General features: G+C 67.7%; 41 protein-coding genes (1 of these 41 cut by a window edge). 19 read left to right on the forward strand and 22 right to left on the reverse strand.

Annotation, left to right across the window (positions count from 1 at the left end; all coding sequences use genetic code 11):
* The 9 genes from QSK31_RS39980 to QSK31_RS40020 all read left to right on the forward strand — a co-directional run.
* Positions 1–129, forward strand: partial view of a hypothetical protein gene (locus QSK31_RS39980; protein WP_285689979.1) — the 3' portion only. It extends 60 nt beyond the left edge of the window; the window shows 129 of its 189 coding nt (coding positions 61–189); the start codon falls outside the window, past its left edge; its stop codon occupies positions 127–129.
* A gap of 386 nt (positions 130–515) precedes the next feature.
* On the forward strand, positions 516–1,055 hold the full coding sequence (locus QSK31_RS39985) for a hypothetical protein (protein ID WP_285689981.1): 540 nt from the start codon (positions 516–518) through the stop codon (positions 1,053–1,055).
* A gap of 389 nt (positions 1,056–1,444) precedes the next feature.
* Positions 1,445–2,062: a hypothetical protein gene (locus tag QSK31_RS39990; RefSeq protein ID WP_285689982.1), complete on the forward strand. Its 618-nt coding sequence runs from the start codon at positions 1,445–1,447 to the stop codon at positions 2,060–2,062.
* Positions 2,063–2,318: 256 nt separating this feature from the next.
* Entirely contained in the window at positions 2,319–3,164 is an 846-nt protein-coding gene (locus QSK31_RS39995; protein WP_285689983.1) for a hypothetical protein, read from the forward strand.
* Between the two features lie 264 nt (positions 3,165–3,428).
* Complete coding sequence (locus tag QSK31_RS40000; RefSeq protein WP_285689984.1) at positions 3,429–4,013, forward strand: hypothetical protein; 585 nt, start codon at positions 3,429–3,431, stop codon at positions 4,011–4,013.
* A 482-nt stretch (positions 4,014–4,495) separates the two neighbouring features.
* A complete protein-coding gene (locus QSK31_RS40005) occupies positions 4,496–5,641 on the forward strand; it encodes an FAD-dependent monooxygenase (protein ID WP_285689986.1) in 1,146 nt (381 codons plus the stop codon).
* Between the two features lie 1,179 nt (positions 5,642–6,820).
* On the forward strand, positions 6,821–7,162 hold the full coding sequence (locus QSK31_RS40010) for a hypothetical protein (RefSeq protein ID WP_285689987.1): 342 nt from the start codon (positions 6,821–6,823) through the stop codon (positions 7,160–7,162).
* Between the two features lie 364 nt (positions 7,163–7,526).
* Complete coding sequence (locus QSK31_RS40015) at positions 7,527–7,727, forward strand: hypothetical protein (protein ID WP_285689989.1); 201 nt, start codon at positions 7,527–7,529, stop codon at positions 7,725–7,727.
* Positions 7,727–7,849, forward strand: a complete 123-nt coding sequence (locus QSK31_RS40020; protein WP_285689990.1) for a hypothetical protein — start codon at positions 7,727–7,729, stop codon at positions 7,847–7,849. Before QSK31_RS40015 ends, QSK31_RS40020 begins: the two co-directional genes overlap by 1 nt.
* Before the next feature lie 17 nt (positions 7,850–7,866).
* Here QSK31_RS40020 and QSK31_RS40025 read toward each other — a convergent pair whose 3' ends face one another.
* On the reverse strand, positions 7,867–8,337 hold the full coding sequence (locus QSK31_RS40025) for a hypothetical protein (RefSeq protein WP_285689992.1): 471 nt from the start codon (positions 8,335–8,337) through the stop codon (positions 7,867–7,869).
* Positions 8,338–8,549: 212 nt separating this feature from the next.
* Between QSK31_RS40025 and mobF the strand changes: the two genes are divergently transcribed.
* Entirely contained in the window at positions 8,550–12,845 is a 4,296-nt protein-coding gene (gene mobF, locus QSK31_RS40030; RefSeq protein WP_285689993.1) for a MobF family relaxase, read from the forward strand.
* 69 nt (positions 12,846–12,914) lie between these two features.
* A complete protein-coding gene (locus tag QSK31_RS40035) occupies positions 12,915–13,949 on the forward strand; it encodes a hypothetical protein (protein ID WP_285689994.1) in 1,035 nt (344 codons plus the stop codon).
* Between the two features lie 56 nt (positions 13,950–14,005).
* On the opposite strand, the gene QSK31_RS40040 is transcribed toward QSK31_RS40035, so the two are convergent.
* The gene (locus QSK31_RS40040) at positions 14,006–14,470 is read right to left on the reverse strand and encodes a GNAT family N-acetyltransferase (RefSeq protein WP_285689996.1); all 465 of its coding nucleotides are present in this window, start codon (positions 14,468–14,470) and stop codon (positions 14,006–14,008) included.
* A gap of 214 nt (positions 14,471–14,684) precedes the next feature.
* Between QSK31_RS40040 and QSK31_RS40045 the strand changes: the two genes are divergently transcribed.
* Positions 14,685–16,511, forward strand: a complete 1,827-nt coding sequence (locus QSK31_RS40045; protein ID WP_285689997.1) for an ATP-dependent nuclease — start codon at positions 14,685–14,687, stop codon at positions 16,509–16,511.
* Between the two features lie 7 nt (positions 16,512–16,518).
* Positions 16,519–18,228: a UvrD-helicase domain-containing protein gene (locus QSK31_RS40050; RefSeq protein ID WP_285689999.1), complete on the forward strand. Its 1,710-nt coding sequence runs from the start codon at positions 16,519–16,521 to the stop codon at positions 18,226–18,228.
* Positions 18,229–18,396: 168 nt separating this feature from the next.
* Here QSK31_RS40050 and QSK31_RS40055 read toward each other — a convergent pair whose 3' ends face one another.
* The 14 genes from QSK31_RS40055 to QSK31_RS40120 all read right to left on the reverse strand — a co-directional run bounded on the left by QSK31_RS40055 (position 18,397) and on the right by QSK31_RS40120 (position 32,167).
* Positions 18,397–19,092: a DUF981 family protein gene (locus QSK31_RS40055; protein WP_285690000.1), complete on the reverse strand. Its 696-nt coding sequence runs from the start codon at positions 19,090–19,092 to the stop codon at positions 18,397–18,399.
* A 23-nt stretch (positions 19,093–19,115) separates the two neighbouring features.
* The gene (locus QSK31_RS40060; RefSeq protein WP_285690001.1) at positions 19,116–19,619 is read right to left on the reverse strand and encodes a MarR family winged helix-turn-helix transcriptional regulator; all 504 of its coding nucleotides are present in this window, start codon (positions 19,617–19,619) and stop codon (positions 19,116–19,118) included.
* Positions 19,620–19,881: 262 nt separating this feature from the next.
* A complete protein-coding gene (locus QSK31_RS40065; protein WP_285690002.1) occupies positions 19,882–21,003 on the reverse strand; it encodes an alpha/beta fold hydrolase in 1,122 nt (373 codons plus the stop codon).
* A gap of 47 nt (positions 21,004–21,050) precedes the next feature.
* Positions 21,051–22,022: a VldE C-terminal domain-containing protein gene (locus QSK31_RS40070; RefSeq protein ID WP_285690003.1), complete on the reverse strand. Its 972-nt coding sequence runs from the start codon at positions 22,020–22,022 to the stop codon at positions 21,051–21,053.
* Positions 22,023–22,125: 103 nt separating this feature from the next.
* Complete coding sequence (locus tag QSK31_RS40075) at positions 22,126–22,440, reverse strand: hypothetical protein (RefSeq protein ID WP_285690004.1); 315 nt, start codon at positions 22,438–22,440, stop codon at positions 22,126–22,128.
* A gap of 107 nt (positions 22,441–22,547) precedes the next feature.
* A complete protein-coding gene (locus tag QSK31_RS40080) occupies positions 22,548–22,829 on the reverse strand; it encodes a hypothetical protein (RefSeq protein WP_285690005.1) in 282 nt (93 codons plus the stop codon).
* The gene (locus QSK31_RS40085) at positions 22,829–23,137 is read right to left on the reverse strand and encodes a hypothetical protein (RefSeq protein WP_285690006.1); all 309 of its coding nucleotides are present in this window, start codon (positions 23,135–23,137) and stop codon (positions 22,829–22,831) included. Before QSK31_RS40085 ends, QSK31_RS40080 begins: the two co-directional genes overlap by 1 nt.
* Positions 23,134–23,745 carry a hypothetical protein gene (locus tag QSK31_RS40090; protein ID WP_285690007.1) on the reverse strand — a complete coding sequence of 204 codons (612 nt, stop codon included), beginning with the start codon at positions 23,743–23,745 and terminating at the stop codon, positions 23,134–23,136. The genes QSK31_RS40085 and QSK31_RS40090 overlap by 4 nt, the downstream gene beginning before the upstream one ends.
* On the reverse strand, positions 23,745–25,601 hold the full coding sequence (locus QSK31_RS40095; protein WP_285690008.1) for a type IV secretory system conjugative DNA transfer family protein: 1,857 nt from the start codon (positions 25,599–25,601) through the stop codon (positions 23,745–23,747). Before QSK31_RS40095 ends, QSK31_RS40090 begins: the two co-directional genes overlap by 1 nt.
* Positions 25,601–27,169 carry a putative type IV secretion/conjugal transfer ATPase gene (locus QSK31_RS40100; RefSeq protein ID WP_285690010.1) on the reverse strand — a complete coding sequence of 523 codons (1,569 nt, stop codon included), beginning with the start codon at positions 27,167–27,169 and terminating at the stop codon, positions 25,601–25,603. The genes QSK31_RS40095 and QSK31_RS40100 overlap by 1 nt, the downstream gene beginning before the upstream one ends.
* Positions 27,166–28,686: an SCO6880 family protein gene (locus QSK31_RS40105; protein ID WP_285690011.1), complete on the reverse strand. Its 1,521-nt coding sequence runs from the start codon at positions 28,684–28,686 to the stop codon at positions 27,166–27,168. Before QSK31_RS40105 ends, QSK31_RS40100 begins: the two co-directional genes overlap by 4 nt.
* A 27-nt stretch (positions 28,687–28,713) precedes the next feature.
* On the reverse strand, positions 28,714–30,789 hold the full coding sequence (locus QSK31_RS40110; RefSeq protein WP_285690012.1) for a hypothetical protein: 2,076 nt from the start codon (positions 30,787–30,789) through the stop codon (positions 28,714–28,716).
* Positions 30,786–31,157, reverse strand: a complete 372-nt coding sequence (locus tag QSK31_RS40115; RefSeq protein ID WP_285690013.1) for a hypothetical protein — start codon at positions 31,155–31,157, stop codon at positions 30,786–30,788. Before QSK31_RS40115 ends, QSK31_RS40110 begins: the two co-directional genes overlap by 4 nt.
* Positions 31,157–32,167 carry a CpaE/TadZ family protein gene (locus tag QSK31_RS40120; protein WP_285690014.1) on the reverse strand — a complete coding sequence of 337 codons (1,011 nt, stop codon included), beginning with the start codon at positions 32,165–32,167 and terminating at the stop codon, positions 31,157–31,159. Before QSK31_RS40120 ends, QSK31_RS40115 begins: the two co-directional genes overlap by 1 nt.
* Before the next feature lie 490 nt (positions 32,168–32,657).
* Here QSK31_RS40120 and QSK31_RS40125 point away from each other — a divergent pair, with 490 nt between their 5' ends.
* Complete coding sequence (locus QSK31_RS40125; RefSeq protein ID WP_285690015.1) at positions 32,658–33,503, forward strand: hypothetical protein; 846 nt, start codon at positions 32,658–32,660, stop codon at positions 33,501–33,503.
* A 2-nt stretch (positions 33,504–33,505) separates the two neighbouring features.
* On the opposite strand, the gene QSK31_RS40130 is transcribed toward QSK31_RS40125, so the two are convergent.
* From QSK31_RS40130 to QSK31_RS40155, 6 genes are all read right to left on the reverse strand, one after another.
* A complete protein-coding gene (locus QSK31_RS40130; protein WP_285690016.1) occupies positions 33,506–34,783 on the reverse strand; it encodes a cytochrome P450 in 1,278 nt (425 codons plus the stop codon).
* Between the two features lie 41 nt (positions 34,784–34,824).
* Positions 34,825–36,600, reverse strand: a complete 1,776-nt coding sequence (locus QSK31_RS40135) for an asparagine synthetase B family protein (RefSeq protein ID WP_285690018.1) — start codon at positions 36,598–36,600, stop codon at positions 34,825–34,827.
* Between the two features lie 63 nt (positions 36,601–36,663).
* Positions 36,664–37,299 carry a hypothetical protein gene (locus tag QSK31_RS40140; RefSeq protein ID WP_285690019.1) on the reverse strand — a complete coding sequence of 212 codons (636 nt, stop codon included), beginning with the start codon at positions 37,297–37,299 and terminating at the stop codon, positions 36,664–36,666.
* 854 nt (positions 37,300–38,153) lie between these two features.
* Positions 38,154–38,570: a helix-turn-helix domain-containing protein gene (locus QSK31_RS40145; RefSeq protein ID WP_285690020.1), complete on the reverse strand. Its 417-nt coding sequence runs from the start codon at positions 38,568–38,570 to the stop codon at positions 38,154–38,156.
* Positions 38,571–38,809: 239 nt separating this feature from the next.
* Positions 38,810–39,433 carry a hypothetical protein gene (locus tag QSK31_RS40150; RefSeq protein WP_285690021.1) on the reverse strand — a complete coding sequence of 208 codons (624 nt, stop codon included), beginning with the start codon at positions 39,431–39,433 and terminating at the stop codon, positions 38,810–38,812.
* An 869-nt stretch (positions 39,434–40,302) separates the two neighbouring features.
* Positions 40,303–40,644, reverse strand: a complete 342-nt coding sequence (locus tag QSK31_RS40155) for a helix-turn-helix domain-containing protein (RefSeq protein ID WP_285690022.1) — start codon at positions 40,642–40,644, stop codon at positions 40,303–40,305.
* A gap of 782 nt (positions 40,645–41,426) precedes the next feature.
* On the opposite strand from QSK31_RS40155, the gene QSK31_RS40160 reads away from it, so the two are divergent.
* The 5 genes from QSK31_RS40160 (at position 41,427) to QSK31_RS40185 (ending at position 45,470) form a co-directional block, all read left to right on the forward strand.
* Positions 41,427–41,792, forward strand: coding sequence for a hypothetical protein (locus tag QSK31_RS40160; protein WP_285690023.1), 366 nt, complete (start codon positions 41,427–41,429; stop codon positions 41,790–41,792).
* A gap of 145 nt (positions 41,793–41,937) precedes the next feature.
* A complete protein-coding gene (locus tag QSK31_RS40165; protein WP_285690024.1) occupies positions 41,938–42,450 on the forward strand; it encodes a hypothetical protein in 513 nt (170 codons plus the stop codon).
* 12 nt (positions 42,451–42,462) lie between these two features.
* Positions 42,463–43,581, forward strand: a complete 1,119-nt coding sequence (locus tag QSK31_RS40170) for an MAB_1171c family putative transporter (RefSeq protein ID WP_285690025.1) — start codon at positions 42,463–42,465, stop codon at positions 43,579–43,581.
* Positions 43,582–43,733: 152 nt separating this feature from the next.
* Positions 43,734–44,540, forward strand: coding sequence for a PIG-L family deacetylase (locus tag QSK31_RS40175; protein WP_285690027.1), 807 nt, complete (start codon positions 43,734–43,736; stop codon positions 44,538–44,540).
* A 127-nt stretch (positions 44,541–44,667) separates the two neighbouring features.
* Positions 44,668–45,470, forward strand: a protein-coding gene (locus QSK31_RS40185; protein ID WP_502873086.1) for an IS5 family transposase whose coding sequence is annotated in 2 segments (ribosomal slippage) — positions 44,668–44,983 and positions 44,983–45,470 — 804 coding nt in all. Because the reading frame shifts where the segments join, the coding sequence is not laid out codon by codon here.
* The last annotated feature ends 841 nt before the right edge of the window (positions 45,471–46,311 follow it).

The raw sequence follows: 46,311 nt of genomic DNA on the forward strand, positions 1-46,311 counted from the left end.
TCGCTGCGCGCGACCACCCGTCACCTGGCCCACCCGCTGGTGCACGTCGCCGGGCTGCTTGCCGCGCACGTCGCCGCGCTGGCGGTGCTGGAGAAGACGCCGCTGCTCGCCCTGCTCTCGCTGCACTGATCTCCCTGCGGTCCTGGTGGGTGTGCCGCCTTGGCGAAGCACCCGCCAGGACCTACGCGCGTGCACGCAACGCGTCAGCGACGGCGCCTCGATCTCGGAGGCGCTGCTACGCCGTGCCATAGGCCTTGCCACCAGACCGCTGTCACCCAGACTCAGCAAGGAATCAAACGATGGATGACGCCATATCCGTGACCGGCCCTTACCGCCCATCGCCTGCAGTGCGACACTGCGACGCCGGTGGACACCGGCTCGACCCCGGCCAGCCATGGTGGCTGATCTCCGAACCCCACCGCGGCTGGCTCCACAACACGGGCGCGTCATGCGCAGCCCACCTTCCTGACCAGCGCACATCGGTAGACGAGGGTCGCCTCTATCGCGTCGGCGACTTGTTCGACTCCGACCGCCCAAGCTGGCCACAAGGCTCGCACCTGTGGCTGGACTCCGACGGCGGCACCCGGCTGGCGATCTTCCTGACCGCCCCGAGTCGGCGTGAGATCTCCGCCGTCGAGTCCGGCACACCACGCTTCGCCTGGACTGAGCAAGGCGTCAACGGCCTGCTGTTGTTCAAGTACGGCGACTCGCCGTGGAACGACGCCCCGTTCAACCCGAACCGGCTCAGCGAACCCTTCGCCGGTGTGCCGATACCGCGCGGCACCCACAGCCAAACCCTCACGTTCCTGGTGCACGCCGGCACCGGGCGCATCGCCGCGATGAGGATGTTCACCTGGCCGGCGTACTTCCTCAACCACGTCGTCAACTCCGTGCACCGGCTCGCTGCACGCGACTACAGCGACATCGCAGCGCACACAGCACTGCAGGACTTCTACCGCCGCTACCCCGACGGCCCGTCGCTGTACCGCCTCGTCCGCACCCTGCCACCCGACGCCACGTGCACCGGCGGGCAGCGCGAAGACCGTCCTTACTGACCCACCAGGCCACGGTCGCTGACCGAGGCCGCCTCGAGACCGGCGAGCAAAACTGCGGCTGGCCGCCTCGCCTCTTCCTGGCAGCAGCATCCTCCACGCCTGCACGTCGCACACCCTCGTAGCGAGCAACCCACGCAGCGCTGGAGCCGCTCGCTGAGGGACCCGAGGTCAGCCCGCCCAGGCCAGGCGTGCAAGACCCGGCAGAACATCTTGGCCCACACCCATCTCGCTTCGCTCGACGCCAAGATCTTCTGACTCGAACGGGGCTTGCACCCCTAAGCCCACGTGCGTGCTCTGACCGGTCCCGTCAGCGCGGCACCCCAGCGCCGGGGCCCACTCGGTCCCGCAGGGCGGGCCGCATCAGATACAGCCTGATGGAGGCACCCAGTATGACCGAGAACGTCGTCGACCAGACCACGCCCGCCACCGCGGCCGATCAGCCCTCCGCCACTGACGAGCGGCCAGCCGCCCCGCAGGGCTCGGTCTATCTGTCCGACGTCCTGGCCAGCATCCGCCGCCACGTCAGTGCCAACGGCTGGTGCTCGACCGCCGAGGACGTCACGTTGCAGGCGTTGAACGACGGGCTGGCATTCGAGGAGGCCAGCTCCGAGCCCGGATGTGGCCCCTCCTGCAAGCTTTGCTATCCCGAGGCCACAACCCCGGCCGACTCCGGGCCGGTGGTCGAGCGGTTCACCGCCGCCGAAGGCACCGATCCGTTCATCACGAAGGCCCGCCTGAAGAAGGCGATCAGGAAAGCCTACGACCTCGGTTACGACTGGGACCAGTGTCACACCCTGTACCGCGAGCTCATCGACACCTACGAGCTGGACGAGGTGCCGCTTCCGGTGACCACGTACACGGTCGCCTTCACCGTCACCGACGAGCACCTGGACGGCCAGGCGCCTGACGAGGACGGCATGGCACATGCCCTGCGGGCCGGGGTCACGGCCGACTTCACCGTCGCGGCCGAGTCCACCGAGATGGCTACGCCCACTCTGCGGCCGTAGATATCACAGGCGGCTCGGCCGGTTCGCCGGCCGGGCGCCTTGATGGCCTGACTGCTCTAACCGCCTGATCGTGCGAGTTCGCTGGCTACCGCCGGGTGCTTACCGCTGCCCGGTGTCGACATCTGTTCGTCATCGAGGCTCGAGGGCGCCGCGCCAGCGAGGACGGATCTCTGCGATCACCCACTGGAACCGAGTCCTGTACGAAAGGAATGCCGATGGGCGCCTGGAGACTGCGCACTCTCGCGGGAACCACGCCATGACCGGAACCACGCGGCCCGCCGCTGACGGAAGCGGCAAACCATCTTTCCGCACCGACCTGACGGCGTCAGATGAACCGCCCGCACCCCTCCGCGCGGGTCCGAATCTGGCAAGCACGCTGCACGTCGTGCAGTTCTCCGGGGGCATCGGCAGCTGGGCTGCCGCCATGCGCGTCGCCGAAAAACACGGCACCGACAATCTCATTCTGCTCGCCGCCGACACCAAAGCCGAAGACCCCGATCTGTGGCGCTTCGTCGCCGACGCCGGCGTCCACTTCCGCGTCGACCCGGTGATCGTCGCTGACGGCCGTACACCGTGGCAGGTCTTCGCCGATCAGCGCTTCGTCGGAAATTCCCGCATCGCTCCTTGCTCAGTGCACCTGAAACAAAGGCCCTGCCGGCGATGGCTGACCGAGCACGCCGACCCGAACCGCACCGTGCTGTACGTCGGGATCGACTGGAGCGAGCGACGCCGCGTGCCGGCCATCGAGCGAGGCTGGTCACCGTGGACCGTTCGCTTCCCGATGTGCGAGCCGCCCTATCTCAGCAAGGACCAGATGCTGCAGTGGGCGACGGCTGTCGGCCTCACGCCACCGCGGCTGTACGAGCAGGGCTTCGCCCACAACGACTGTTTCGGTGTCTGCGTACGCGCTGGGCAACGCCAATGGCGGCATCTGCTTGAGGTGGCGCCCGAGCGGTACCTGGCAGCCGAAGCCCACGAAGACGAACTGCGGCGCTCGCTCGGTGATGTGGCGATCCTCAAGGAACGTCGCGCCGGTGTCAGCTACCCGCTGCCGTTGCGTGAGCTACGTCTTCGCGCCCAGCGTGCCGACGAAGCTGCCTGAGCAGCTCCACGGCCGTGTGAAGCAGTCGCGTCCGCCAGCCGTGCGGAGATCGCGCCACGCCGCCGCCTCGTTCGCCGATGGCCAGATCGGCTGTACCCGGCTGCCGACCGGGCCACCGAGGCAGACGCCGCACAGGCAGAGACCAGCGCGGCAACACACCGAATCCAGACCGTCGCGACGCCTCGGCGCTCGATCCCACTGCGGGTCGGGCGTCGAGTGGTTTTCGCGCACGGCCAGCCACGGACAAGAATCAGGAGGCCGGACATGAACAACGTCGAATGGGGCGCCATCGAGAGTCAACGCGCTCACCTGATGGCCCCCAGCTACGTGGCCGGCTACGGCCGCCTGCACAACGGCGAATGGGGCGCCGCCGTCGAGAACGTCGTCGTCTACAGCAGCCGCGAGGGATTGCGCGAGTGGGCGCAGTCGATCGTCAACCGGCTGCCCGGTGACCGGGCCGGTAAGCCGCTGGTCATCGTCAACCAGGACCAACAGCAGGCGTGGCTGGCCGGAAGCCACGTACTAGGCGCCGACCCTGAGGAACGAGCCGAGTGGACGGCGACGGTCGAAACCGTCTGCGACCTGATGCAGGCGGTCGCCACGAATCCGGCCACCTTCGGGTGGACTTTCGGCGATGGCGTCACCGAACTCTTCGCCCAGGTCGACGAGGACGGAGGTGACGACGACGCCGGTGGGATGGTCGCCGGCGTGAAGGTCGATGGGTTCTGGATCGGCTGCGAGCCACTCCACGACGACGACCTCATGCGGACCGGCCGCGAAGGCAGCGGGATCGACTTGGCCCATCCGGTACTCATGGTGATCGCCGACCGTATCGACCGAGCGTACTAACCGGGCGTCGCTAACCAGGTCGTATCCGTCAGCTAAGACTCAGTGGCGGCGCGACCAGCAGCGGGTGCGGACGCGCTACTACTTCGTGCACCGGCCAGTCCGCTGGACCATCCCGCACACCGCTCTGCCGTGCCACTTGGCACATCCGGCAGGTCGCGGTGCTCGGCTGACCCGGTGCATCGGCGTAGACCTCTGCGCTGCACAGCAGAACTGGCGAACGCGGCGGCCATCACTGCGGGCCGCCGCATCCGCCGGTCCGCAGTGATGACCGACCCGGCAGTGGCCAGCAAGCCGGCAAAACATCTTGGAAGCACAGCACCCGTCATCAACTACCGGCAGCAGCGCTGCGCTTCCAAGATCTTTTGACCCGAAGACTGGCTTGCCCGCCACCGCCCGCGCCGTTCCCCCCGTGGCCTCGTCAACGCGGCAGCGCCGGTGCAACCGGCGCGAGTCGCGCCAGTTCGCACCACGGAGGCCACTCCATGATTACGCACCCCACCGCCCGCAGCCGCGCCACCACCGGGCTGCGCGTCGCGGTCGTCGGCGGATCGCTGACCGGCCCGACCGCAGCGCTGCTGCTCCAACACGCTGGATTCGACGACGTCACCCTCTACGAGGCCGCCCCCGCCAGTGCCCCCCTCGGCGGCGGGCTGATCGGCTTGGAACACTCGTCGCTGGACATTCTTGACCAGCTCGGCGTACCCCAGGACGAGTTCGTCCGCTACGACTCCGAGACGGTCATGGACATCACCGTCCGCGGGCGCCAGCCCGAGTCCGAACACCGCCACCTGTACGCCGGCCGCAACACCACCTGGACCCTGCTGCACGCGGCCCTGACCCGCCGTCTGCCCGCCGACACCCTGCACAGCGGCCACCGGGTCACCGGCCTGACCGGCGAGCCCGGACGGCCCCTGCTGCACTTCGCCGACGGCGACACCACGCAAGCCGACCTGGTGGTCTTCGCCGACGGCCGCGCCTCGACCGGCAGGCGGCTGCTCGACCCGCAGCGGCAGCTGCACTACGCCGGCTACGTCGCGCACCGCGGCCAAACCAGCACCACCCAGCCGGGCCTGCAGGACTTCCTGCGCTTCGAGCCCTCGCACAGCGGCGTGCAGTTCAACGTGGCACCGATCCCCGGCGGCGTCGACTGGACCTTCTACCTGGGCGCCACAGCCGCCCAGTACAGCGACTTCTTCGGTGCGCCGCCGACCCGGCGCGTGTTCGCCCTGCCCCAGCACGTCACCGACACCGCCCGCAGCGCGGTCGACACCAACGCCCAGCAGTACCTGCCCGACGAGCAAGCCGCCCTCGTACACGCCACCGGCACCCGGATGGCTGCCGCGGTCATGGACATTGACCCCCCGACCCGCATGGTGTGGCCCATCGGTGCCGGTCACGCAGTGCTACTCGGCGACGCCCTCGCACCGGTCCGCCCGCACACCGCACGCGGGGCCAACAACGGCATCGAGCAAGCCGCCGGCCTGACCGCGGCACTCACCCAGCACCGCAAATACGGCGGCAACCTGACCGCCGCCCTCGACGGGTGGCAACACCGCCACCTGCCCGCCGCAGTCGCCGCCGTGCAACTCGGCCCGGCGCTCGGCCACAAGTTCGGCCTCGGTGCCTAAGACCTCCCCGGTACGGGCGGCCCAGAGGCGACCGCGCTTGATGGCGCTGCCGCCTCTGGCCGACCGGCCCGCACCGCACGACTTCGCGTCCGGTGCGAGCGAGGCCAGTTTCCCGGGGACAGCGACCACTGCGCGATGTTCAGGCCAAGCCCATCCGGCCACCTGAAGGACCTGCCGCCGACCGGGCAGCGCCTGACAGGTCGGTGAGCCGCATCAGCCTGCGTACGCACTGCAGCGATCATTTCCCGGCCACCGGCTATGCCGTAAGGGCAGGCGGTCGTTCGGCGCGGCTCGGAACGCTTCGGCCGCCGGGATCACCGGCGCGGCCCCTTACCTCGCCGTCCGGCACGCAGCAGTGGTGACACTCCGGGCGGTGCCACGCTGACGGCTGGCGAGGCAGCCCAGTCCTCGGCTGCCGCCTGGCGGCGATCGAGATGCGGGCGGGCACCGGCGGCCGCCGCACACCGATCGCACCGCCAGGAGGCGACGCCAGGTCCCGAGCCAGCCCTTCGCCGACCGCCGTCAACACCAGGACGCCCGCCGCGAGCGCCACTAGGGCCACTACGTGCCGGACGGCGAGAAGGGTTCTTCGACCCCGCCGGCTACCGGGAGTACCGCGTCGTCCTGAGCTATAGGCGCCGATAGCCGAGCTCCCACGGAGGGCAGTTGCCCTCCGCCGGACTGCCGGGCAACGACCGGCCGCAGGTACAGGCCGGCGCCTGGCTCACGTTCACCCCGGCCGGCCCTAGCGGGCCGGTAGACCGGAGCGACCTTCGGCCGCACTGCAGAGACCCTTTTCCGGCCGCTGGCTACGCCAGGAGGGTAGGTTGCGCGACGACGTCCACCAAATCCGCCGCGGGCGGGTAAATAAATCCTGCACACCCCACAGAATTTTTTTACCCGAAACCCCCGCACCGAATTTGGCTCCCGCCGCCGCGCAACCTGGCGAGCAAGCTCGCCGCCACCAGCCGAAAAAACGCCTCAACACCCAAGCCCACGCCACCCCATCTGCCACAACGGCCAACGAACGCGGGTCGCGGCACTAGCTAAAGACAAATAGAAAATTGCATTTCTTTTCAAAGCAATGTAGACAAAAGGCACTTAATACTGATAGGCTTCTATTTGTTAGCGAGGGCAAACGCTGACACACCAGGAACACAAAACAATAGGAGACCACACGTGAGCACTCACGAAATCGACGTGCGCAGCGAGACCGTCAACAGCGTTGCCGTCGGGTGGGAGAAAGCTTTCGGTTCGTTCTGGGCGCACGTCTACCTCGCAGACGACAGCAGCGGCTACCCCTGCCCGAGCTTGGAAATTGGCGGAGACTTCCGGGAAGTCAAGGACCCCGCAATCGTGATCGACTTCGTCCGCCCGTACGCGCACGTTCCCGAAAACCTCGCCGCCATCCTCACGGCCGACGCCGAGACCGAAGGCATCTGCGACCTGCCCGCCATCCTCGGTATCCAGGAAGGTGCGTCGACCGCGTACGACCTCGACGAGGCCGACATCCCGTTCTAACCTGCGCACTGGCCGGGGAGTCAGGGACTCCCCGGCCACCGCGCGTCTAGGCCCGCCGTTCCGACGTGAGCAGTCACGCGCCGACTGCGGCCGGATCGGCGCGCATCGAGCACGCCGCTCCGGGCTGCCGCGCCGGCCGCTCACGGCCGCACCACTTCTGGCCCGCATCCCTGCTGGACCGGCGCACGTAAAAGGCCGACGGCCCCCCGAAGGGAGACACCCCTCGCGAGATGTACCGGGCAAGGTCCGTCGGCCAACACCAGGCAACACACCAGCGCTCACGCGCTGGTCTGAAGACCAATCCCGAGGCTAGCGCGCCCCGCCTCCCCGTTCAACCAACAGGCCCCACCACAGGAAGTCCACCATGGCCACAACTCCGCAGCCGTACCCCACGATCATCCTCGACGACCTAGCCACCATTGCCGCACAAATCCAACCCCTCATCCAATCCGCGAACCTGGGCGACACCCAGGCCACCCGCCGCATCGAAGAGGTCTTCGCCAGCTACGGAATAGTCTTTACCGATACGCCCGCCGTGCCAGACCGGGAGGCACCATGCCACTGATGGACAAGGACAAGGCCGGCCGCCGCGTGGCACGCATCGGTTACATACTCGCTTTCGGTGGCGCGGCTCTCGCCATCCTCACCGCCTTGCTGCTGATCGTCGCTGTCGCGTTGCTGCGCTGACAAGTCCGGGCACCCGATCAGCCCGCCCCTGGTGGCTCACCCGCCAGCGCGCCCACCCTCTCGACTCCCGCCGCCGGAACACTCGCCGCGCTCTCGACGTCACCGCCACCGGGCCGTACTCCGCCTCCCTTAGGCCTACCCCGCCGCCGCGCCACCGCCACCACGGAATCGGTCAGCTCACCCACCCGCGACGCAACGTCCTCTGCCGACGCCCGCTGCTGCCCCTGCCGCACCCGTGCCGGGGTTTCCTCGGTCAGCATCGCCGTCACATCCGGAGCCACCAGCGATGCCAACACCGCCAAGGCGAAATCCGCGCCCTGCTCCGCCTCCACCACGACCGCATCCAGCCGCGCGAGCTCCGACGCCCGTCGCTCCTGCGCGCGGCGGACCACCGCACCAGCATCGACCGCCGCTTTCAACGCGGTGCGTTCCGCCTCATGCCGCCGCTGCAGCGCCTCAATAGCTTTGTTCGTTCCCTTGCTAGCCATAGCAACGACGCTACCTATTTCACAGGCCCGCCCTCCACACCTAGCAATCGTTGAATGTTAGTTGTAAATGGTCACCCAATCATTCAACATTGCTTACACCATCGTTGATCAGCACAGATATCAGGTCACTCCCCAACCCCTTCTCAGAACTAGCACACCCCCTGGCATTCCAATGTCGCAAAGGCGCCTGCCGGGTGCCTACGCTCGGCGGCATGCTCTCGGTAACCCGCATTTCACCAGGGGCCGGGATCGCCTACCTCACCCAGCAGGTGGCTACCGGCCGACACGACTTCCGGCCTGCCGGCCCGAGCGCCGCGGTGGCCTACCACGCTGATCCTGCTGCCCACGGGGAGGCGCCGGGCTGGTGGGCCGGTCAAAGCCCGGTGCTGTTCGGCGTGCACGGACAGGTCACCGAGAAGCAGTTGCAGAACCTCATCGGCGAAGGGCGACACCCGGACACCGGCGAACAACTCGGCCGACTGTGGCGCAAATTCGAGGCACTCGACGACGACGCCCGCCAAGCCGCCGTCGAAAAAGCCTGGAAAGCGCTACCCGAGGATGCCACCTACGAGCAGATCGCCCAGGTATGGCTGCGAATCTGGACTGCTCCGGAACGGCACCCGGTGGCCGGGTTCGATGTCACCGTTTCCCCGGTCAAGAGCGTCAGCCTGCTGTGGGCGTTCGGTGACGACCGGGTCAAGCGCGAGGTGATGGCGTCGCATCACGACGGCGTACGCGCCGCTCTCGAGCACCTGCGAGCGCATGGGGCGTTCACCCGGCTGGGCACCAACGGCATCGTGCAGGTCGACACCGACGGACTCGCCGCTACCGTCTTCGACCACCGCATGTCCCGGGAAAAAGACCCGCAGCTGCACTCCCACATCATCGTCAGCTCGAAGGTCCGTGTCGTGCGTGACGGCAGCGAAACCTGGCTCGCACTCGACAGCAGAGCGTTCTACCAAGCCACCATCGGCGCCCGCATCGCCTACGAACGCGCCGTCGAACACCAACTCGGCCGACGCCTCGGCGTCCAGTTCGCCGCCCGCGCCGGCTCCCCGATCCGCGAAATCGTCGGAATCGCCTCCCGGGCAATCCAGCACTACTCCAAGCGGCGCACCGCCGTAGAAACCGAGCTCGACAGCCGCCACAGCGACCCCAGCACCGGCCGCGAATGGATCCCCACCGGACGGTGGCGCCGCTCCGCGCAGGACGCCACCCTGCGGACCCGCCGCCCCAAGGACGGCCCCGAATCCACCAACGAAGCCGTCACACGCTGGCAGCGCGAAGACCAGCAGGCAGGACTAAACACTGCCGCTGAGGTCCGGCGCATTGCCGCAGGCCGGGCACCCGACCCTGTCGATCAACAGGCACGACAGGTCATCCGCCTCGCGCAACGCCATCGCACCGGCCAGCGGGTACGGGTCCAAGACCTGGACGCCGCCGCTGTTCGGCTTGGTCTGGAGCGCGACGAGCAGCGGACGCCGGTCATCACAGCCGCGATCCGGCGGCTGCCGCACTTGGCCGTCGAACGCGCTGTCGACGAGCTCAGCGCCGAACGCGCCGTGTTCAGCGTCGACCACCTCGAACTGGCCATCGGCCGGCAGCTGCACGTCAGTCGCACTTCGGATCGCCGCTCGGGCTGGCAGCAGGTGCAGCGCTACGCCGCCCACGCCATCAGGTCCCGGGCCGGCGGCCTACGCGTGCTGACCCCGCCCGCGTTGCTCGAGTGGGGCGAAACCCTGGTCCGCGGCTCCGACCGGCAAAGCATCTACAGCCGACACCGCGACCTAAAACTGACCACCGAACCAGTCCTCGCCGCCGAAAAGGAACTGATCGCCTACGCCACCCGCCACGGCGCTACGGCCGCACCCCGGCCGCTGCTCGACGGGGTCGCTGACCGGCTCGACCTGTCGGATGAGAAGCGCGCCGCGCTGCACTTCGCCGTCGGCGATACCCGCCGGGTCACCGGCATCGTCGGCCCGGCCGGCACCGGCAAGACCTACCTCCAGCGGGCTGTCGGTGTCGCCGCCCGCCAAGCCGGCATACCCGTACTCGGCCTGACGGTCGGGCAGAACGCCGCGTTCGTTCTCGCCGACGCCACCCGCGACGGCGAACACCCCGGCATCCGAACCGAGAACATCGCCATGTGGCTGCACGCCCAAGACCATCCGCCCGAAAACACCACCCCGGCCGACTGGGCATTCCGACCCGGTCAATGGGTCATCATCGACGAGGCGTCACAGGCCTCCACACTCGACCTGGTCCGCCTCAGCCACCTCCTCGCACCCGTCGGCGGGAAGCTGATCCTTGTCGGTGACCCCGAACAGATCTCCGCCATCGGGCCCGGCGGCATGTTCCGCTACCTCGCCTCCCTCGGCACCACCACGCAGCTGCGCGAAGTGCGCCGCTTCACCGACCCGTGGGAAGGACCGGCCTCACTGCGGCTGCGCGATGGCGACACCACCGTGCTCGCCGAGTACGACCGCCGCGGCCGCATCATCGCCGGACACCGCACCGAACTCATCAACCATGTCCTCGACGGGTGGGCCGCCGACGTCCTGCAAGGCCGGACCAGCCTCATTCTCGTCGAAACGCAGGCCGAGGCGGCTGACATCGCTACCCAGGCCCGGCGCCTGCTCATCCGGGCCGGCATCGTACAACCCGGCCCGGCCGTCGTCCTCGCCGACGGCACCCACGCCGGTGTCGGCGACCTGATCGTCACCCGCCGCAACAACCGCACCCTGCAAGCCGGGGACGCGTTCGTCGCCAACCGCACCCAATGGCGTGTTCTCGAACTCGGCCCCGACGGCGCACTACTCGTCGAAAACCCGACCAGCCGGGCCAACACCACACTGCCCGCCGACTACGTCGCCGAACACGTCCAACTCGCCTACGCCGCCACCGTCGACTCCGCGCAAGGCCGCACCGTCGACGTCGCCCGCGCCATCATCGACCAGGTCACCACCCGCCCGCGGCTCTACGTCATGGCCACCCGCGGCCGACTCCTCAACCAACTCGCCGTCGTCACCGCCGACGAACCCCCCGAACCACACCCACCCGCACCGGCCACCGCCGGTATCACCGTTCTCGCCGGGATCCTGCGCGAAGACGGCACCGACCGCTCCGGCACCGAAACCGAACAAACCCTGTGGGCCGACGCCGACACCCTGCAGCACTGGGGACCCATCTACGACGACCTCACCGCCCGCGCCAGCACCGACCAATACGCCGCCGTCGTCCGCCGCGTGGCCGGGCAACGGGTCGCGGACAACCTCGCCGCCGACCCCGCCATGCCCGCACTCGCCGCCCGCCTGCACACCCTGGCCGCCGCCGGATACAACCCCGAACACATCCTCAGCACGGTCGCCTCCGAACGGGAACTGCACACCGCCCACGACACCGCCGCCGTGCTCGCCTGGCGCATCGACCAGGCATACCGCGACCTACAACCCGACCCCGCCGTCGCGCTCAGCCCCGCCCAAGCCGGCGCCTACACCCAACGCACACCCGCCGCCGACGGCGACATCGGCGACGCGCTGCGCCAGGTCGCAGCCATCTGCGACACCCGCATCGACGCCCTCGCCCAGCAAGCCGCCGCTGAACAACCCGCCTGGACCACCGCGCTGGGACCGCTGCCCGACGACGACCCCGGCCGGCGGCAGTGGACCAGCCGTGCCGCCGTCATCGCCGCCTACCGCGACCGCTACACCGTCACCGGCGACGACCCGATCGGTCCTCAACCCTCGCCCCGCGATACCGGCCGGTGGGGCGCCTGGCAGCGCGCGCAGACCATGCTCGGCGTCGCCACGCTCGCCGGGCAGATCAGCAACGCCACCGACGGCCAGCTACGCGCGCTCATCGCCGCGCAACGCGACGCCGACCAGAACGCCCCCACCTACGTCGGCGGGCAGCTCCGCATGGCCCACACCCAACTCGTCGGCGCCGAAACCCACCTGCGCGACGCCCGCGTCGACCTGGCCACCGCCCAGACCGCCGCCAAGTCCGCCGCCCGCCACGCCGACACCATGACGCCGCGATGGTGGCACGCCGGCCCCCTGCACACCCGGGCCGCGATCCGCCACCAACACGCCAAGACCGATGCGCTCCGCGCCGGCACCACCGTCGACGAGCTGCAAGACCGTGTCACCTCCGCACGCGGACGCATCGACACCGCCCGCGACCGCGTTCACGAACTCGAACGCCAGCACCAGACGTGGGCCAGCTGGTACAGCGAGGCGCTACCCACCCGCTACACCGGACTCGCCGCCAGCGCCGAAGCCGCACGCCGCGCACAAAACCTCGCCAACGACGCCAACACCCTCGCCGACACCGTGCGCGCCACCGCGGCCCGCGTCCGCGCCGTCGACGCCACCCGCCCGCAACCCCACACGCGGCCCGTCCCCGACGACCTCACCGCGCACGCCGAGGCGACACGGCAACGCCTCCTCGAGGACCCCGAACTCGACGCACCACCCGACCGTTCCGAGCCGGACGCAGACCATGCCTGAAACCCGCCTGCCTGACCGCACTACCTGCCGGATCACGGGGCTTGCTTGCCGGCGGAACGGGATCCGGCCATGACCGCACACCCGGTTGCGTTCGTCGACGAAGCCTTCATCCGCCTGCACCAGCACCCCGGCGCCTACCTGTTCGCCGCAGTCCTCATCGACGCCGACGACCTGCCCGACGTCATCGACGCCGCCCGCCAAGCCGCCGGCCCCCATGCGGACTTCCACGCCAGCGACCTCTACCGCCGCGGCCACATCCAACCCCTCGAAGACATGCTCGACACCACCGAAGCCCACGCCGGCTGGACCCTCATGATCGCCCAAGCACCCCTCGGCGAACACCAAGAAGCCGCCCGGCAAGCAGCGCTCACCCAGCTGCTACGCCAGCTCAACGACCAGAAAGTCCGCGACGTCGTCCTCGACACCCGCGCCAGCCCACGCGAACAACTCGACACCCAACTCCAAGGCCGCAAGATCAACCCGAGCGACCTGCCCGACATCACCACCTACCGGCGACTGGTCCGCGGACAGCAGATCAACGCCAGGATGCGGCTACAGCACGTCGACGACCGCCATCAGCCCGCACTGTGGCTTCCCGACGTCACCGCCTGGGCGTTCCAGCGCGCCCTGGTCTTCGACGAACCGCAATGGTGGAGCCGCGTCGCTAGCGTCGCCACCATCCACGACGCCGCGACCGGCAGAGAACTCTCCCTGACACACGACAGGACCGCTCCACCCACAGGCGAACGCGGTCCCCAAATCCAGAGCCCAAGTGCTCAGAACTCGTTGTCGTCGACCTCATTCTATACGCTAAACGGCGGCACCACGAACCGCACACAAGGGCCCGGCCACCTCTACAACGCCCTGCTCACACAGACGATGGAAGCCAGTTTCCCGTCTTCCGCAGCCGACCTTCAGGCCGGCATTTCCGCCCTCACGGCGAAGGTCGACCGACTGACAACCGCGATCTCCGCAACCGCCCAAGACCGTGCACTGCCGGATCATTCTCACCCGGGTTCCGCAGATGCCGGGTGTATCGATGCCGGGAGCCGGTTCGAGGCGCCCGCCGAGCACCGCGATCCGGGCGGGCCCGAGCTCGGATAACGACGTCGTTCGCCTTGAGACGTAGGACGCGGCCAACACCGTAAATGTCCAGCGCCCTAAGGCTGCGGCTCGATGAAGAGGGGTGCCTGGCGCCGCGCCAAGTCAGGATCGACGTGAAGGTGGCGGCGCCAACCGAGAGATGACCAGAAGTGTTCCGCCTCCGCGGAGAAGGCGACCAGCCGTCGATCTGGATAGCGCTCATGGAGAAGCTTTATGGCCGCGGTGCCGAGCCCGCGGCCTCGATGAGCACCGTGTACTTCGATGTACTGGATCTCGAGAGCGCTGGCTCCGAGGAGTGGGACATCGGCGTAGTCGTCAGTTCTGAGGTCGTCGCCCAGCCTCAGCCGTGCTACTTCTTCCCTGCCCTCCAGGAGTCGCAGGAAGATGCTCCTGGAGTGGGGAGAGACGGGGCGGCCGTACCACCAATCCTGATTGAATCCGGCGCTTGCCTCGTCATGCGTGAACGGAGCCCAGAGACGCGCCCCCGCTGGTCGGCCGAGTTCAACGAGCACGAGGTCCATCCTGTGATTCTGCCCCAGGCGATCCGGATGGGAGCTGCGCAGGTGGGCGGTGCTGGAACTCCAACAACACCCAACCCCGCCAATCCGCCTACCCTCGAACCCATGACGCTGGCAACGCACAGCGTTAGGCTGCCTGCACACGGAACCGCGACCGAACTCGACGGGTGGGCGGCCAGACTGATTGTCGGCGTGAAGACTTGATCTTGGAGGGTGGATGCTGGTCCGCCGGATAACGTTGAGCCACTTCCGCGGCGTGGCGGCGGGTACGGTGCGGCTAGATGGGAACGCGCTGCTCGTCGGTACCAACAGCGTCGGCAAGTCCACGATCTGTGAGGCGTTGGATCTGGTCCTCGGCCCGGAGCGCATGTTCCGCCGGCCTGTCATCGATGAGTACGACTTTTACGGCGCGCAGTACCAACCTCAGGACGGCAACGCGCCTGCGGTGCGCATTGACGTGGTGCTGACCGACCTCGCGGCCGAGGCAGAAAGGCGATTCCGCAGCCACCTGCGCCGCTGGTCAGCGGAGCACGGTGACTTCGCCGAACCGGAAGCTCCGACACCCGGAGAAGACGGAGACCGAGCTGAGTGGTGCCTGCCAGTCGTATTCCTGGGGCGGTTCAATCCGCAGGAGGACGATTTCGAGGGGGCGACCTTCTTTGCCCACCCCGAACTGGTTCCCGACGACCTGACTGAGGAGTCCGCCGATCTGGGCGGCGGCCTTAAACCGTTCACCCGCGCGGACAAGCGGCTGTGCCGGTTTCTCTACCTACGGCCCAACCGCACGGGTAACCGCGCGTTAAGTTTCCAGCGAGGGTCGCTGCTGGACACGATCGTCCGGCTGGAGTCGGAATCAACCGGCCTGCTGTGGGAGACAGCCCTGCGAGATGTCGCCGATGTGGTGATCGCCGGCGACGAAACGGGCTTCTTCAAGGTCCGCACCGAGCTGCGCAGCAGGGTCGAAAAGTTCATCAGTCTGAGCGACGACCCGGGCGCGGTCGACGTACGCGTCTCCGAGCTGACCCGTGAACATCTGCGCGAGGTTCTACGGCTATTCCTAGCGACGCAGCCGGGGGCGCACCCCGTGCCATTCAACCGTCTGAGCACAGGGTCGCTTAACCTTCTGGTGTTTGCCCTGCTCACCTACATCGCCGAGTTGCAGGGCGACCAATCGGTAATCTTCGCGATGGAGGAGCCGGAGATCGCTCTTCCACCGCACGCCCAGCGCCGGTTGGTCGACTTCGTCGTCAGCAAGATGGGCCAGGTCATCATCACCTCCCACTCGCCGTACGTAATCGAGAAGTTCGACCCGGACCGAGTCGTTGTCCTCGACCGCGACCACACCGGCACGTTGACCAGCACTCCGGTCATCCTGCCCGACGGGTTCAAGCTCAAGAAGTACCGCGAACACCACCGCCAATTCGCAGAGGCTGTTCTAGCCCGCGCTGTCCTGGTGGTGGAGGGCGGCACCGAGGTCGCACTCTTTCAGGCCGCGGCGGATGTCCTCGACGCCGATCCCTCAATTGATTACCTGCATCCGGACCTCGCTGGCCTTTCCCTGTTCAATGCCGGCGGTGATCATGCCGTTCCGCTGTTCGCCCCAGTGTTCGCCGCGATGGGTAAGGCAGTGTTCGGAATCCACGATCAGCCCACCAAGCCCCTCGATCTTGCCCTCAAAGACAAGAGCGACCAGTTCACTGACTACAAGGAAATCCCATACAGAGGAATCGAGACGCTGCTGGTCGCGGAGACATCGATCGACGTTCAGCGGCGCTTCGCTGCAGCCGTCGTCAACCGGTCCGACCATCCCGGTGGCACGTCATTGCTGCCGGAGGCGACCGAGGACGAGGTCCGAGCGCACGTACGGCACCTCTTGCAAGCCAGGAAAGGCTCGTATGACGGGTACGCCGTACTGCTGATCAACGAGTGCCGCAACGCCGCCGAGCTACCCCCGTCGGTATCCGACTTCCTAAGGGCGATCGACGCCCACCTACGAGCAGCCTCGACATCCAAGGCGGAGCCCACAGCAGACCCCGAGAGCTGAGACGCTGGTGGAGCTCGACGACTCCCGCAAGGCAATCCTCGCCGCCTCCGGCCACCTGCTGATCCAGGGCGGACCTGGCTGCGGCAAAACCACCATCGCACTACTCAAGGCCAGCGAAATTCTGGCCAGGCTGGAGCCCGAGCAGCGGGTCCTGTTCCTCAGCTTCTCCCGAGCCGCAGTACGCCAGATCTCGGATCGCATGCGCGGCACCCTCACACGGACCGTCCGCGACCGGCTCGAAGTCCGAACCTTCCACTCGTTCTTCCTCGAACTTGTCCGAACCCACGGTCCGCTGCTGAACGGCCGGCCCTCGTCATTCATCGCGCCGGACCGGGAGCGGCAGCTCAAGGCGGACTTCGCCGGTGACTGGGAAATCGAAACCGAACGCCTCGCCAACGACGAAGGCCGCTACGTCTTCAACCGGCTTGCCGCGACCGCCGCCACCCTGCTGACCGCGATCCCCGCTGTACGCACGCTGTACAGCGACACCTACCCGCTGGTCATCGTCGATGAGTTCCAAGACACCAACGAAGACCAGTGGCACGCCGTACGTGCCTTAAGCAACGCCTCGACGATCATCTGCCTGGCCGACCCTGACCAGCGCATCTACGAAGGCTTCGTACCCGGCGTCGACGAGAAACGTATCGACCAGGCCATCGAGCAACTGGCGCCCACGCCGTTCGACCTCTCCGGAGACAACCACCGCAGCCCCGGCGGCGGACTCCTCGACTACGCGAACGCCGTCCTGCGCAACGACCCCAGCCAGCCGATCCCCCCGAGCGTAAAAACCTGGTATTACCAGTATCCGATCACCTGCGAACAGACCGCGCACACGGCTGTCGTCACGGTCCGCGAAGTCCTAGAGCAACGGCTCGGCCGTACGCCCACGATCGCGGTGCTCGCCTCCTCCAGCGCTCTTGTCGGCCGAATATCGGAGAAGATCTCGACCGATCAGCCCCATCCGACCAACACGGACGTCCTGCCCGCGATCGACCACGAATTGAACTGGGACCCCGCCCTATCAGCGGCCGCCGGCTACGTCGTTGCGACGATCATGGAGTGGCCCGGCTTGACCAAAACCGAAGCCATGACGATCACCCTGACCGCCATGGCCGACTTCTACCGCATCAAGCTGGCTGGCGGCACCAAAGGGGCACGCAAAATCATCACCACCATCGAGAACGCGATCACCGCGATCCGCGACGGCAAACCCGTCCGGGCCAAGGCCGCAAAGGTCCTCCTCACCGGATTCGACTCGCCCCTGGAGTTCTCCGGCGATCCAGTCATCGACTGGCAAGTCGCCCGCAAGCGACTACACGGCGCCGATGAGCTTGAGGAGACCTTCAACAAGGCGCGACTACTGCGGCTGTTCAAGGCAACCGACCTACTCGCCTGGGCGCTGATCGACGTCTGGAACAGCGACGACGCCTACCCAGGCGCAGCGCTCGTGGTACGACGGGTCCTCGCCAACGAGACGCTGGAAGCCGCCCAGTCCGAGCCCGTGCCGGTCAGCCTCATGAACATGCACAAGTCCAAGGGCAAGGAGTTTGACGCCGTCATCATCACCGAGGGCCGCCACAACGCCCCGTTGCTCGACGCCACCTGGGAGCCGAGCCGCATACAAGCCGCTCGTCGGGTTCTGCGAGTCGCGATCACTCGAGCGCGCTCGCTGGTGATCTTCGTGCGACCGGCGGGCGCAGCCCCGCTGACAGGCTAACTAGCCATCACGACACGACACCATCGCAACAGCGGGCCGGACTGCGCCACCCATTGGCACGATGGAAGACGCAGGCAAACCTGCCGGCCTTGGCCGATCCGGCCGCGAATGTCGGCGAAGTGGACATGGGTCCCCGACTTCCGGGTGGGTAAGTCGCGATCACCGGCACTACCACCGGTAACCACTGCCGTCGGTGAGGTTCACGAACATGCCGGCGTGGGTGTAGACGCTTATCGCGGAGAACAACGCGAAGCCGATGCCGGCAACCGTCCACGCCCAGTAAAGGATCTGCCAGCTGCGGTGGCTGCCGGGCAGTGCCGCGGACGGGAACAGCAGGCAGCCCAGCGCGGCAGCCCCATAAAGGACGGCGAAGAACGTGTTCTCGATGGCCGGGTGCTGCCGTAGGAGCCCGGTGACAGTTGCCTCGGCGGGTGCGGCACTGATGACGTAGAAGCGCAGGATGGCCAGGGTGCACCAGGTCATGACGAGCCCGAGAAGGAAGACGATGATGCCGACGGGACCCAGCGCGTCCGGTAGCCGGTCGGGGGCGAAGGCCGGCGTGGTCCGGCTGATCCGCCACGCGGCAGCCAGCAGAAGCACGCCCAGCAACAGAGCTGGTCCGCCGAAGATGGTGTCGTTGTAGGGCCTGGCTTCGGCGAGCGGGTGGGTGACAGTCATGGCGCCGCCGAGCGCGGTCAGCAGGATGCCGAGGACGCCGAACGCGGCGGCCCAGCCGGTGTGGTCGGCCGGTGCGCGGACCAAGGGCATGGGCATGCGTTCGTTGCGCAGCCAGGCCCAGTAGCGCGGGACGAGGATAAGAGCTGCGCTGGCGGCGACGCCGATGAGCGTGTTGTACATGATCATGAATTCGCTCCTGGTGGTGAGGGTCATTGCTGGTGCGCGGTGATGAGCTGCCGGAGGACGGCAACGTCGTGCCGGCCGGCGCCGGTCTGGGTGTCGAGCAGGGTGTCCAGCTCGGCGATGAGCTGGCTCCGTAGTTGCTGGTTCAATGCCCACCCTGCGGCGGTGGGTGCGAGCAGGGATCGGCGGCGGTCCTTGGTGGGGACGCTGCGGCGCAGCAGGCCGCGTCTGATGAGAGCGGCGGCGGAGCGGGTGACGGAGCCTTTGGAGACGTGGGCCAGTGCGGCGACGACGCCGGTGTCGATAGGTCGGTGCATGACGGTCAGGTGCAGCACGTCGTAGCTGGTCCAGGTCAGGTTGGCCTCGTAGAGGACGGCGGCCTCGAGGTGACGGCGGGCGAAGTTCGCGGTGCGGCACATCTGGGCGAGGCGATCCATCTGCCCCGGCCCGACATCGTCGCCTGCGCCCCCCGGTGCCGCCGGCATCGCCAGTTCGGCGATGCCGGCGGCACTCGACGGAATCTCGCTCATCGATGGGCTCCGGCTCCTGGCTCGAGGAACGTTGCAGGATGCGGCCGGCCTCGGGTTTTGCCGTGGCGGTGGTGATCGCCGCTGGTCCAGTCCGCCAGCGGGCGCACCGGCCAGAACTGGTGCGCGTCGTTGAGCCCGCCCGCAGTGCTGGGCAGGTGCCGGGTGTGTCTGGCGGGCCGGTGGCCTGGCGCAGCACGGTGCATGGTTGTGGTCCTCTCTGGAGGGGTTCGGCTGTCGCGTCGGGTCTGCAGGTGCGTGCCGGTCATCGCCTGCACGACGACACCGGCGGTGTCCCTGAGGCGCTGCGCTGATGGTGGAGCCAGGCGGTGATGGCCGTGAACGCGAGCGGTGCCGCCCGGTGCAGGTTGAGGGAATGGCCCGTCCGCGGGACGGTTACCGCTGCCAGCGGCGTGCCGTTCGGGAAGGCGGTGTGTTCGCGCTGGCAGATGTCGGCCGTTGTGGTGCAGGGCTGACCAGTGCCGCAGAACAGGGCGTCGGTGGCACCCATGACGAACAGGACGGGAACGGTGATGGCGCGGCTGTAGGCCAGTTCGTCGTCGGGGGTGAAGGTCAGTTCGCCGGTCGTGGCGGTCGTCTTGGTCTGCTCGTCCCAGCCGGTGGCGCCGCGGGCCGCAGTTTGCGGGTTCAGGAAGTAGCCGGGTCTGCTGCCGGGCCGGGTGGTCATGTAGCCGTCCGGCGGCGCGGTGTCGGCGAACTTCGGGTCGGCGGCGGCCGGGTGCAGGTCGGTGATGAAGCGGGTCATCTCGTCGAGGCGGATGTCGTGCAGCAGGCCGGTGAGCACGAGCGCGTCGACGTCGTGGTAGGTAGCGGCTTCGGCCATCGCGATGACCGAGCCGTAGGAGTGTCCGACGCTGACGACGCGGGTGAACCGGCCAATCGTGCCGTCGCGTAGTGCGCGGATCACCTGGTGGGTGACGGTGGCTTCGGTAGTGGCGGTGACCTGGTCGGCCGGTGGCCGGTCGCTGGCGCCGGTGCTGATGCGGTCGATGAGGTAGACGGCGTCACCGCCGGCCAGTGCCGTAGCGGTGTAGTCGGTGCGCTGGTCGAGGCCGGTCCAGTAGCGGTGGGTGTAGGTCAGCCCGGGGATCAGCACCTGCACGGTAGTGGTCGCGTGGGCGGGCCGGCACAGCCAGCCGGCGAGCCGGTACGGCACTGCGCCGGGGGTGGCAGTCAGCGTGACGGCGAGGTCGTGTCGGGCGCATCCGGGACGCGCCGCTGGCAGGGGCTGTGCCTGCGCGGCTGGCGTGGCCTGGGCGACGCCGGTCAGGATGAGCGCCGCAGCGAGTGCGAGCCGGGTCAGTAGGTGGCGTGTACGCGGCCGTCGTGGGCTCGGGATAGTGGTGGGTGTGGTGTTGGACAGCATGTGCTGCTCCTTCGGTTGGGTGGGTGGGGACGGTCGAGCAACGGGGGTCACTCGACGCTGATGTGGACGTGGTTGGTGTGCCATCCGGCGGGGTCGTTGCCGCCGTAGGGGTTGTTGTAGGCGTGCCAGCCTTCGGAGCGGGTCCAGATGCGGCGGAACCAGATGACGTACTTGATGCCGAGGCGATCGGCGTTGGCGACGGTCCATGCGGCCATCGCGTCGCCGCGGGCTTTCTGGGCTCCGGATGCTTCGCCGCCGGAGGTCATCATGAAGTCGCAGGCGCGGCCCTGGGGGTGTTCGCCGTGGTCGTCGACGCGGTAGCAGCCCGGTTTCGGGAACCCGGCTGTTTTAGCTTGTTGTACGAGGTGCAGCGTCCGTGGTGTCAGGCAGCCGGAGCCGGTGGTCGGGTCGGGGCGGATGCTGCAGGGTTCGTCCGGCCAGGAGCCGTCGGGGTTGCGTGTGACCGGCTGCGCCATCGCGGCGTTGGTGGCTGAGCAGTCGGTTGCGCTGCCGGCCGTGAGGCCTAGTTGCTGGCTGAGAGTGGTGGCGTCGTCTTCCCATTTCGCGTAGGCGTTGGGCAGGGCAGAGCCTTGGACGGCTTGCGCGGCCTCGGTGAGTGGCATGGTCTGCCAGCCGCGGACGGTGGCGAGTTTGTCGTAGAACTTGCCGGCGGCGTAGATCGGGTCACCTAGCTGGGCCGGGGTTCCCCAGCCTTGGCTGGGGCGTTGCTGGAACAGGCCGATGGAGTCGCGGTCACCGCCGGCAAGGTTGCGCAGTGTGGATTCCTGCATGGCGGTCGCGAGCGCGATGATTTGGCCGCGGGCCGGGATGCGTCGTTCGGCGCCGACGCTGACGATCGTGCGCGCGTTGGTCAGTTGGTCGGCGTCCCACTGCTCGGCGGTGGGTTGGCTGCTGGCGGCCGATGTCACCGGAGCGGGGGCGCACTCGTCGTTGATGCTGGTCAGCACCAGCAATGGTCCGGCGAGGCAGCAGCCAACGAGGAGGAAGAAGCCCGCCACCAGGGCGACGACGCGGTTGGTCACGGTTGCCGCCGCGGCAGGCAGGCAGCAGTGGCCGATGACACCGTTCCGGGGCCTGCGGGGTCGGCGAACCGGGTCTGCGTCATGGTGCCGGCGCCGGGCTGGCGTTGTCGATCAGCCACCGCCCGCCGGTGCTGGTGACGGTGACGCGGATGAGTCCTGCATCGGTCCGCACGTCTGCGACCACGACGTCCGTGTCCGCCGAGACCAGGCGCGGGCTGCCGGTCACGGCGTGGGCGGGAATCTGGGCCGGATCGGTGGCCGCGAGCTGCCGCGCGTACGCCGGCGTCACTATCGGCTGCAGGGCGTTGCGCCAGGCGGTGTCGCCGAGCGTGGGCCGGGCCCACAGCCGGACGTAGGTCAGGGCGGCGAGCAACGCGGCATGGCGACGTGGCACGCTGGCAACCGCCGCATGGCTCGTGTCAGGTTCGGGCGGCGCGGTGGCGCTGCATCCGGCTGTCACCGCGACGGCGAGACCGCAGGCGATGGCCAACCGTCGGCGGCTCATGCCGGTACGTCACTGTGTTCGGGCCAGCTGCCGAGGGCGTCATTGGCGGTGGCGGCCATGTCGCGCAGCCGGGTGTGCAGCGTGGTCAGCGCGGTCCGGCGTCGCTGGGCGGTACCGGCGGTGTGCGCTTCGAGCAGGGCGCTGTTCACGGCCGCGCTCTGCTCATCGAGCGCACGCAGGATGCCGAGGTATTGCAGATAGTCGCTGCTGGCCGGATCGCCGACGGCCGACGTGGATGGGACGTCGCCGTCGTGGACGAGGGCGGTGGGGCTGGGCATCAGTCCTCCAGGCCGGGGTTGTCGTAGACGTCGGTGTCGTAGTCGCCGTCGAGGCGCCCGTCGGTCTCGGCGTCGAGGCGTTCGCGTTCCTCGTCGGCGTATTCGGCGGCGCGGTCGTGGGCTTCGGTGTCGTATTCGGCGTCCAGGTCGCTCACGGGCTCGGTCTCCTCTGGCTGCGGTGATGGTTCGTCGGCTTCGGAATCGGTGATGCGCTCGTAGAGCTCGTCGACGTCGCGGTACATGGCCCGCAGGACGGTGGTGAGGCGGTCCCAGGCGTTGTCCGAGGTGACTTCGGCGGGCATGGTCATGACGTGGGCTCCTGCGGGCTACCGGCCGGCCCGGCCGGCCGGTCGGTGAGGTCGGCGGCGGCGATCAGCGCCGCGGCCTCGCGCCACTCGTCGGGCCAGTCGAGGTCGAGGTGCCGGTTGTTGTGGGTGCCGTTGCGGCAGCGGGTGTAGTCGTCGAAGTCGCGCAGCCGCAGGCGGGCGCGGGCGAAGCGTTCGTGCCACAGCAGCGGCCCGTCCGCGGGTGCGGCGTTGTCGTAGGCGGTGTGCCAGGCGGCGGCGAGCGCGGAGAGTTCCTCGATCAGTGGCGGGTGCTGGTACCAGCAGGCCGGGAGTTCTTCGACCAGCTGGTAGCGGTCTACGGCCCAGCCGACCCAGTCGATCAGCCACGCCCACGCCTGCGCGGCGGCGTCGCGGTCGAGTTCGGCCCAGCGCAGCGGCCACGGCATGCTCAGCGGGGCCTTGCGCGGCCCGGCGTTCTGCCCTCGGCCGATCGTGTCGGCCAAGGCGAGGTGTTGCTGATGCAGGATGTCGACGGCCTCGGTCAGCCGAGCCACGGTGGCAGCAAGCTGCGCGACCGCGACCATGTCCGGGCTCGGGTCCTCGGGCAGCTGGAAGTCGAAGGCATCCATCACGCAGCCTCGGCGAGTCGTCGGCGGAAGGCGTCGCGCCCGGCGGTCAGCTCGCCGGCGTCGGGGCGTTCCCACCACGCCGGCACAGCGAGCTCGACCGGGGGGAGGTTGCCGACCAGGGCGAGTGCGCGGCCTTCGGGCAGAGTGCGCAGGTCGGCCAGATCGAGCAGGTTCTCCCGGCGGGTGCTTTCGTTGACCGAGGCCCGGCCACCGCCCCAGGAGTGGCTAGAGGTGATGTCGGTGACCTGCCCGGCCAGGGCTTGGGCGTCGCGCATGCCGGTGACGTCGCTGCTGCCGCCGATGAGCAGCCGGGCGCTGGCGGAGTCGGCGATAGCCCGGCCGCCCTTGTCGCCCCAGCGTTCACGCAGCTGGTGCAGGTTCTGCGCAAAGATTGACACGGCGATGCCGGAGCCGCCGCCCTCATTCATCAGCGACGGCAGGGAGGGCAGCGGGGCAATGTTGGTGATCTCGTCGCCGATAAAGTACAGCGTCGGCTCGATCCGCCCACCTGGCGCGGTCAGGGCGAGACGTTTCGCCTGGTAGAGGATGTCCTCGCTCAGAGCGGCGAGCAACGGCGCGATCAAGGCTTGGGCGTCGCGGGTGCCGACCAGGTAGATGGTGCCGGACTCGCGCAGCCAGTCGACCGGCTTGAACTGGGTCCCGCGCGGCGGAGAGCAGGCTGTCAGGACGCGGGGGTCGTTGAACGCATCCAGGGCGCCTGCGACGACGGTTTGGATAGTGTCGCGGGCCCGGCCGCTGGTTTCGCGGTGCCGGGCGAGCCGGTCGGCCCACGAGTCGACGCCATGCGCCCGCAAGATCCGCTCGGGCCGCGAGTTGGCCGGGTTCTGCGACCACGCCAGAACATCGAGCATGGTGGCGTGCTCATCCAGGGCGGCCGCGTGCAGCAGACCGCGCAGGATGGTGGCGGCCTGGTCGCGGAACCACTTGCCGTTCTCCACGCTCTCGTCGCCGATGCCGGAGCCGGCGGCGAAGCCGTTCGCGCGGAGCATGGCGACGATCTGGTCGTCGGCGCCTTCGATCGGGGACCACGCCATGCGGGGCACGCCGCGGATCTCGCCCTGCGGCTCGAAGATGTGGGTGGGGCCGACCGCGGCCCGGCGGTCGTAGGTGATCTCCGCGACGTCCAGGCGGGTCGAGGTGGTGATGACCGCACCGCGCGCGTCGGCGACCGCCGGTATCACGTACCGGGTGGTCTTGTTGCCGAAGCGCGGCACCGCGGCAGCGAGCAGGGTGTATTCGTTGGCCAGGTAGAGCGGCCGGCCGCTGGTGGCGTCGTTGCCCAGGAACCGGGCGACTTCGAGCGGGTCGTGGCGGCGGGCGGTCTTGGTGGCGCGGGTGAGTTCGTCGTCGGAGTCGAGGATCGTCAGGCCGGGCCGCACGACGTCGACCCGTTTGCGGACCGCGTCGGCGGTCAGCGTGCGGTGCAGGTCAGCATTCGTGGCGAACCCGTGGCGGCGCATCCGAGTCTTGGCGAGGTGCAGGGCAGGGGCGCCGATCCCGGCGAGGATGCCGAAGAAGGACACTGCCCACAGCGGATACAGCAGTCCCGGCCCGCCAATGAGCGGGCGGGCGGTGGCCGGCCACGCGTCGGCGGGGTGGTCCAGGTGCGCGGTCAGGCGTACCACGATCCCGGGCGTCTGCCCGATGGTGGTGTCGGTCCAGTGGTGGTGGGTCAGCAGGGCGGACAGTTGCCCGGCCGTCCACAGCGACACCACGCCGGCCACGGCGATCACGACGAACAGCACGAGCAGGATGAGGCGGCCGAGGATGTCGGCGCGGGCCCGGCCTTGGCGGGGCGGGCGGTGCCCGGGTGAGGACAGCGGCGGGCGGCCCATCACGCCGCCTGCCCGTCGGTGGCGGCGGCCAGGCGGGCGTCGTAGTCGGCGCCGTCGACAGGGGCGGCCGGCTCGTCGGTTTCCATGCGGCTGTCGGTGTGGACCATCGCCGTTTCCATCTGGGACAGCTGGTGTTTGACGACGAAGGAGCGGGTGCCGATCTTCCACAGGCCGACGCCTTGGCGCAGGAAGCGCATCAGGTCGGTCTCGACGTCGGAGGTGCCGAGGAACTCGCGGGCCTGGTCCAGGCTGCCGGTGGCCTGCCGGTAGGAGACCCGAACGCCGGAGTCCTCGATCAGGCCGCGGGCGATGCGGACCTGTTCGGAGTCGGCCGACCCGGACGCCGCCAGATCGGAGAAGCGGTGGAAGGCCAGGACGTTGGCAATGCCCAGCGCCCGGGCGAGTTTGAGTTGTTCGCGCATGCGGCGGATCAGCGGCAGGTGCCGGGCGATGAGAGCGAACTCGTCGTAGAAGCACACCCGTGGTGGGGCGTCCGGCGCCGATAGTTCGGTCTCCAGCCAGGACTGGGCGCAGGTCATCGCCATCGCGGTCATCTGATCGCTCGCGCGGATGGTGCGCAGGTCGAGGATCGCTCCGGGCTGGGTGAAGTCGAGGCGGGCATTGGACTCGACCGGGCCGTCGAACACCCCGCCCAGCGCGCCGGAGATGAGCCGTTCGAGGGCCAGGCGTACCCGGCGCGAGTCGGTGACGAAGGTGTCGACGGGGTAGGCGAGCTGGTCGAGGCGGTGCTGCCACAACGTGGGGTCGCCGGTCGCGGCGAGCACCGCGGACATGGTGGGGGTGGCCAGCCGTCCGGCGGAGGCGTCGTGTTCGCGGGTGACCGCGTCGACGGCGTACTCCAGCAGCGACCGTTCGGCTTCCTGCAGCGGCCCGCCGAGCTGGATCTCGAGGAGTCCTTCGAGCAGCAGCAGCCGGCGTGAGCGCTGCAACTGCCGCCACTGGGCCTCGGTCTGCTGCGGGTAGCGGCGAATCCCGGCCAGGGGGTTCATGATCACGCCGAGGCCGGGGCCGATGCGCACCGGCGTTATGCCTGCGGCGGCGGCGAGCTGTTCGTATTCGCCCTTGTAGTCGGTGCCGTAGAAACGGGTCCCGAACGGAATCCCGCGAAATGCGAGGGTCTTGAGCAGCGAGGACTTGGCTGAGCCGATCTCGCCGGTGACGACCATGTTCGGGGCGGTGATGACTTTCGCTCGGTACAGCTCGTGCAGGCTGAAGGTGAACGCGCTGCGCGAGTACACCTCGAGGCCGATCAGCGGGCCGTCGACCGGCAGGCCCGGGTCGGACACGAACGGATACACCGAGCACAGCTGGGCTGAGGTGGTGGTCAGCGGCGGAAGTTGCATCTGCCAGAACACCCGCCCGGCCGCGCGGCCGTAGGCGCCGTACGCGCCGACCGGCACGGGGCCGAGCAGCCGGTCCTCCTGCCGCGCCACCGCCCGCTGTTCCCGGTCGAGCGCGGTCTGCGCGCGGGTGAGGTCGCGGGCGGCGGCCCGCTGCTGAATGCGATCGGCGAGGGAGCCTTCGCGGCGCAGGACTCGGCGGCTCACGCGGACCACCCCCGGGCGGGCTTCAATCCACGCGCCAGCGGCAAAGCGCCGGCGGCGAACGCCTGGTCCTGTTCCCCGGCCAGGACGATGGCCTCGCACCCGGCCCGCGACAGGATCCGTTTGACCGAGCGGACATCGCGGTCAAGGTCGGGCAGGGTGGGCGCGGTGACGGTGACCAGCAGCGCGTACCGGTAGCGCACGTGCCCGGCGGCCTGCTCCCGGTCGATCTGCTCGACCGCGCGGGCCTCGTCGTCCTCCCGCGCGGTCCTGACAAGCCGCAGTTTGCGTTTGGTGACCTCGTCACCCGCGCGAGACACCTTCTCCCGGCGGGTGGCCAGCTGCGCCACCGCGGCCGGGACCGGCTCGGCGACCAGGGTGACGGTGCAGCGGCAGGTGGTGCGCATGTAGAGCGGGCTCAGCCACGTCGCCGCGACCATCTGCCGCGGCATCTGCGCCACCCACAACGTTCGGGAGAACGCCGAGTCGTGCTGGTAGGTGGTCCAGCCGACGGTGCGGGCGGCGACCGGGCCGGCCAGTCGCGGTTCGACTCCCGCCGCCGTCGGACCGTCGTCCCCGGTGGGGGTGGTGCTGGCGCGCAGGTCGACGACTTCCTGATCGTCGGGGTCGAACTGGGTGCGGATGGTCGCGGCGTACGCGCGTGGGGACAGCCAGCCGCCGGTGGTGATCCCGGCCTCGAGGACGGCGGACTCGATACCGGTCAGCCGGTCCAGCACCACCGCGGCGATCGCCGCGTCTGTCCCACCGGCCTGGGCGATCTCGCCGGAGAGCCGGGCGATGTCGAACACCGCCGACAGGTAGATCTCGTGGCGTTGCGCCGCCGGCGCCGCTGCCGCGGTCAGCTGTGCGAGGGACCGGTAGGCGGCGCTGCTGGTGTCGACGGCCCGGTTGACCAGGTACCGCTGGGCGGCGTTGCCGGTGTCCGGCACCGCGCGGGAGGTCACCGACCAGCGGATCAGGCCAGCGTCGGCGTATTCGCTGCCGAGGATGTTGAGCAGCTGCGCCCAGTCGGTCAGCCGCTGCGCCTGGACATCGCGGTCGGCCAGGATGAGGTTGGTGCCGTAGCAGGTCAGCGCTGCGGTCACCGTTTTCTCGCGGCGGTGGTGCAGCAGGCCGATCTGCGTGGTGCCGTCGGCGGCGGTCGCCTCGAGCCACACGTAGGCGGCGGCCGGGCCGGGCAGGTCCATCCACCGCTCGACACCGTTCGGCGCGTACGGGCCGCCACGGTAGTCGCTCTGCCCGGCACGGCGTTGCAGCAGAGCTCCGGCGACGACCGGCGCCCACTCGGTCACCCGGCGGCCCTTGAACCGCAGCAGGCCCAGCGTGACGAGCAGCACGCAGCCAGCGAACGCGCTGATCGCGGGGCCGCGCTGCCCGGCGACGAGCAGGTTGAGGGCCACGACGGCGGCGATGACACCGGCCATGACCAGGGCGATCTGGGACCAGGCGAACCCGAGGACCGCTCCGCGCGTCGAGCGCGGCGGGAACTGGAATTTCATCCGTTCTTCTCTTCCGTCGAGGTCGGGTTAGATCGGCACGATGGGCACTTCGGCGGCCGTGGCGGCAGCACCCTCGCCGCTGCTCGCGGCGCCCGAGCGGCCACCGGACTGCTCGCTGTCGGCTGATGAGTGCTGCTGCGGTGCGGGCTCGGACGCTGCTTCCGGTGCGGCGGCGGGTGGCTCACCCGCCGTCGCGGCGCCCGGTTCTCCGGTGACGCCACCGGCCGGTTGGGCTGTCTGGACCCCACCCGGGGTGAGCGGCAGCGCCCCTTGGAAGCCGGTGGCATCGCCGGGAGCGGTGAGCTGCCCGGACGCCATGTCCTGCTGCGCGCTGTGCGCACCCGACCGGATGCCGTCGGTCTCCTCGCCGTTCGGGGTCTCACCGGCCCCGCTCGGGCTCTGTTGCTCACTGCCGGCGTCCTTGGCGGTGTCGCCGACCTGCCCGCCGTCGGCGCCGGTCGATGCGGCGTCGCCCACCCGCCGGCCGGGGCCGTCACCGATACCGGTTGCACCTTTGGCGGTGTCGACCGGGCTGGTCGGCATGCTCGCGGTGTTTTCGTCCATGAGGCCGGCGGCGCCGGACGCCGGACTCCCGCCACCGCCGCTGGCGTCGGCGGCACCGGCCCGGAATCCGTCAACGGCGTCGGCGCCCACCTGCAGCGGGCCCCCTGCGCTCGACAGGATGCCGTGGGCGTTGACGTCGGACAGGTAGCCGTCCCACAGCGTTGTCAGCCGCAGCAGGATCCAGGGCGCCACCACCATCAGCCAGATCAGCAGCACCCCGCGCAGCGCGTTCATCAGGTCGTCCGACCCGTATGCCGTCCGGGAGCCGTAGATCCACAGCTCGGCGATGAAGAATTTGCTGCTCGCGAGGGCGTTGACCGTCCAGAACCAGCGGCGCCCCCAGTGCCGGGTCTCGTGCATGGCCTGCCCGGACATCGCAACGGCGCCGAACAAGGCGGCGCCGGTGGCCAGCACACCGCGAAACAGCATGATGACGAACAGCAGGAGCAGCCCGATCGTGGCCAAAACCGCAAGCAGCAGCGCGATGAACAACGTCCCGGCGCCGCCGGTGAGGTTGCTGAAGCTGGCCACCAGCGTCGACGGGTCGTACAGCGTCCGGGCGTTCGCGTCGATGACCGCGTTGGTGGCCTGGTCCCACGCCGCGACGATCGTGTAGGCCAGGCCGCCGGCGAAGGTGACACCGAGCACCGCCCGCACGAGGCCGCCCAGCGACGCGACCGGGCTGGGCCCGGCGGTGGTGCGCAGCCCGTTGATGATCGTGGAGAGGATGAAGAAGACGAAGATCAGGCCGACCATCACGCCGGCGAGGGAGTTGTACGTGGAGTAGAACGCGGCGTCCGGGGAGGAGATCGCGGTGACCGTGAAGACCCAGCTGGCAAGCTTGGACAGCAGGAACACCACGCCCTGCACCGCCACGTCCACGAGCCCCTGGATGCCGGTGCGCACACCGGCCTCCAGAGCCTCATCGGCGTTGCGTTGCACCTTGCAGCGGACGTCAGCGGCCGGGCAGTCCGGCGGTTTGGGGTCCGGGTCGTACATCTGCGCCGCCCACGCGGACACCTGCTGGCGGCAGAGGTTGTACTTCAGCTCGGCGGATGGCTGGGTCTGGGAGCCGGGGTTGTAGCCGACGGGCAGCTGCGCGGCACAGTTGATCAGCCCGGTGGGTCCGGCGCCCGTGCTCGGTCCATCCATGAGCACTGACGCGGTCCCGTCGCGCGGGCTACCGCTCAGGGTGATCGACGCGGCGGCGCAGGACTGCTTGTCGGCGTCGCTGGCCGCTTTGCTGCACTGGGTGACCCAGTGCGAGCGCCCCGGGCCGGTGGGCTTGTCCACGTGCACCGCCCACGGCATGCACCACGCGACCGCCCCAGGTGCCTTCGCCGCGCACCCCGCATCGACGACCGGACTCGACGGTGCAGGGCTCGGGGCGGGGGCGGCCTCGGCGCGGACCGCCGCGCCGAGCAGCATCGCGATGCACGCCGCGGCCAGAAGCAGCCCGCGCGCGATTCCCGCCCGCCGAGAGGCGCGATGCTCGGCGCCGGGCCGTGCGGCCTCGGTCGCGTGCAGGGCCGAGCTCACAGCACCAGCAGCCCGGCGATGATGGCCGTGGCCGAGCCCACGATGATCGCGACCAGGCCGTTGCGCCACATCATGCTCTTGCCGCGATCGGAGACGATGTGAGCTCCGAAGATCGGGCCGACGCCGAAAGCGATGGCTCCCGCGACCAGGCCGCAGAACGCGGCCACCCCGCCGAGCCACATGACGGCGTTCATGATCGTGTAGAAGATCCCGGACTTGGGGATCGCCGAGCCGTCGGGGTGGACGCGACCCCAGTCGAACCCGCCGGGGCCGTTCGACGGCGTCGGCGTCGGCCCGGGCGCTGCCAACAGGTTTTGGACGTCGGCGGGAAGCCGCACGGCGAGCCAAGCAGTCAGCGTGGAGATCATCAGGCGCGCTCCTTTCGGGCGGCGATGGGTAAGGCGACGCGGGGATCGGCGCACCGTGCGATGACGGCGTCGGCCAGCTGCACCAGCGCGGTCCGCGTCTGCTTCTTCAGGCGCCGCGCGTTGACCGGCTCGGGCCGGGCGAGCTGTGGGTCGTAGGGGATCGACACGACGTCGGGAACAGCCGTGGCGGCTTGCTGCAGGACGGCGCGCACCGTGCGCTCGGTGGCCGGAGAGGCGGCGACGACGGCCAGCACTGCCCGGTCGACCACGGCGCCGTTTCCAGTCGCGCGCATATGGGTGAGCAGGCGCATCGTGTGGTGCAGGCTGTCGGTGGCCGCTCGGGCGACCAGTACCGGCGCATAGGCGGCGGCCAGGGTGCGCCATACTCCGGCGATCAGGGCGGGCATGACGTCGCAAATCGTGAGCGGGTAGAGCCGGCGCACCGCCTCGACGACTGCCGCGGCTTCGTCATGCCGTGGCGGGCGCCGGCCCTGCCCTTCGGTTTCCCCGACCAGCGCCAGCAGCCCCGAGGGGCTGCGCTGGGTCCACCGCTCGACCTCGTGGTGGCTGGTCAGGGTATGCAGGTCGCGAACCGCGTCCCACACAGTCCCGGCGTTCAACCGGCCGACGCGTTCGCCGAGACCACCCCAGGGCACCGGGTGCATGTCGACGGCAACGACCGGCCCCGGCACTGCAAGCGCGAACACATCGCCGAGCGCGGCGACCAGCGTGGACCGGCCGACTCCGCCATCGGCGGACGACACCGCGATCATCGCACCAGGGCGCAGGGCGGCCGCACGTAGCCAGGCCCGTTCCGCGACGTCTGCCGGTCCGAACTCGCCGGGTACTGCCCGCGCTCGCACCACGAGCGACTGGTTCACCGGCTGCGCGTCGCCAGCTGCTACCGGGAAGGCAGGCCTTTCCGTTCCGCTGTCCAGCGATGCGGAGTCGCCAGAAGCCGGCGTTGCATCAGCGGGTGGCGCGGCGGGCGCGGCGATCGAGAGCACCATCCACCCCCTTGGAATTGGTTCTGTGTCATCACGTTGTTTGCCGGCCACATGCGATTGATGGGGGCAATCGCACGTGGCCGACGAAATGCGGCCGATAAGTACCGGCCGGTGACCCGAGCAGCGGGGAATCGCCCGACAACGTTTTTCAGCGCGTCGGACTATCACTGCCCGAGGCGACGAGCGACGCCCCCCTTGGACGCATATCCATCGCTCGTCACCCGATCGCAAGACGTTTCGCGGAACTGTGGATCGGTCACGCGATCTACCCTGCCTTGGCGGTTATACCGACGGCAGTTGTCCGGAGCTGTCCTTGGCTAACCCGCACAACGCTTTTGTGGGTGGCCGAGCGCAGTTGTCAGATGACTTGGACGTGACAGTCGTCGCCTCATGACCAGCCGGCATGGGCCGAGCTCACAGGTGCTTCTGCTGCGTCAGGGCCGCTGCTGCCATTGCGTTGGACCGGCGTGCCGGTGACGGCTAGCCTCGGTCGGTGGCCTTCTGGCGGCGCCGAAAAGCGTCTTTCCCCGTCGACGAACTGCTGCGCCGCCGCGTCGAGGACTGTGTGGACCGCCGGAACGCAGGTCCTGCACTCGAAGGCCAAGCACTCGTCGACACCTCGCAAGCGATCGATGCCTTGCTGCTGCAGCGCCATCAGGGCGCGGTGCTGCCGATCGGTGTGCTGGCCGATGTCATCGTGGTGCATCGCCTGAGAGCGACCGGGCTGGCGAGCGCGGACGACGCACACGCGTACGTCGCTCTCGCCGTGTGGATGCACGCAGTAAACGGGGGCGAGGTGGCACCTCAGCTTCGCCACGAGGTCGATGACGCCATCGCGCGCGGCGCCGAGACAGACGAGCCGATCGCGTTGCTGCGTGCCTTGCAAGGCCATGCCGCGGCCGTTCGGTCGCACTGGCTGAAGACGCAGGATCCAGCACTCGCGGACATCGTCGTCGCTGTTTTCGTGCGGCTGCTCGACCACACAACGGACGACGACTCTGCCTATGCAACCAGGCTGCTCGACCTTGCCGGCGTCACCGCGTCGCGCACCAGGTTTATGCCCTCAGCGGCGGCGTCTGACCTCGATGACGCCATCAATTTTGCAGAACGCGCTCTGCGCCATCCGCGGATTACCCAGGCCGCGATTCGGCGGGCCCACCAACTGCTCGGCCCGCTGCTGGTGACCCGGCTCGAACGCGATGGTGCCCGCACGGACTACGACCAAGCGGAGACTTCATTCAGCGCCCTCGTTGATCTCGCCGTAGATGAAACCGAACGAGAACAGTGTCAACGCGACGTGATAGTCCTGCGTCAGCAGTACGAACATTGGGGTCAGTGAAATTACCGGGGAACGCGCGGGCCCGCGGAATTGTCGTGTATGACGGGGCACCGTCGCGCGGGTTGCTGCTGAACGGGCAGGCTGACGAGCCGGCGTAGGGCCGCGCTGGGCTTGAATTGCTGCTGGAACCCGGCGGTCAGGGCGAGATCCGGCAATCGGCGGGCCAGTGCGCGCAGCGCGGTGGTGAGTTCGAGGCGGGCCAGGGCGGCGCCAATGCAGTGGTGCGGGCCAGCGCCGAACGCAAGGTGCTGCCCGGCGCGGCCGCGGCGGGGATCGAAGACTTCCGGTTCGTTGTAGACGGTGGGGTCGTGGTTCGCTGCGCCGATCAGGGCCAGGCATCGGCTGCCGGCCGGGATGGTGACACCGTCGAGGGTGACGTCGGTGGTGGTCAGGCGCAGCCAGCCGTCGATGGCGGGGCTGTGCCGCAGGGTTTCTTCGACGTGCAGGTTGAGGTAGTGCTCGTCGTCGGCCAGCAGCGTCCACCGGGCGGGGTCGGCCAGGCCGTGGGCAAGGGCATTGCCGATGGCTCCGGCGGTGGTGGTCCAGCCGATCGCGATCACGTTGAGCGCCAAGGCGGCGACCTCGGCGACGGTGAGGTTGCTGTCGTCGTTGTTGCGGTAGCGCAGCAGTTCACCGATCAGACCGGACCCGTAGTCGCCGCTGTCGGCTCGGCTGGAGACGATGTCGGCGCAATGCCGCCACAACGCGACGCTGGAGTGCGCGTGCGCGATCTGCGCTTCGGGTGTGGGGTTGCCCCAGACGAGTTCGGCGAAGTCGTCGGTCCAGGCGCGGATCTGCTCGGCATCAGTGGCCGGCAGGCCGAGGACCTCATGGATGATCAGCAGCGGCAGCTGCACCGCGAAATGCATGAGGTCGGTCGGCTCGTCGGCATTCATGCCGGTGATGATGTCGTCGGTGCGGGCCGCGACGAGCGGCCCCCACAGTCGCTCGGCGTGCACCGCGGTGGTGGGCATCAACGCCCGCAGGATCGCGCGGGTGCGTAGGTGATAGGGGCGATCCGCGGCAACGGCCACCGCCGGGGCGTCGAGACCGGCCAGGATGTCGCCGGCCTCGGTGGTGAGCGCGGTGATTGGCAGCATGGTGGCGGCGTTGCTGATGTCGGTGGTGTCGGACAGCACGGTGCGCACGTTGTCGTGTCCGGCGATCAGCCACACCTTGAGGTCGTCGTCGTAGCTGACGGACGTGGCGGTGGCGTTGAGGCGCCGCCAGGTGGTGGCGGGGTCGCGGCTGTAGGGGCTGCTGAACGGGTCGAGTTTCATCGCTTGCTCCTGAAGGAGGAGTCGGGAGGTTCGGTGGTGGCTCAGGCGAGCGAGACGTGGTGGCGCTGCAACCAGGCGTTGACGTCGACGAGGTAGGCGACGGTCGCCCGAGGGCGGTCGCTTGCTGGACCGACGGGCCGGGTGAGCAGGTCGGTGACGCGGTCTCGGTCCAGCAGCGGGCGCAGTGGTGCTTCGCGGTCGTCGAGGATGTCGCGCAGTTGACCGATACGGGATTTCTGCCATCCGTCGAGCAGGTCGGCGCTGGGGAACTGGCGTGGCCGAAGCCACGTGGTCTCGGCAGGCAGCAGGCCGGCGAAGGCGTGCCGGAGCAGCCCGTTCGGGATGCCGAGCAGGTGCCGCAGGCCTGTCGGCGTGTTGAACAGGTAAGCCGCGAGCAGCCAGTCGGCGAACGGGGTGCGCACGGTCACGCCGGCGGTGTCGGCGAGCTGGCCGAGGCGGGTCAGCAGGTGCGGCAGATATCGAGTGAGGGTCAGGTATGCCATCGTCCGTCGGCGTCGCGCGAGTGGGCTGGCGCCTGCCAGGTGCGGAACGCCGTGGGTGGCCAGCTCGTAGCGGTGCCGCCGGTACACCCTGGGCTCGAGATGACGACGGGCGTCGGCATTCAGCAGATCTACGGGGTCACCGACGCCGGGCCAGGGGAAGTCGTCGGTGACCAGGGTGAGCGGGTCGTGCAGCCACCGGTAGCCACCGAACACCGCGTTGGCGCCGTCACCGGTCACGACGCTGGTACTGCCGGCGGCTGCGATCCGTCGTAGCCCCGCGAGCAAGACGGCATCCACGCCGGCCTCGCCAGGAAAGTCGAGGCTCTGGTGCGCGGTAGGGGCTATGTCGAGAAGCGTGTCCGCACCGATGGTGAGCACGCTGTGCCGCAGGCACAGGTGCTCGGCGACCCGCTCGGCCTGGTCCACATCCGCGCCAGCGGCCGATAGCTCGTTCGGGCCGTTCACGGCCAAGGTCCAGGCAGCGGGCCGGTGCCCGCGTGTACCCGCGGAGTAGGCAGCGGCGGCGGCCGACGCGACGCCCCCTGACAGCAGCACCGCCCCCGCCGGGTGTGTGCGAGTCGCCGCGGTGGTTTCGGCCAGCGCTTGACGAACGACGTGCACGGCGGTGCCGGCGTCGGGGCGCGGGTCGTCGGCCTCGAGATACCAGTATGAACGCCGTCGCAGCCCGCCCGAGTCTGCCTGGACGAGTTCGGCGGGCAGGACCTCGTCCACCCCGTGAAGGACGCCGTGGCCGGGTGTACGAACCGGGCCGAGCGTGAGCAGCTCATTGAGCCCGTCGGCGTTGACGACCGGTTTGACCTCCGGATGGGCCAGCAGCGCGGTGGCCCGGGTCGCGAACACGATGCCGCCGTCGACCATCGCGTAGAACAAGGTGCGGGCGCCGAGCGGGTCGCGGATGAGCAGAAGCTGCCGAGTGAGGTTGTCCCAGATGGCGATGGCATACGCGCCGTCGATCCGGTCGACCAGGCCAGCTCCCCACGCCCGGTAGGCGTGCAGAAGCACCTCGGCGTCCCCCGACAATGGCCGCGGCCGCCCGTACATCTGCTCGTCGAGATGATCGCGGTTGGTCAGCTGCCCGTCGATGGCCAGCGCCAGGTCTGGGTCGGGACGTTCGGGATGCCGCCAGTCGGCGAATCCGCCGTTCATCCCGAGATGCGCGAACGCGGCGCGTCGGGCCAGCCGGACGACGTCGCGCCGCAACGCACCGGCCGTGAGCGCGACGGTCATCGCGTTGACAGCGGGTCGCTCGTCGCGCAGGTCCCGCGTGGGATGAATCCATCCGGTGATTGCCATGCTGATTCCCCCGATGAAGCAGTGATCGGGCGCAAGATCAGGTGCGGTACAAGTGGTGGTGGTTCAGCGGGCCTCGAGGTGCACGAGGCAGCCCGGCGCCACCCCGTGCAGAGCGGCCATCGCCTCGCCGCTAACGCCCATCCCGCCGCCGGCGATCGGCGAACCTATGGGGCTTGATCCGGTATGGATGGTGAGCAGACCTGCCTCACGGTCGTGCAGGTGCATGGCCAGACGCAGCACAATTGGTGGTCTTGCCGGCCCGCGACGGACGCTCGCCAAGACGAAGGTCCGTCCGGCGGGGTACGGATCTCGCTCGGCATCCAGGTCGGCCGGCCAGGCCCCTACGAGCTGCTCAGCACGTAGCAGGCTGAGCATCCCGGCACGCAGCGCCACGTGGATGCGGTAGTGGCTGCGGGCGGTGGTGACTCGGCTGGCGTCGAGCCAGCCGGTGGCCCCGTTCGGGCGCGTCGGAAGCAGGACCCGCACCCAGCCTGGTTCCCGCTCGATGACCGGCAGCCATGCTTCGCTGCCAGCCCAGACAGGCCGGATACGCGCAATGGGACTTCCTCCGACCGCGTCGAAGACCACGAGTGTGACACGGGGATGAACCGTGTAACCGGTGCCGGGTTGATGCTGACAGTCATCGCGGGGCGCACCAATCAGTTCGGCCTGGCCTGTCAGCTCGACGAGTTCTTGCATCGCCGCCGTCCGCAGAAATGGAACCGGCACACGACTCGCGCGCCTTTTCATAGGACACGGAACGGATTCGCAACGGCCGGTCGCTGACAGAGAGGCCCGAAGTCTGCCGACTCGTGGCGGTACCGAGCAGCCCTGACAACCTGCGCTTCCCACTGAGGGCGGCCATGGCGAGGATGATCTCGGTGGCGGCGAGTTCGTCGTTGCTTATAGCTTCGGCTGGGTATCCCGATAAGCTCGTGGTCACGCTCCCTCGCGCCTCCGGGTCGGCGGCCTGCAGAAGGTTGTCCCTGACGTGGGTACGGCCGGAGGCTGCCGCTGCCGGTCGCGACGATCGGTGCAGCGGTCAGAAAACATGCCAGGAGATGGCGCAGGCGCATGGTCGAGAGACCTTTCTCGTGAACAGCAGGGAAGACCTAGCGGAACCTGCTTTTCGTCACGCATGGACCGCGCCCTCGAGCTTCCGCGCACCGGCAGGCGACGATGAGCAAGCGCCGAGCGACGGCCACACGGCGATGTTGTCGGGACAGATTGGCCAGCGCTGAGACATTTGCGTCGAAGCTGGTCCCTCGGCGCCTCGCGCGGGCGGTTGCCCATATCCAGATCGGGGGTGAGCCGCGGCCTGAAAGACTCGGCTCTTGAGACGTACGAACGTTTGTCACGAGTTCGACCTTCGGCGACGTCGCCCGCTCGGGGTAGCTAACCGGGGCTGTCCGGGGCTGTCCTTCTAGCGAATTTGACGCACCCAGCTGACAGCCGGAGGTAACGATCAAGAGAGTGTGGGTTGACACAGACGGCTGAGGCCGGAGCCCACTGGCGGCGTAACCGCTTGAGCCGCTTCGTTCCGGCACGCTCGGCTAAAAGACGAAGTCTTGGTCGACGGGCAAACCAAGGCCGGCGACGTCAATGTCCAGCGCCGCGGCGATCAGATGTAAGCTGTACTGATTTGGGTGCTTGCGATCGTTCTCCCACTTGCTAATCATGATAAGCAATGAATGCAGCGTCGCAGTCCCTCGATGTTCGGCACCGACTTCGCGCATGCGATACGCCAGCTGCAGCTGCGACCACTGCTTAGATAGTCGAGCGCGGCGCAGCCGACGGCCGTAGGTCAGTGACTCCTCTGAGTCGTTGACTGTCGTCCCAGCCTCGGCCATTCCCGCTGCTGCTTCCTCTTCCCTCTCCGACTCCGAACGTGAGCCGTTGGGGCTGAGCGCCGCGCCGGTCGCGTGCGTGGTGGCCGGATTGTCGCAGATGCCAAACACATCGTCCCCCATGGCGAAGTTCGTGGCCCTCCATGCAGTATTTTGTTCGCCGCAAATGCCTCAATGCCGTCGTAGACCCTCGTGCTGCGCCTGCCGCCTGCATCATCAGCACGAGCACTCGCGCCTGCGGTCGCATTGGAAATCCCGCTTTTGGCTGTCAGCGCCAACACCGAAGGCGGCGCTCATCTGAGCGGTCATGAGATGCGCGTCGGGCAGATTGCGGTGGTAGTGCACCCACCTGACGATGCCCATCAGCACACCGTCCGGACCGGGCGAGCCGGCATGGTGCTACCGCACCTCGCAGGGGACGACGGGCGGTTCAAAAGCAACAGTTCTTGGCCGCCGGGCAGCCGGCACGGGGGTATTAGCTCGTACCCTGCTGCGGTCAGCACCTTCACCTGTTCGGCATTGGTGGCCGCGGTGAACGCAGGAATGCCTGCTCGGTCGAGACTATGGTGACGGTAGTCCAGCAAACTTGCTGCTGCGTCGCCGCTGGCGGCCAGCACCGCCAGCCGTACATGGCCACCGAGTGGGCTACAGCGGTCCAGCAACTGCTGGTACTCCAGCAGTTGCTGGACGCGTATCGGCCACAAGCGGCGGTCAGGCGCGAGGTAGTGCGGCAAGGCCAGCGATGGCTGGGTCTTGTCTAGCCAGATCGCGGCGGCGCCCCGGTCCTTGGTCCAGTCGGCGTACCCGTTGCCCAAGGCCTGCTCGATGAGCAAGGAGTACCAGGCCATGAGCACCATCGAGCGGTTCTCGACTTCGGGAACTAGCCAGGCCGCCGCTGCGGTGTCCCACGTGTAGGCGGTCGCCAGCCCGGCAAGGTGGCTGATGTCTTTCCTGCCTGTAGCCATTACGGTCGTTTCGGCCGGCATCTGCGCGCTCCTGACTCGATCAACAGGTGTGAAAGTGGAGGTCACATGCACCTCCTAGCCAGTGCGAAAGATCACCGGCCGGTGCAGGTCCGTTGCTCGGCGCGACATCCCAGTTCGGCCTCTGCAACGGATAGGGCATGCCGCCAACTCCGATGGAATCGTGGCCGGCCGGGTACTGATCGGCGAAACGCCACGATGGTGCGCTCTCGATGAAAGCGCCGTGACCTTCACGGCCTCCGAGAGGTCCGGCCGCACTGCCGGCAATCGACGCGCCACATCTCCTAACGGGGCTGGCCCAAGTCGCCGTCAAAATCGCTGTAGCAATCAGAGGCGTGACGGCGGACAGCATGATCGGCAGCCTATTACTCAACAAAGCTCTCCTTATCCAACTCCGATGCATAAGACTGAAATGGCGTGGGACCGCGAAAACGGGCATGCTGAATCGACCGAAGGAGCGGCAAACCGGCGCGCATTCGCAGTGCTGCGGGCCGCAGGTTACGGCTCGGCGAACATTACATGCGACCAGGCTCCGCGACGCGCGGAATAGTCGCAGTTTGGTTCATGGTGCTGGGGCGCGATCAGCGCCCCGGATGTCGCCAAGCGCGAAACCGATGGGCTGAGGTTCTCCCTAGTCCAGGCGGGCAGTCATGACTTCGGGCGCAGCGGTAAATGCGCAAGCACCTGCACAAGAAGGCGATCTCTCATGTGGTCGATTCTGAGACCCAATCGCTCTCGACGGAAGAGATTTCACCGAGAAGCCCTGGACACGTCTGGACAAAGGAAGGCGAATTTACAATCAGGCGCAAGCTCGGCAGTATGCGCGTGACCAGCCAGGACTTGGACGCATTGTCCAGACGTGTTCAGGACACCTAACGGCGCCGAGCACCGCGTCGCCTCTGCGCCTCAAGCCGGTAGTAGCGTTGGACAGGCAGGCCCAGGTCGGACACGTCGACTCTCAAAGCCTTGGCAAGGATGCGCCGGTTGTACTCGTCCGGGAGGACCTTGTTGCGCTCCCATCGACTGGTGTACGTGGCGAACGTTGACTGGTCCGTTCGGTCCCGGTACTGAGCGTCGATTCTTTTCATCCGCCGGGCAAGCACCGCTTGGGACCAGCCCAGGTGTGCGCGACGACGACGGATACGGTCGCCGACGGTGAGCGACCCGTCGTCGCTGGGCGTGTCCGCGTCAGCGGACACCGAGGTGACGTGCATGTCGATTACTCCTTGGTCGGGCGATACCGAGGGCTTTCGATCGGGAAGACGACAGTCCGCCGCCCTCGATCTGAGGGTCGGACTAGACAACGCGCCGCTCCTCAGCGACTGCTGCGGGGTGCGCGCCATAGAGCGGGAAGACTCGTGCCTTACGGACCACGCAGCAGATGCGAGAAAGCGTCAGCACCTACGATCCGCCAAGTGCGATACATCACTCACGTGATGTAGAGCCGCGAAGACGGCACGGGTTCTCGCATCCAGGGCATGCTCCCGGCGAGCCTTCCAGCGATATGCCCCCCTTCGTAGGCCCGAAGTTGGGGCCCCCTCACGCCGGCCCCCGGCGTAGGTGGAACGGCAAAGTCACATCGACAGACCCCTCTGCCGACGCGTCGGCCGACCCAACCTCCGCGAGGACCAACTGTCGGTTGTTCCACACCGTCGACCGCAAACTGTGATCGATCGACGACCGCGCCAGCATAGATTGATCAACGCCATAGTCAAAGGACTTCCGAACAGGAAAAACCCTGGCGATAGTGAACGTTCTTTCGCTGGTGCACATGCACGTGCATATGGTCGTGTACGGGTCAGACCTTGACGAGACGTCAACTCGTGGTTGATGCTGGCTCCACTGTGGCCAACTGTCAGTGACGCCTCGGGGGCGTTGGCCACTCTGATCGTGAAGGTGGGAGACTTCGTTGTCGCCGGGATACGAGTGGGAGCGCCGACTCTCCGAACGCCTGCAGCACCTCTATAACGAGGTGCCTGGAATCTCGGATCGATGGGTGGCGGACGGCCTCGCTGAGCTGGGTATCGACATCACCCCCCAATACGTCCAGCAACTGCGGACGGGAACCAAAACGAAGCCGTCGCTCGACATCGTTCATGGCTTGGGTAAGGTCTTCGGGCTTTCAACTTCTTACTTCACCGACGACGACGCACAGGCCCAGCGCATCCAGGACCAGATCGCTTTCGTCATCGCGATGAGAGACGGCGGCGTGCGCCAGTTGGCGCTCCGGGCATCGGAGCTTGACCCGGAAGCTCGGCAGTGGGTGATGGAGACGGTCGAGAGAGAGCTGCGGCTGCGCCGAGAGGGCAACCCTCCAAAGGCCGGACCGAAGCGGGGCCAACCGCGGCGAGGTCAACAGTAACGACGGTCATGCACCCATTCGTAGACGGGTCGGGCCCGCGGACCGGAGAGACGGGGTAATACCTAGTGAGTTCCAGAGGCCCGAAAGCCGGCTCATTCCGTCCCCAATTGCTGCGCCGGTGCGCTAATCAGGGAGGTTGGGGCAGGTGAGGGCTAAGAACGCCATGCTGGATCGGTGCGTACAGATCGTCTCCGCCGCGCCCATTCCACAGCCGTTCAGTTTGGAGGCGCTTCGCCACAACGTTGCTGCGCAACGTGGGCGCCCGCTTACCTTCCATTCGCTACCTCAGCCAACCGCACCGGAATTTCCCAGCGGCATGTGGCTCGGAACCGGAACTGCCGACCACGTATTTTACGACGGCCAAACAACTGACCTCCATATTCGGCACATTATCTTCCACGAGCTCGGGCACATATTCTTCGATCACAATGCCGCCGGGCTGGCCGACAATGACCTTTTGTACGGCGCTGCCGACATGCTAGATCCTACTCTTATTCGGCGGCTGCTTGGCCGCATCCGTTATTCGACCGTAGAAGAGCAGGAAGCCGAGCTGGTCGCCACTCTTATGGATGAAGCAGTCGAGTCGCTGTCGCGTGGGTCGCGATCGGGAAAACTACCGCGTCTGGCCCTTTCTCTCGGCTATCAAGGCGAACGTTAAGGAAAATTTGCCATGGAGCTTGTGAAGACAGCAGGACTAATCAGTCTGTGGCTTGTCGTCGGGCTGCTCACTCCCATCGCTATTCGTGATCGTGAACGTCGCCTATTGTGGTTGATGCTCGTCTTAGTAGCCGCCGAGTCGACGCTGTACCGATCAGACGTGCAGGATCCCCTCTATTCAGCACTGAACGGCCATGTTGTGTTCCTCGGCGTTCACATCATCAGTCTCATTGAAGCAGTCATCGTGCTCGATCTCCTGATAGCCATCACGAACCGACCACGCTTCCGCTTCCTAGCCGTGACAGCGGGAGCTGCGGTAGGCCTAGCGATGCTGGCTATGTACTATTTCTCAAGGCCGATCGCGCCAACGGTAAGTGTTCCGCCTGAGATCCCCATTGCGTACTGGCATACACTTTCTGTTTTCCATACCGTGGCACATCTTATCGCTATGGTCATGTGCTGGCGCGCAGCTGCTCAGGTCCGGAGAACCATGCGATTGAGCCTGATTACTCTTGGTGTCGGCATGCTGCTGATCTGCATTCCATGGGCACTCAATCTTGGATGGCTGCTCACCGACGACACTCGCTGGCTAGACCCGATACCACCGATCGACGCGGTAACGTGCCTGTGCTTTGCTTTGGCCGCAACACCGCCGCTGGCTGTTGCAGGTCACCGCCGCATGAAGTCGCTTCGTGCCCTGCGTCGGCTGGGCCCACTGTGGATGGACCTGACTACAACAGTTCCGGACGTCGTCTTCAATTCGGCGTCGACAGGGGTGCCTATGCCGCGGCGGCAGTCATTCAACCTGCACCGGCGTCTCGTGGAGATCAGGGACGCCATGCTGACACTTCGTTCCTACATAGGACCAGACGCGCTCCCAAATATCGAGCACTACGTAAGCGACAGTGGTCTCGCCGGCGTCGAAGCCAAAGCGGCGACAACTGCGTGCTGGATCGCATTAGCCGTCGAACGCAAGAAGCATGGCGAAGAGCCTCACGCTCAAACCCATGATCTCGCCGGATTCAAAGGCGGCGACCTAGACGATGAATTGGATTACCTACTGAGGGTCGCCCGGCACTACAGATCATCACTGGTTAATTCATATCTAGACTCCGTCAAATTGAGAGCCTGAGAAGAAGCGGCACGCACGTCTGACTATGACTTTATTGCCTTATCTCTTCACCGTCTCTTTGGAGCCGCCAAATAGGGCATCGAACTGCCGGTGTTGGCGGAAGGCTGGATTGATCGTAAGGACGAAACGTGGCTAAGCACCGTCCTACTTTGATGTTTGTGCACGCACACCCCGACGACGAAGCAAGCGGCGGTGGGGTCCTCGCCCGCTACGCCGCCGAAGGAGTCGAAACTGTGGTCGTCACCTGTACCGACGGCCGTTGCGGTGATGGACCTGACGGAGTAAAGCCAGGCGAACCTGGTCACGATCCGCTCTCGGTCGCAGCAACGCGCCGTACCGAACTGGCCAATAGTTGCGCTATCCTAGAGGTAGCGCATCTAGAAACGCTCGGATATGCCGACTCCGGAATGATGGGCTGGACCACAAACAGCGTCCCTGGATCATTTTGGGGGACCCCGGTAGCTGAGGCCGCGCGTAGGCTCGCCGCCCTTATGCGTAGATATCTTCCTGACGTGGTTGTGACCTACGACGAGAACGGATACTACGGACACCCCGATCACATTCAGGCGCACCGCATCACAATGGAAGCGGTCGCGGCTACCCGAATCCCTGCCAAGGTTTATTGGTCGACGTCGCCTCATTCCAGCATTGCCGCATTCGGTGCAGTGCTACGTGAGCTCGGAGTCGATTGGGAGGAGGCTCGCTTCGACCAACATGACGGAGACCCGCCCTTCGGTCTGCCGGACGAGCAGATCAGCACCAAAATCGACGTCCGGCCGTTCGCTCGGCAGAAATTTGATGCGATGGCCGCACACAGCAGCCAGGGCGAGAACGCAGAACTGCTCCGTATGGGCAATGAGCGGTTCACTGACCTGATGGGGATTGAGTATTTCCTGCGGGTGTACGACCGAACTGGAGCGGAACTCCCTGAGACAGATCTACTTGCTGGACTGCGCTGAATCCCTCGCCGAATAGTCAGAGCTAATGACGATGTTTAGAGCTGCTAACACGATCTGTTGAATCGATGTTGATCAGCGCAACGATGTGAAGATCGGTCTCGTTCGGCCGGGTGTGCGCAAGCCGTGGATCGTCGATGATCAGTTGTGGGAGTTGCTCGAGCCGCTGCTTCCGCCTTGGCCGGTGAGGGCGCCTGGTCCTCGTCCGGTTCCCGATCGGCAGTGTCTGCAAGGGATCTTGTATGTGCTGCATACCGGGATCGGCTGGGAAGACCTGCCGCAGGAGCTCGGGTTCGGCGCGGGGATGACGTGCTGGCGGCGGATCAAACGCTGGACCGACGCCGGCGTGTTCGACGACCTACATCGGATCCTGCTGGCGCAGCTGAACGCGGCGAACGAGATCGACTGGTCGAGGGCGGTGATAGACGGCAGTCACATCGACGCGAAAAAGGGGGTCCCGGGACAGGTCCGTCCCCGGTCAACCGCGGCAAGCCGGGTTCCAAGCATCACCTGATCTGTGACGGTAACGGAACCCCGATCTACGTCCTCACCAGCGGCGCGAACGTGCCGGACATCAGCCGGGCGATCGACCTGCTCGACGGCTACCCACCCATCGCCGGACGCCGCGGCCGGCCTCGCCGCCGCTTCGAGGTCCTCCTCGCCGACAAGGGCTACGACAGCGAAGCCTTCCGCCAGGCCTGCCGGCAACGCGGCACCGAGCCGGTCATCCCGCGTCGCAAGACCGCCCGGATCAAGGGCCTGGGCAAGCTGCGCTACGTCGTGGAACAGAGCATCGCTCTGCTGCACCAGTTCCGCCGGCTGGCTATCCGCTGGGAACGACGCCTCGACATCCACGACAGCCTGGTCAGCCTGGCCTGCGCCCTGATCTGCTGGCGGCGCTTGATCAAATCCCGCCAGCAGAGATCGTGTTAGCAGCTCTTACGAGCACGACGATGTTTGAGGCGGCCTCTTCCGGTGGTGCCGGCCCGTCTCCCGGGCCGACGCCGCCTAACGTCGCCTGATGCGACGAGCTTCGTGCCGTCCATCCTGGCAGGACGCATTGCCAACTGCGTCGACGCGGTCATCGGTTTCGGAACCCACATCGATGCGCTGCTCACACCGGCCGGAAGTGGTGGCCGACTTAACTGTGGCGGCCGACCCGGAGGGTGCCGCCTCGTTGCTTGGCGTTTGCTGATCAGCAAAACGGGGCCGGCGGGCCCACAGAAGACCGATGACCGGGACGCGGTCCGCGCCGCCCGCGCCGTGCTGGCCGCTGGCCGCTGGCCATCAATCTTTTCAAATCCTTAGTCCATCCCCGATGACGTCCCGCGCGAGCAGTCCGCGGCCGCAGCACCGTCCAGCATCCCAACACGCCGCCGCCTTCATCGACGTCACCGCCAGCAGCACGCTCGAGCGGCTGCGCCGCTCGCAGATGCGTGAGGTCGCCTACCAGATCCAAGCCCTGAACCCACGTCACGCGCTGAAAGCGCTTCGCTGCGTCATCGGCCAGGCAAACGTTGCGAGGGCTTCTTTAAGCGCTGCGCGGCGCTCGCCAGGCGCCCAGGCGTTGAGGCACCGACCCGCTAGCTTGAGCCGGCCGAAGCACACCAGGCTGGCCGACCGCGTGAGGCGCCGTCGGGCGTTCTAAGACCCTGGTAAATAAGGGTTTCAGGTGGCGTGGTGGCGGGCGAGGCGGCGGGTCATGATGTTGATCATGGCCCACTGGACCATCGCGGCGTGATGTTGCGGTAGTCGTTCGTAGTCGCGGACGGTT

The organism is Actinoplanes sp. NBRC 103695 (assembly GCF_030269485.1).
In the GTDB taxonomy this organism is placed as follows: domain Bacteria; phylum Actinomycetota; class Actinomycetes; order Mycobacteriales; family Micromonosporaceae; genus Actinoplanes.

Coding starts and splice junctions, on each gene's coding strand:
- QSK31_RS39990 (WP_285689982.1), top strand. CDS start 1,445: ATGACCGAGAACGTCGTCGACCAGACCACGCCCGCCACCGCGGCCGAT.
- QSK31_RS39995 (WP_285689983.1), top strand. CDS start 2,319: ATGACCGGAACCACGCGGCCCGCCGCTGACGGAAGCGGCAAACCATCT.
- QSK31_RS40000 (WP_285689984.1), top strand. CDS start 3,429: ATGAACAACGTCGAATGGGGCGCCATCGAGAGTCAACGCGCTCACCTG.
- QSK31_RS40005 (WP_285689986.1), top strand. CDS start 4,496: ATGATTACGCACCCCACCGCCCGCAGCCGCGCCACCACCGGGCTGCGC.
- QSK31_RS40015 (WP_285689989.1), top strand. CDS start 7,527: ATGGCCACAACTCCGCAGCCGTACCCCACGATCATCCTCGACGACCTA.
- QSK31_RS40020 (WP_285689990.1), top strand. CDS start 7,727: ATGGACAAGGACAAGGCCGGCCGCCGCGTGGCACGCATCGGTTACATA.
- QSK31_RS40025 (WP_285689992.1), bottom strand. CDS start 8,337: ATGGCTAGCAAGGGAACGAACAAAGCTATTGAGGCGCTGCAGCGGCGG.
- mobF (WP_285689993.1), top strand. CDS start 8,550: ATGCTCTCGGTAACCCGCATTTCACCAGGGGCCGGGATCGCCTACCTC.
- QSK31_RS40035 (WP_285689994.1), top strand. CDS start 12,915: ATGACCGCACACCCGGTTGCGTTCGTCGACGAAGCCTTCATCCGCCTG.
- QSK31_RS40040 (WP_285689996.1), bottom strand. CDS start 14,470: ATGGACCTCGTGCTCGTTGAACTCGGCCGACCAGCGGGGGCGCGTCTC.
- QSK31_RS40045 (WP_285689997.1), top strand. CDS start 14,685: ATGCTGGTCCGCCGGATAACGTTGAGCCACTTCCGCGGCGTGGCGGCG.
- QSK31_RS40055 (WP_285690000.1), bottom strand. CDS start 19,092: ATGATCATGTACAACACGCTCATCGGCGTCGCCGCCAGCGCAGCTCTT.
- QSK31_RS40060 (WP_285690001.1), bottom strand. CDS start 19,619: ATGAGCGAGATTCCGTCGAGTGCCGCCGGCATCGCCGAACTGGCGATG.
- QSK31_RS40065 (WP_285690002.1), bottom strand. CDS start 21,003: ATGCTGTCCAACACCACACCCACCACTATCCCGAGCCCACGACGGCCG.
- QSK31_RS40080 (WP_285690005.1), bottom strand. CDS start 22,829: ATGCCCAGCCCCACCGCCCTCGTCCACGACGGCGACGTCCCATCCACG.
- QSK31_RS40085 (WP_285690006.1), bottom strand. CDS start 23,137: ATGACCATGCCCGCCGAAGTCACCTCGGACAACGCCTGGGACCGCCTC.
- QSK31_RS40090 (WP_285690007.1), bottom strand. CDS start 23,745: ATGGATGCCTTCGACTTCCAGCTGCCCGAGGACCCGAGCCCGGACATG.
- QSK31_RS40095 (WP_285690008.1), bottom strand. CDS start 25,601: ATGGGCCGCCCGCCGCTGTCCTCACCCGGGCACCGCCCGCCCCGCCAA.
- QSK31_RS40105 (WP_285690011.1), bottom strand. CDS start 28,686: ATGAAATTCCAGTTCCCGCCGCGCTCGACGCGCGGAGCGGTCCTCGGG.
- QSK31_RS40115 (WP_285690013.1), bottom strand. CDS start 31,157: ATGATCTCCACGCTGACTGCTTGGCTCGCCGTGCGGCTTCCCGCCGAC.
- QSK31_RS40120 (WP_285690014.1), bottom strand. CDS start 32,167: ATGGTGCTCTCGATCGCCGCGCCCGCCGCGCCACCCGCTGATGCAACG.
- QSK31_RS40130 (WP_285690016.1), bottom strand. CDS start 34,783: ATGAAACTCGACCCGTTCAGCAGCCCCTACAGCCGCGACCCCGCCACC.
- QSK31_RS40135 (WP_285690018.1), bottom strand. CDS start 36,600: ATGGCAATCACCGGATGGATTCATCCCACGCGGGACCTGCGCGACGAG.
- QSK31_RS40140 (WP_285690019.1), bottom strand. CDS start 37,299: ATGCAAGAACTCGTCGAGCTGACAGGCCAGGCCGAACTGATTGGTGCG.
- QSK31_RS40145 (WP_285690020.1), bottom strand. CDS start 38,570: ATGGGGGACGATGTGTTTGGCATCTGCGACAATCCGGCCACCACGCAC.
- QSK31_RS40150 (WP_285690021.1), bottom strand. CDS start 39,433: ATGCCGGCCGAAACGACCGTAATGGCTACAGGCAGGAAAGACATCAGC.
- QSK31_RS40155 (WP_285690022.1), bottom strand. CDS start 40,644: ATGCACGTCACCTCGGTGTCCGCTGACGCGGACACGCCCAGCGACGAC.
- QSK31_RS40170 (WP_285690025.1), top strand. CDS start 42,463: ATGGAGCTTGTGAAGACAGCAGGACTAATCAGTCTGTGGCTTGTCGTC.
- QSK31_RS40175 (WP_285690027.1), top strand. CDS start 43,734: ATGTTTGTGCACGCACACCCCGACGACGAAGCAAGCGGCGGTGGGGTC.